Here is a 56482-nt window from a genome sequence, read left to right on the forward strand (position 1 = left end):
GAGTTGTTGGTGGCGATCGTCATTCTCGCTCCCGACATCAACACGGCACCCACCGCCTCGCCGGCGCCGGGGATCGCCTGCCCGTCGATCGTCAGGCACCCGTCCACATCGAGGATCACATTGCCCGGCGGCCTCGCTCCGGCTAGACCATTGGACAATGCTGTCTCCATTCCCCGGATTGGTGCTGGATGCGGCCGGGCCGGTGACCCGATCCGATGCCGCCGCTTGGGGAAGGGCGGTCCGCGACGCACCGGAGGCAGATCGAGCCCTTCATCGCCTGTCACCGTACCGTGCCGAGGAGCGTTCCCGCCTCTACCGGTACTCCATCGATGCCCCAACGGGGCGCGTCTACCAGGGATTGATCGGGGTGGTCGCCGTCGGCTCGCTCGTCCCCCACGAGGAGACCCTGGCGCACCAACCGGTCACACCGCCGCCCACATTGGAGATTCGCCCGCTGCTCGCCATCACTCGCCACCGACTGCCCGACCTCCCTGAGAGCGGACCCGAGTCCAGCGTGGTGTACGGTCGGCTGCTCCACCGTCTGACTCCGGTCGAGGTGCCACAGGGCGGCGTGCCGTTGCGCAGGCCTGTGCTCGTCGACGGGCACCACCGACGGCGATCGCTTCTCGCCCACCTGGGCCCCCGGGCGCGGGCCATGGTGCTCGTCGTCGGCGAGGGGGGTCGCGGTCTCAGAGCAGAGTCGTTCCAGCGCCTTCTGCCCGGGGTCGGTGACCTTCCCGCCGCAGCCACGGACCTCTTCGAGGTGACCGAGCAGCGTGCAGCGATTCCTCGGAGAGGCGCCCTGGTATGGATCCGTCCGAACCGGCCGGCGCTGTTGCTTCGACCTCGGAGCGAGGCCCTGGCGACCATCGACGGCCCACTTCGGGAGGTCGAGATCGCAGTTGCCGCTCGCCTGCTCTACCCACTCCTTGGAGTCACCGAAGAGGACGTCGCCCACTTCTCGACGACGCTCGGCACGCGGCACTCCCTGGAACCCGACGATGCCGCACTCCTGCTTCCTCGGATCGGGGCCGATCGTGTCCTCGCCGTCGCCGAGGCGGGCATGTTGCTGCCGCCCAAGGGGTCACGCTTCCGGCCAAAGCCGGTGCGCGGTCTGGTGATCCACACGGGTCACACGGCCGTGCCGAAGCGCTCCAGCACGCGTCGGTAGAGGGCTGCGGTGAGGCCCAGGGACTCCTCCGACACCCGCTCGTCGTGACCGTGGAACATGGCCAGAAACTCCCCGAACGCCAACCGTCGATCGAAGAGCCCGACGCCGTAGGCGACCGTCCCCTTGGGCCTGAAGAATCGAGCGTCGGTACCCACCGGAATCATGGTCGGAACCGGCCGGGAATCAGGGGCCAGATCGCCCAGCGCTGCGGTAATGGCCTCCCACAGTGGCCCCTCCGGCATCGAGCCTCCGGCCGAAGTGGCCTCCATCACCTGATACTCGAGTTCTTCGAAGCCGGGGCCGATCGCCTTGCGGAAGTGATCGTGGACGTCGGCCTGATCCTGTCCGGGGAGCGCCCGCACGTCGACATCGAGCTCCGCCCGGTCGGCGACAACGTTGGCCTTCGTCCCGCCGTGGAAGAGATTCGGGCTCACCGTGAGGTGGGTACAGGCGTGTATCCAACGCGCCATGCCTGGATCTTCGACGGCAATCTCGTCGATGAGCCCGTCGACGCGATCGGGGTCGAGCAGGCGCACCATCAGATCGTCACCCGGATCCCAGGTCTCGACGAAGCGGCGCCACTCGGGTGTGATCGCAACCGGGGCGGGAGTGGCCGCAAGGTGGGCGGCCGCCTCCGCCAGGTCGGTGACTGCGTTGCGGGTCCCGTATGGCTGGCTGCCATGCCCCGGCGTGCCCGACGCCCGGAGGCGTCTCCACTGCGGGCCCTTCTCGGCGACCGTGACCGGGATGGCGCGGCCGCTGCGACCTTCGAGGGCAGGTGTGGCGATCTCGGTCAAGAGGAAATCCGAGGCCACCAGCGGCCAGTGATCCTCCACAAGTGCCCTGGCGCCCAGCCTTCCGCCGGCCTCTTCGTCGGCGACCGCCAGGAAGGCCACGTCGCCCGGGAGCCTCAACTCACCCGTGAGCACCCTCTTGAAGACGACCGCCATGGCTGCCGTCTGGTCCAGCATGTCGATTGCGCCTCGTCCCCAGATGAACCCGTGGCGCCTCTCTCCGGCGAACGGATCCACCGACCAGCCTTCCGGCGAGACCGGAACCACATCGGTGTGCCCCATCAGCATCAGCGACGGGCTTCCTGGGGTTCCCCCCGGTACTCGGTAGAGGAGGCTGACCCTCCCGGGATGGGGCTCGAAGCGCTCGCCGGCCTCACCCAGGTACTCACCGATCGTCGCCGCGTTTCTCGCCTCGAAGCCCGAATCCGGCGCGCCGTCGTTGACGCAGGCGTTGCGGATCAGGGCCTGCAGCAGCTCGGCAACCTCCCCGGCCATCCCGGACCGGTCGCTCAACCGTCCTCCTCCCTGTACATGACGATCGACCTGGCCTTGAATCCATTGGCCTCCAGGAAGTTCTTGGCGGGACGATGTCCCGGCGACACGTGTGCATCGAAACGGCGGATGCCACGACGCCGCGCCTCTTCGAGATAACGAGAGAGCAGGGCCTCACCCACCCCGACCTCGCGAGCGTCGGGATGGGTGAACAGGAGGCGCACGGCACCGATCAGCCCACCACCGGACCGAGGGAGCAAGGGTTCGTCCCGCCCCGCCAGGAAGCCGACTATCGCCCCGTTGAGCAGTCCCACCAGGACCTGCCACTCGGGAGCGGAGAGCATGGCGCCCAGGGCGTCCTCGACCGGCTCGGTCAGGCCGTCAACCAAGGGCCACACCGGGCGCAGCGCTCCCATCTCGGTCTCCAGCGATCGGTAGAGGGCTGCGACCTCGCCCAGATCTGCTGCCGTTGCGGTTCGGGCGAGGGGGGTGACGGCCACGCGTCCGTCAGGCGCAGTCTCGACAGAGTTTGCGTCGCTTGTCCGCCAACTGGGTGATGCGCTTCACCAGGAAGCACCCCTGACAGACGAACTCGCCCTTGCCCGCCGACTCGGCTGGGGCCTCCAGCTCGATCGCTTCACGACGAAGCTTGCGCAACTCTTCGGCCTCATCGACCGGAAGGCTCTCGGCCGCCTCATCCTCGGTGAGCATCTCGAGCTCTTCGGCCTCGAGCTCGTCGAGAGCTTCCCGCTCGTCGTCGTCACCGGCGACCTCCTTGTCGTCGTCATCGTCGACGGAGTCGTCGTCCTCCTCATCGATCTCGGTGTCTTCGAGGTCCTCGAGATCTTCGACCTCGGCCAGGTCGTCCACGTCCTCGATGTCGTCGAGATCCGCATCGTCGACCTCGGGCTCGTCGTCGGCCGACCACTCCTCGTCGGGAGCGTCGAGATCGTCTTTGCGGGGCGGTGTCATCGGGTTCCTGGGGTGTGAAGCGGCCGGAGTATATCGCCGCTCATGCTTCACACGAGGAGCACCAGAGGCTTCCCCGCAATGGAGACCGTGAAGCTGCCGCGACCCACCCGAACGCCGTCGGCGAGCACCGTCCACCGCGACGGCACCTGGATCGCCGCCCGGGCGAGCGACCGCCTCCACACCGCCTCTGTCGACGCGTGGAGACCCCGACGGAGGGTGGGCCGGAGGCGGGCGACCGTTGCCACGGACCCGCTGAGAGCCTGAATGTCGAGTCGGCCGTCCATGACCGCAGCCCTCGGCGCCAGCCTCCGGCCGCCGACCTCCTGCGTGTTGGCTGCGACCACGGCGCGCGCCGTCTCGATCGTCCAGCTCCTCTCCGATTCGACAGTGATCGACCCGGCAGACGCCGCCCACGGAAACAGCGCACCTCGGCGCACCGCGCCTCCAGCAGCGATCCAGCCCACGAAGCGGTGGGTCTCCCCTGCGATGGTCACCTCGCCGACATCCATCGGATACTCGGTGCCGCCCTGCCAGCGCTCGATGACCCCGGCGATTGCCTCTCCGTGGGCGAAGAGCCTGGCGACCGAGGAGTCGCCACCCAGATAGGCCACGGCGGTCGATTCCATCGCCAAGGATTCCAACAAGCCGGAGAGGAGTGCCAGCTCGGCATCGCGACCCACGAAGATCAGCCGGTTCACCCCCGGCTCCAGCACATCGCCGAGAGCGCTCAGGGGGACCGCGGCTCCACCGATCTCGAAGGCGATCCTCCTGGCGCTGAGTTCGCAGCGGGCGCCGCTGACCACGAGACCGCTCACACGGCACCCTCGGCCGCAACGACCCCCCTGTCGAGCCCGTGCAGAGCCCGTGAGATACCGGGCACGGCCTCGGAGCCGAGATCCCGCAGCTGCCGCAGGAGGTCGATGACCTGGCGGCAGTTGCGCACGAAGTCGCCGACGGTCCCCGAGTCCTCGTCGTCGAATATCTCCCCCAGTGTATGGCCCGACACCCAGGCCATCACGGTCGGTGCGAAGCCGGGCTCGGGAGGCCGGCTCGGCGGGATACCGTGACGCTGTTCGGCGGCGGCGAGGCGTGTCCACAGTTCGTCGAGTCGCTCCCCGGGAGCCGTCAACACCTTCGGCCACCCGGCTTCGGTCTCTTCTCGACGGGGTTGGAAGGTGAAGGCGGAGGCCAGCCCCGCCGTGCCGGCCCCGTCGAGCCCAAGGAACAGCCCGGCGCCCACAGCCTCGCTGAGGAGCAGATCCAGCTCGTTGTAGACGGTTCGCAATCGACGCCCTGGCGCCGCCAGCTCCCAGCCCGACAGGTACTCGAGTTCTTCGAGCAACGACAGGCGCGCCCGGAAGGCCTCGAGGACACCGGGAGGGGTGCCCGACCCGCGGCGCTCTCGAAGCTCTATCGAACGCTCGAGGCGACGCGCCGCTCGCGCCGCCTCGAGGTGCCGCCCGATGTCCGGGATGTCCCGGTCGACGGGAGCCTGATAGACGGTCTCCCGGGCGCCAGGCTCCAGACGCGCCAGGGTCCCGGCGACACTCCGTCGGTACGCCGCGTCGCGCGGTCGAAACGGTCGGGGGAGCTCCACCCGGCCCACCTTGGCAACGGTGTCGGGGAGGCGATCGGGGGCGATGCGCCTGATCTCGGCCTTCTCAGAGATGGTGAGCAACCGAGGCCGCTTTCCGGTGCCGCGTGCCACCACGGCATGACGGACCGGCCCGCCTCGGTCCTCCCACTCCAGCACGTCGCCGGCTGCCGTCGCGGCGGCGAACTCGGCCAGGCGCCGCTCTCGCCCACCGGGGGCCTCGTCCACCATCGACCACACGTCGGCGCCGGTGATCTCCGCCTCGGAGCGCAGGGCCTGGAGACGATGGCGGTCTTCAGCGAGGTCCGATCCCAGATCCCGGCGGCGTCGGGAATCGGCAAACTCGGCGAAGGAGGCGGCGAGCAGCTCCTCGGCGACGGGACGCTCGTATCGAGCGACCAGATTGACCACCATGTTGTACGACGGCCGGAAGGAAGAACGCAGCGGGTGGCTCCCCCGCCCGGCGATGCCTGCGGCCCGTTCGAACTCCACATAGGGAGAGTGCAGGATCACCGCCGTCCCCTCGTCGTCTATTCCCCTTCGCCCGGCACGCCCCGTCAGCTGCGTGTAGTCGCCCGCCTGGAGTAGCTCGTGGCCATCCCCACGGAATCGGCTCAGGGTCTGGAGGACGACGGTTCGAGCCGGCATGTTGATTCCCAGGGCGAGGGTCTCGGTGGCGTAGACGAGCCTCACCAGACCGGCGGAGAAGAGATGCTCGACCGTCTCTTTCAAGGCCGGGACCATGCCGGCGTGGTGCGGAGCCACACCCGCCTCCAGGCCACGCAGCCAGCGCTGGTAGCCGATCACGGCGAGATCGTCCGGCCCGAGATGTGCCGTGTGCTCCTCGGCGGCCGCCCGGATCTCGACCGACTCGGCCGCCGTGGTGAGTCGAAGGCCACGAGACACGACCTCGTCGACGGCGGTGTCGCAACCCTGGCGAGAGAAGATGAAATGGATCGCAGGCAGCAAGCCTTTCTCCCGCAACAACTCGGCGGTCTCGTGGCGGCCCGGAGTACCGAACCGACGAGTTCCACCCGAGCGGAGGAGCCTCGCCATCCGCTCATTGGGTCGGCTCCCCTGAAACACGGGAAACCAGCGAAGCGTCCGCTCCCACCGGTCGCGGATCAAGTAGGTCGATTCCAGCGGAACCGGTCGGTCCCGCTCTACGACCAGGCTGGTGTCGCCGCGCCGCTCGGCAACCCAGGCGGCGAACTCCTCGGCGTTGGCGATGGTCGCGGACAGGCACACGAGGGGGATGGAGCGGTCGAGGTGGACGATGATCTCCTCCCAGACGCTCCCGCGCTCCCGATCCTGGAGGTAGTGGACCTCGTCCAGGATCACCACGCCGACGTCTTCGAGGTCGGCGCTGCCTGCATACATCATGTTGCGAAGCACCTCGGTGGTCATGACCACTATCGGGGCCGCACCGTTGATGGAGTTGTCCCCGGTGAGCAGACCCACCTGCGGGTCACCGTGAGCGCGCCTGAAGTCCCCGAACTTCTGGTTGGAAAGGGCCTTGAGGGGTGTCGTGTATATGGCGCGACGCCCGGCACCGAGCGCCCGGGCGATCGCCGCCTCCGCCACCACGGTCTTGCCGGAGCCCGTCGGGGCGGTGACCACCACCGACTCGCCACGATCGACGGCGTCGGCGGCCTCGATCTGGAATCTGTCCGCCGCGAAGGGCAGGTCGGCCAGGTACCGGCGGGCGGTCATCGCCGCAGGGTGAAGCGCACCAGCCAGATGGTGGCCTCGTACAGCAGGTAGAGCGGAATCGAGAGCAGGAGCAGCGTCAACGGGTCGCCGCTCGGGGTGGCGACGGCTCCCACGGTCACAATTGCCAAGACGGCCCAACGGCGACCGGCGGCAAGGCGTCTCCACCCGAGCACTCCCGCCGCCGAAAGGCCGTAGAGAAAGACGGGGAACTCGAACGCCAACCCGAAGACGAGCAGGAAACGAATGGCGAACGACAGGTAGAAGTCACCACCGATGACGGGCTCGAGGGAGTCGCCACCGAACTCGAGGAGGAATCCGAGGCCCCGCTGCAGCGACCAGTAGCCGAACCAGACGCCGCCGGCAAACAGCAGGACGAGAGCCGACACCATCGGGAACAGGTACCGCTTCTCCCTCCGGGTCAGGGCAGGGACGACAAAAGCCCAGGCGTGCCAGACCACGATCGGGCTGGCGAGGACGAACCCGGCGAAAAGCGAGAGCCGCATGAACAGTGAGAACGCCTCGGTCGGCCTGAAGAAGGCGAGTTGGCGACCGTCCATCACCTGTCGGTACGGATCCACCATGAGGTCGAACACGGCATCCCTGAACACGAAGGCCACCACGGACCCGACGACGACCGCTCCGCCCACCCACATGAGGCGGCGTCGCAACTCGTCCAGGTGGCTCAGAACCGGCTGCTTCGGTTCGTTGTCGCTCATCGGGTCGGCTCGCCCCGATCCGGCTCCATGCCCGTTCTGGTGCCACGCTCCGGGTCCGGCGCGGTCAGATCGAGGGTCGCGCGCAGCTCGCGGCGAACGTCGGCGAGGCCCAGGTCGCCGCCCGCTTCGGCCTCGATCCCCTCCCGAAGGTCCTGGGCGGTCTCCTTGAGCTCACGCAGCAGGCGGCCGGCGCGCCGGGAGAGCTCAGGCATGCGCCGCGGACCGAACACGATGAGGGCCACGACTGCGATCGTCAGGATCTCGGCGGGGCTGATGCTGAACACCCCGGGAATGGTAGGGCCGCCCGGTCTCGGCCGGGCCCGAGCTCAGGCCTGCAGGAGCCGGGCCCAGTCCTCACGGTCGAGGCTGGAGGAGAAGCGTTCGATCTCTGCCTCGGTTATGGGGTTGGTGTCGTCGACCACCTGGTAGGCGACACCGGTGGCGAGAAGTATGGAGACGACCCGGTGGCTGGCGGGGCGGTTCTGCCGGTCACCGCATGCCGGACAGTCGAATGCGTAGGACCCGGCACCACTGAGAGCAGTGAGCTCGAGGGTGAGTTCGGTGGGCAGCAGCTCGACCTCTCCGCAGAGTGTGCACGAGGTTCGAATGGTGGTCATGCGATGGTGTCTCCGAGGGAATCTCTGGCGTACGCTCTCTCATCGGGAGGAGGCCCGGGCGCCTGAATGACCATCCGCGTCTTAGTCACTCCACCACCCAGCGTCACCGGTAGCGGGCGACGATCCTCTCGCGCAGCGCCGAAGTGGCGGCGGCGACCACCGAGGCGTCACCACCTGGCAGCAGCTCGGCCGCGCCCCCGAGACGCAGCAGCAGCCGGGCCACCACTGCCGCATCGGAGGCGGAGAACTCGACGACCGTGCCTTCCCCACCCTCCGAAAGGATCGTCACCGGGTAGTACCGGGTCACCCACTCGGCAGCCTTCTCGAGGCGAAGCCGAACCACCAGGTCCTCGGCTCCTGGCCGGTAGCGGACGTCGGGGGTGGCGGCGCCTTCGGGAGGAGTGAAGGTCTCCTCGGTCGGCTCCAGGGTACGGATCCGATCGACGCGAAACACGCGGCCCGCACCGGCGAGCCGGCAGTGAGCAGACAGATACCAGTTGCCCAGGGAGGCGAACACCAGCCAGGGCTCCACTCGTCGCCGGCTGACCCGGCCACTTCCTATGGCGGAGTACTCGATCTCCACCACCTGGTGCTCGTCGGCGGCCTGCCTCAGGCCGGCCACGAGGCCAGACACCGGGCCCAGGTCGACCGAGACCAGATCGGGTTCGGGCAGCACCGCGTTCGCCAGCTTCTGCAGGGCGGACTCCAGAAGTGGCGTGCCCTCACCCGCCGACATCATGGCCATGCCCCCCGCCAGCATCGTGAGGCACTCGGCCGCTGAGAGCCGTACCGGCCGAGCGAAGTAGTCGGCATCGGCGATGAACACGGCGTCGTCGTCGATGCTGGCGTCCATCAGGTCCCCGGGCCCGTAGCCGGGGAGCCCGCACACGAATATCAGGTCGAGGTCGCGAGCCAGCTCCGAGGGTGAGTAGCCGAACCGGAGGCACACCTCGTCGACCGGGGCACCACCCTGTCTCACCACCCACGACATCATGGCGAGCAGCCGGTTGAGCCTGGCCGCAGTCCGGCTGCTGCTCATGCGCCTACCCCGAGGTGCTCCAGGAATGTGTCGCGCAGCCAGGCGGGCTCGGTGATCACCGCCGCATCCTCGAATGCCACCATCATCCCTACGAAGGCAGCCGGCGCCGCCACCGGCAGCCGCACCCTGAGGCCTCCCCCGGGGAGCTCCTCGAATGTGGCCCGCGAACCGACCCTGCGCCGTGCCCACCAGGCAACCTCGGGGTCGAACTCGACGACGGCCTCGATCTCTTCGGCTCCGGCCTCCCACGGAGCCTCGGGGAACCCCTCGTCCGCCTTGAACCCCGGCGGCCGATCGAAGGCCCCCGCCTCCGATCCCAGGCGCAGGCCTTCGATTCGATCGACGCGGAATCGCCGCACGGCTCCCCCGGCGCGCGCCACCAGATACCAGTGCCCCATCCGATGGACCAATCCGAGGGGGTCGACGGAGCGCCTCTCGTTCCGATAGGCGAAAGTCACCCGGCGACGCTCCAGGACGGCCTCGAACAGGCTCCCGAGGTCTGTGGCATCGGCGAAGAGGTCGGCAGCCAGCGGGCCCTCCACGGCACCGGCCGGAGTGCCGCCCAACTTGAGAATCCCACTCGGTGAGGCTCCCTCGTCTCCGAGGCGGGCGAGCCGCGCCGCGAACCAGAGAGCGCCCAGCTCCTCGTCGGTCAGCCCTGGGTCGGGCAGGGCGTACTCGTCCGGCCTGACCACATAGCCCTGCTCCACCTCCCAGCGATCGGTGAAGTCGAGGTGTAGCGGCACGCCCAGGGAACGAAGCAGGTCCTTGTCCCTCTCGAAAGTGCGACGAAATGCCTCGTCGCCGGCCTGGTCGTAGCCGGCGACCGTGTTGCGGATCTCGTCGGCCGTTACCGGACGCCCGACGGTGAGCAGGTAGGCGAGGAGGTTGATGATCCGTTCGACGACTCGCTGCATGACGCCCTGAGAGTATCCGGAAGCGACGGTGTGCTACCAGCCAGTGGTCACAGGCTGGCTATCAGCTTGTCGACCCGCTCATCGACCGCCCGGAACGGGTCCTTGCACAGAACGGTGCGCTGCGCCTGGTCGTTGAGCTTCAGGTGCACCCAGTCCACGGTGAAGTCCCGGTTGCGCGCCTTGGCGGCCTTGATGAACTCGCCCCGCAGCCGGGCGCGGGTGGTCTGGGGCGGGCTCACCAAGGCCTTCTCCACGTCATCGTCGGTCACGATCCTCTCCACCATTCCCCTGCGCTCCATCAGGTGGTACACCCCCCGCTGACGGGAGACATCGTGGTAGGCGAGGTCGAGCATCGCCAGCCGTGGGTCGGCCAGTGGCAACCGTCGGGAGGCGGCGTACTCGTCGATCAGGCGGTGCTTCAACACCCAGTCACACTCTCGCTGCAGGGTGAGAGGGTCCTTCTCCAGCCCGGTCAGCAGGTGCTCCCACATGGCGACGGCCGACTGCACCTGGGCGGGGAACCCCGGGCTCCGGGAGTAGCGCAGCACGCGCTCCAGGTACTCCCACTGGATGTCGAGTGCCGACAGCTCGCGGCCGTTGGCGAGACGCACCCGGCGCCTGCAGGTCGTGTCGTGCGAGATCTCCCTTATCGCCCGTATCGGGTTCTCCAAGGTGAGATCACGAAACACGACGTCGTCTTCGAGCATCTGGAGCAGGGCGACGGTGGCGCCCACCTTCACATACGACACATACTCCGACATGTTGGAGTCACCCGCTATCACGTGGAGTCGCCGGTACTTCTCGGCGTCGGCATGTGGCTCGTCGCGGGTGTTGATGATGGGACGGCTGCGGGTCGTCGCCGAGGACACCCCCTCCCAAATGTGCTCGGCGCGCTGTGACAGAGAGAACACGGTTCCCCGGGCCGTCTGCAGCAGCTTCCCGGCTCCGGCGAACACCTGGCGGGTCACGAAGAAGGGGATCAGGGTGTCGATCATGCGCTGAAAGTCGGCCTGCCGGCTCACCAGGTAGTTCTCGTGACACCCGTACGAGTTGCCGGCCGAGTCGGTGTTGTTCTTGAAGAGGTATATCTGACCCCGGATCCCCTCCTCCTCGAGACGCTCCTCGGCCGATTCGACCAGGCCTTCGAGCACCCGCTCACCCGCCCGGTCATGGGCGATCAGGTCGTAGAGGCTGTCGCACTCGGGCGTGGCGTACTCGGGATGACTCCCGACGTCCAGGTAGAGGCGCGCCCCGTTCTCCAGGAACACGTTGGATGACCTGCCCCAGGAGACGACCCGTCGGAACAGGTAGCGGGCCACCTCATCGGGCGAGAGTCGACGCTGCCCCCGGAGGGTGCAGGTGACCCCGTACTCGTTCTCCATCCCGTAGATGCGGCGTTCCACGACTCCGAGGGTACCGGGATGCCGATGCCTCGGGCGTCGGTACGATCAGCCTGTGACCGAGTCCACGGGATACGTGAAGGTGGCCTCCCTCCCCGACGCCTCGACGGGAAGGCTCGCCGCAGCCCTCCTCGATTCGGCAGGAATACGGTCACGCCTCCACGGGGAGGCCATGGGGCCCTACGTGATGAATCTGGGTGCCTGGGCTGTCACCGATCTCTGGGTGGCCGAGCCTCAGGCCGACGAGGCCCGAGCGATCCTTGCCGAAGCGGAACTGGGCGAGATCACCGATTGAGGGTGGGCTGGCTGGCGCTTCGCACCCGCTGGCTCACTCGCCGAGTTCGGCGCCGCTCAGACGCCGAAAGGCACGCCTGCCTCGTGTGCGGTCGAGTACCGCACCCTCCCAGCCGGCGGCACCGTCGTCGTGGACCACCGAGAGGCACACCTCCTTGGCCACCGCGACAGCCTCGGACAGTGTGAGGCCCTCCCGGTGCGCCCCGGCGAGACTCTGGCCAAGGGCTTCGGCGGCGCCACCGATGGCGCAGAAGTGGCGCTCGTCGTAGAGCGTGCCGTCGTATGTGACCCGGAAGATGTGGTTGTCCTCTGGCGTCTCCCCCAGCTCGACGACCATGATCTCCACCTCGTAGGGCTTGACCTCATGGGTGAAGATCTGTCCCAGGGTCTGGGCGTAGGCATTGGCCAGGCTCTTGGCGATGACGTCCTCGCGCGAGTAGGCGAACCCGGTCAGATCGGCTCTTCGGATTCCGCCGACCCGGAGCTGATCGAACTCGTTGTACTTGCCCACCCCGGCGAATGCGATGCGGTCGTAGATCTCCGAGATCTTCTGGAGCGCCCCCGACGGGTTCTCGCCGAGCATCAGGATGCCGTCGACGTACTCCAAGGCGACCAGGGACTTCCCTCGGGCGATGCCTTTGCGGGCATACTCCGCCCGGTCCTTCATCAACTGCTCTGGGGGTACGTAGAACGGGATCGTCATGAATCCGACCCCAGAACCCGGCGCGCCGCCGCTCCGACCCTCTCGTCGGCGATCTCCACGAAACCCTCGGCGTTGACCGTTACCACGTTCGGATAGATCTCACGCTGCAGGTCCGGTCCACCGGTGGCGGTGTCCTCTTCGGCGGCAGCCACCAGGGCCTGCACCGCCAGGTCCACGGCTGCGTCCTCATCGAGATCGGGGCGAAAGGCGGTCCTCAAGAACAGACGGGCGTCCCGTCCTCCCGATCCTGCCGTTGCGTAGTCGGTCTCCTCATAGGTTCCCCCGACAACGTCGTACGAGTACAGCTTCCCCACCCCATCGGCCTCGTCGAACCCGCAGAAGATGGGGATGACGACCAGCCCCTGAAACGCCATCGGCAGCTGACGCCGAACCATGGTCGAGAGGTGGTTGGCCTTGCCCACCAGGCTGAGTCGACGCCCCTCGAGCTTCTCGTAGTGCTCGAGTTCGGTCTGCAGCAGGCGGACCATTTCGAGGGCGATTCCGGCGGTACCGGAGATGGCCACTGCAGAGAAGGAGTCGGCGGGAAACACCTTCTGAACCCGGCGATGGGCGATGACGTTGCCTGCTGTGGCCCTTCGGTCGCCTGCCATCACCACTCCGCCCTGGTATCGGAAGGCGATCACCGTGGTGCCTTCCGGCGCATCGATGTGCCTGGCGCCGGCGACATGCTCCCAGCCGGCGGTGAGGCCCTCGGCGCGCAGCAGGGCGGCGAAGCTCGATGCCGGGGTCACCGTCCGAAGCGGCAGGCCCTCGGGCGTCACTGGCCGCCCTTCTGGACGTAGTTCTTCACGAACTCCTCGGCGTTCTCCTCGAGCACGGTGTCGATCTCGTCGAGCAGGTCGTCGATCCGGTCGGTGAGCTCCTCCGCGACCTCGGACCCGGTGGCCTGCTCGGACTCCTGCTCCTCGGTGGTCTCGTCACGCCGGGCTCGCTTGCGCTCCTGTTCCGCCACGAGTCACCTCCGTCCTTCGAGGGCAACGATGAGTTCGGCGGGCGTGGAGGACCCTTCGATGAGGTCCCCGACCAGATCCCGCGTCCCGCGCCTTGGCTCCATCATAGGCACCCGCCTCAACGACTCATCACCGACGTCGAAGATCAGGGAGTCCCAGTTGGCGGCGACGATCGCCGATCCGTACTTCTCCACGCAGCGCCCCCGGAACCAGGCGCGGGTCCCTGCCGGCGGGGTGGTGGCGGCCGCCTGCACCTGCTCGTCGGTGAACAGCCGGCGCATTCGACCCGCCCCGACCAGGCGGTGGTACAAGCTCCGTTTGGGATCGATGTCGTGGTACTGGAGATCGAGAAGGCGCAGCTTCGGGTCCCCCCATTCCAGATCGTCTCGATCTCGATAGGCGTCGAGGAGCGACTTCTTCGCCGTCCAGTCCAGTCGATCAGCCGTCGAGGCCGGATCTCGCTCCAGATCGGCGAGGATCCCCTCCCAGGCATCCAGGACGGCCCCGCTCACCTGGTCGCGCCCCCTGCTCGCGACGTGTCCGGCAACCCACTCCAGGTAGTGCCGCTGGATCTCGATGGCGGTCGCCCGGCTCCCGTCACCCATCTCCAACTTGGCCTCGAGCTTCGGATCGTGGCTCACCCGCCACACCGCTTGCACGGGATCCACGAGGGCGGGCGGCTCCGGCATGGTTCCGGAGGCCACCGCCTCCAGCAGGAGCCAGGTCGTACCCAGGCGGAGGAACGTCTGGGTCTCGGACATGTTGGAGTCCCCGATGATCACGTGCAGCCGCCGGTACCTGGCCGGATCTGCGTGGGGCTCGTCCCGGGTGTTGACAATGGGTCGCTTCAGGGTGGTCTCCAGGCCGACCTCCTCTTCGAAGAAGTCGGCTCGCTGCGAGATCTGGTACGACGCCGGAGGGCGTCCGTTCTCGCTGCCCACCTTTCCGGCGCCGGTGAACACCTGGCGCGAGACGAAGAACGGTGTCAGCTGGGTCACGAGATCGCCGAACGGCACCGATCGTGGAACCAGGTAGTTCTCGTGGGCGCCGTACGAGTTGCCCTTGCCGTCGCTGTTGTTCTTGTGGATGTAGAGGGTCTGCTCCGGGGCCAGCAAGGCCGAGGCGCGTTCGGCGGCGCGCGCCATCACCAGATCCCCCGCCTTGTCGTGCAGTGCCGCCTCCAACGGGTCGGAGCACTCCGGCGTCGCGTACTCCGGGTGGGCGTGGTCGACGTATAGGCGGGCGCCGTTGGTGAGAACCACATTCACCAGCCCGCTCTCGAACTCCCCGGTGGGTAGCGGCTCGTAGCCGAAGCCGCGGGCGTCACGCCCTGGGCTCTCCTCCTCGTAGGACCATTGGATCCGGCTGGCACCGCCGGTGTAGGAGTTGATGACGAGGCTCGACGCCAGCACCGGGTTGAACTCCGGCTGGTTGCGGATGGTGATGCCGAACTCGGTCTCGGTACCGAGCACACCAGGCACCGACTGCTCGGTCACAGGTACTGGCCGGTGGTGATCGCCTCGATCGTGCGGCTCTGGCCTTCGCCTTCGATCAGCGTCCGCACGTAGACGATGCGTTCACCCTTCTTTCCGGAGATCCGCGCCCAGTCGTCAGGGTTGGTGGTGTTGGGCAGATCCTCCTGCTCCCGGAACTCCTGCTTGACGGCAGCCAGCAGATCCGGGGTCCGGATCCCGCGGTTCGACTCCGTGATCTCCCGCTTGATCGCCTCCTTCTTGGCGCGCCGCACGATGTTCTCGATCATCGCCCCCGAAGCGAAGTCCTTGAAGTAGAGGATCTCCTTGTCACCGTTGGCGTAGGTGACCTCCAGGAACCGGTTGTGATCCGAGGTGGCGTACATGTCGGCCACCACGGACTCGATCATCGTCCGACGCATCGCCTCACGGTCTCCGCCGTTCTCTGCCAGCTCGTCGGGGTCGAAAGGGAGATCCCCGCCGAGGTAGATGGCGAAGATCTCCCGGGCAGCCTCTTCATCGGGCCGCTCGATCTTGATCTTCACGTCGAGTCGGCCAGGACGCAGGATCGCCGGATCGATCAGATCCTCCCGGTTGGAGGCTCCGATGACGATGACGTTCTTGAGGGCCTCCACACCGTCGAGCTCGGAGAGCAGCTGGGGAACGATCGTCGACTCGACGTCGGACGAGATCCCGGTTCCCCTGGTCCGGAAGAGGGAGTCCATCTCGTCGAAGAAGACGATGACCGGAACCCCCTCGTCCGACTTCTCCTTGGCTCGGGAGAAGATGAGACGGATCTGCCTCTCGGTCTCCCCCACGTACTTGTTGAGCAACTCGGGGCCCTTGATGTTGAGGAAGTAGGAGCGGGCGTCGGTGCTGCCGCTCTTCTCGGCGACGGCTCGGGCCAGGGAGTTGGCCACGGCCTTGGCGATCAGGGTCTTCCCGCACCCCGGAGGGCCGTAGAGCAGAACCCCCTTTGGCGCCGCCAGGTCGTAGTCCTCGAACAACTGCTTGTGGACGTAGGGCAGCTCGACGGCGTCGCGGATGGTCACGATCTGGTGCCTGAGCCCTCCGATCTGCTCGTAGGAGATGTCGGGGACCTCCTCCAGGACGAGCTCCTCCACCTCGGGTCGAACGAGCCGCTCCAGCACCAACCCGGTGCGCAGGTCGATCCGGACGTGGTCTCCGACCCGAAGGAATGCGCCCTGCATCGGGCCCGACAGCTCGACGACCTTCTCCTCGTCGCCCCTGGCCAGGACGATGAGGCGGTCGTCGGCCAGAATCTCCTTGACCGTCACCACCTCTCCGGTGAGGTCGAATGCCCTGACGTCGACCACGTTCATAGCCTCGTTGAGCAGGACCTCCTGCCCGGTCGCCAGCTCCTTGACCTCGATGGTCGGCTCTGCGTGAACCCGAAGCTTGCGCCCGCCCGTGATCACATCGAGCGTGCCGTCGGCGTTCACGGCGTGGACTATCCCAAAGGGGTTGGGAGGGGCGGTCAGCTTCTCCACCTCTTCACGCAACACGGCGAGCTGGTCGCGCGTCTCCTCGAGCGCAACGGAGAGCTTCTCGTTCTGGGTCACCGCCTGGTTCAGGCGACCCTTGCTCTCCAGGAGTCGCTCCTCGAGTACCCGGATCCGGCGCGGGGCGTCCTGCAGCCGCCGTCGCAATGCGCCGATCTCGTCCTCCAGCAGCCTGATGGTGCTGGTCAGTTCTTCGGCATTCGGCTCGCTCATCACCCCTCCTGACGCGGGCCCGGGACCTCACCCGGCGGGCACCTGGACCCTCCGGCGAGTATACGACGGCACCCGGAGTGGGCCGAGATCCATTCAGGCTTGAGTGCGCCACCCCCGCGGGTACAATCGCCGGGCACACCCCTCGACCGGAGAACTCATGAAGGTTTGGATCGATCAGGACCTCTGCACCGGTGACGGCCTCTGTGAGGAGATCGCACCGGATGTGTTCGTGCTCCTCGACGACGGCCTCGCCTACGTGCGCGAGGGAGACCGCATCTTCGCCGCTTCCAAGGGCAACCCAGAAGGCGCCCAGGGAATGGCCGAGGTGCCGTCGGGCCAGGAGGACAGCGTCGTCGAAGCCGCTGAGGAGTGCCCTGGCGAGTGCATCTTCATCGAGCCCTGAGCCCCACTCGATCCCATGCGACCCGGTCTACGCGGCCGGGTCGCGACGCGTCTCGGCCGTGGTGCGACGGGCGATCGTGATGAACCCGGTGTGGCCGACCATGGTGCTCGCCGGACGGACCGAACGCCCTGTCACCCGCCAGTCGCGGATCAGGATCTCGAACGTCTCCGGGTCGAGGAACACCTGGGTGGCGCGTAGTGCGTCACCCAGGCGTTCGAGCTGAGGTACCGTGGGCAGGTAGGAGACCAGGATCCCGTCGGGGGTCAGGCGCTCGGCCGCAACGGGAACGACGCCTTCGGGCTCTGGGAGGTCCAAGACGATGCGATCGGGCCGATGGTCTCGGAGCACCTCCTCCACCCGCCCTTCGACGAGGGTCAGGTTGCCGGGCAGTCCTCCTGAGAACCTGGCGATCACAGCGCTCGCATGAGCCAGGTGGTCTGACCGGGCCTCTACGCTCACGACTCGGCCCGTGGGCCCGACTGCACGCAGCAGGGCCAGGGTGAGGGCCCCGGAACCGGTTCCGGCCTCGACCACAAGGTCCCCGGGACGCACGTCGCCCCAGTGCACGATGGGACCCAGATCCTTCGGATACACCACCTGGGCTCCCCGGGGCATCGTGAGCACGTAATCGGCCAGCCTGGGCCGCAGCGCCACCAGCCGGGCTCCCGTCGACGACCGGAGATACGTTCCCGGCTCGAGCCCGATGACATCGTCGTGAGCGACCCGGCCCGAGTGGTACTGGAAGGTCGCTCCGCCGCGCAGGTCGATCAGATAGCGCCTCCCCTTGGCATCCACGAGGAGGCAGGTCTCCCCGGCTCCGAAGGGACCCCTCACTGCCCCAGGGCGGCGATGAAGGGCATGACCAAGGTGATGGCGAGCATCGCCGCCATGAAGATCACGAGGTAGCGGACCATGCGGTCTCGGTTGCGGAACATGGGCAGGACTCTAGGGCGGGTACCATCGGTCGGGATGGCCATCACCATGCTCGCCGGCGCCAGGACGCTCGCCTCGGGACTGCGTCGGGGCAACGCCGCCGTTGCCGCCCTCGGCGCCGCCATCCTCGCCCTGGCCTGGGTTCGTCGCACCGCAGGCCCACGGAGCCAGCTGGTCCACGCGGAGAAGGTCGTTCGGGGTGAGGCGATCGAGATCCGCGTCACCCGGCCCCGGGATCAGCGGACCCGGTAGACCTCGACCCGGGCCGCCGAACGCCGGCCGCGCCGCCGCCCCATGGAGTAGAAGAGCAGGATCAATGCGACGGCGGCAACGGCGAGGAGGACCGAGGCGCTGCGCGCGCCTTCCTTGGTCTCTTCCACCACCGACTGGATCTCGCGCAGCTTCTCCTCGAGGTCGGCGCGGGTGACCGTCATCGGGTTGCCCTCCACATCACGAGGCCGGTGACGGCGAGCAGTCCCAGCGATGCCACCAGGTATCCGACCCCACTCCACACCCCGCCATCGGGCATCACGGACAGCACCAGGCGCATCCCGGCGACGGCAAGAAAACCGGCCGCGAGCACGAACAGGATCGATGCCGCCATGCTGAACCCTGCCAGACGCCCCAGCCGCTTGGCCGGCTCCACGGTCTGCTCGCGCAGATACCGCTTGGCGAGGTCGAAGAACTCGCCGATGAGGTCGGGAAGCTCGGTCACCCTGGACATCATCACCTCTCGAGGCCGGCCATCGTCCCGGCCGGATGCTCCTCGAAGGGTACCCGATGCGGCGCACTCCCCGGGCGGCCGACCCGGCGAAGGTATCCTCGCCGCTCATGGCGCGTCCACGGGAGGAGTCCCGCCGAAACCTCTGGCCTCTGGTCATGGGGCAGTCGGTCTCCCTCCTCGGTGACTACCTGGCCTTCTTCTTCGCCCTGCCCGTGTTCATCCGCGACACCACGGGCTCCGCCACGCAGCTGGGTCTGCTCGCCGTCTTCGAGACCGGCGCCCTGCTCATCTTCGGCTTCTTCGCCGGGGTGCTCCTGGACCGGGTGCGGATCCGCCGCGTCATCGTCATCGCCGATCTCGTGCGAGCCGCCGGGTTCGCTCTGCTCGCCGTGGCGGTCGCCATCGGATCCGCCGAGTCGTGGATGGGCTTCGCCGTGGCCTTCCTGGTCGGGTCGATGGGGTCGGTGTTCGACAGCGGCCTGGAGGGGCTCATGCCGGCGGTCCTAACCGACGATCTGCTGGTGGTGGCCAACAGCAGGCTGACCATCGGCCGCAACCTGGCGCAGACGGTCGGGTTCGTCGCCGGGGGGATCGTGGTCGCCGCCGGAGGGATCACCGGGGCCTTCGCCTTCAACGCCTTCTCGTACCTGGTCTCGGCCGGGGCCCTGCTGATGCTGATCGAGGTGCGTCCCCGCGCCCTGCCCCCACCAGAAGCGCTGTTCCCCTCGTTGCGCGAAGGGATCCAGACACTGTGGCGTTCGTCTCCTCTGCGTTGGGCCACACTGGCGGCGACCCTCACCAACCTCGCCTTTGCACCCCTCGCCGCCGTGCTCACGCTCTACGCTCGGGACGACCTCGGCATAGTCGGCGACCGACGCCTTGGTCTCTTCTTCGCCGGCTTCAGCTCCCTGGGTGTCGTCGGCGCCACCCTGGCGCCACGTCTGGTGGGGCGCTTCGGGCTGGGAAGGGCGATCATCGCCGGTGGTTTCATCTTCGGGGTCGGCGCCGCCAGCACGGGATTCATCGATGGATGGTGGGCTGTGGGGACCCTGGGGCTGGCCCTCTCTGGTGTTGCCATCAACCAGGTCGGGTTCGTGACCCTGCGACAGCGGATCACGCCGCCCGACCGCCTGGGACGCGTGATCGCCGCCTCGCGCACCATCTCGTGGATCGGGATCCCGATCGGAGCCGCCCTGGGCGGACTGCTCGGCGATCGCGTCGGGTTGCGCCCGATATTCGTGGGCGGAGGCCTGGCGATCAGCCTCGTGGCGGCGCTGCTCATCCTCGGCCCCCTGTGGGATCGGCACCTGGGAACGAACCCGGTCGAGGCGAGCCCGGTCGTCTAGAAGGTGGCGAGAGCCGCCAGCACCCGATCGACTTCCTCCTCCGTGTTGTAGTGGACGAACCCGATCCGGACCAGGCCTCCAGCCTCGGCGAGGCCGAGGCGGCGCATCACCGCCGGGGCGTAGTAGTCGCCGTCCCACACGAAGATCCCGTCTTCACCCAGGCGGCGCGCCACCTCGCCCGGGGCCACGCCATCCACGGACACGGCGAAGGTGGCCACTCGTTCTGCCATGCGCCGCCGGTCATCGATGCCGTGAAGCCTCACCGCGGGAATGGACTCGAGGCCCTCCATGAAGCGCTCGCATAGAGCCGCCTCGTGGTCGGCGATCGCGGCGTAACCGGACAGAACGCGGGCACGACGATCCGGCCCGGAACCGAGCGACGCCAGATGCTCCACGGCGGCCGTCAGGCCGGCGAGGAGTTCGAAGGAAGGGGTTCCCGTCTCCCACCGGCCGGGGCCGATTGCGGGGGCAGGTTCCAACCGGTAGGGCTCGTGCTCCATCAGCACCTCGGGTCGAGCGGCGACCAGTCCCAGGTGGGGGCCGAAGAACTTGTAGGACGAGGCGGCCACGAAGTCGACGCCAAGGGCGAACAGGTCGACCGGCCGGTGGGCCGAGTGATGGACCGCGTCCAGATAGGTGACAGCCCCCACGCCTTGAGCCGCCTCGATGAGAGCGGGGAACGGCGTGACGGTGCCCAGGGCGTTGGAGGCGGCGGTGAAGGCAGCCAGGCGGGTTCGCGGACCCAGGGCGGAACGGAAGGCATCTTCCGGCAAGGTCCCGTCCGCGGGATCGAACTCGACTCTTCGCACCACGGCACCCCGCTCCTCGGCGGCGAGCCGCCACGGGGTGACGTTGGCGTCGTGGTCCAACGAGGTCACGACCACTTCGTCCCCTGGTCTCCACCGGCGTGCCAGGGCCCGAGAGAAGGCGAAAGTGAGGGTGGTCATGTTGGGACCGAAGACGACCCCCTCGGGATCGGTACCCATCAGGTCGGCCGCCGCCTGGCGCGCTCCGGAGACCACCTCGCCCGCCAGCCGGCTAGAGGCGAAGCGGCCGCCCTGGTTGCTGACTCCTTCCTCGAGGAGCCCGGCGATGGCGTCGATCACCGCCCTCGGGACCTGGGTGCCGGCCGGGCCATCCAGGTAGGCGTTCCCGTCGGCGAGAGCCGGGAAGCGGCGGCGAACGGCGGCGACATCGAGGCCGGGAATCATGGCGCCAGCGTATCGGATGGCGACCGTCGCCCCAGCCGCCACCGGGGCCAGGTTGCTCACCCGAAAAGGTACCGTGATCGGGATGCGGCAGTCCAGGAGCCGCCTGGCGTCGCCAGGAGGACGGTGGTGTTCCAGATCCAGACCCAGATCATCGAATCCGACGCAGGCGAGTTCGCCGGAGGCCGGATCGTCACCAGGGCCAGGTTGACGACGGTCGGTTCTTCGACCGGCCGAGCCCGCATGGAGTACCTCCGGCCGCTGGCCGTGGAACACCACCTTCCCGGTGGGAGGCGGACGGCGACGGTCAGGGACCCCCAGACGCTGTTCATGGTGGCGGCTCTCGCCCTGGGCATCGCAGGAATCGTGAGGAGGAGGACATGAGCCAGACACCCGAACCCAGGTCCACCGCAGAAGCGATCTCATTGGGCCTCGACAGGACCCTCGGCGATCTCGGCGTCGAGGTCTTCTCGGCGCCACACCAGGTGGGCGATCGTGTCGTCATCACCGCATCGGTGTACGAGAGAAGCGGAGGCTTCGGCTTCGGAGGTGGGGGTGGGGTCGATGACGGCGCCAACTCCGGAGGCGGCTTCGGGGGTGGAGGCGGTGGATCGTCGGTGTCGCGCCCGGTCGCCGTCATCGAGGTGACGCCCGAAGGGGTGACCGTGCGCCCGATCGTCGACATCACCCGCCTCCTGCTGGTCCTCGCGGGGATCCTCCTCGCCGTCAGGCGGTTTCGGCGCCGCTGAGCGAGACCATGTCCCGAGACGGGTTACTCTCCCCAGGGGAAGTGCCCGCGCCCTGCCTCCAATCTGGTACCGCCCCGACTCCCGCGGCTGTAATCTCTCGCAACCAATCGAGTGGAGGACCCCGTGGGCGGCCGTAGGTTCCTTGTGGTAGCAGTCCTCGTCCTCCTCGCATCGGCGTGTGGCGACGACTCCTCATCCGAGACCGCCCCCACCACTTCGCCTCCGACGACCATCGAGCCGGATTCGACATCGACCGCCGCCGTCACCACCACCGAGGTCGCCACGACCTCATCGACGAGAAGCGCCCTTCCCGATCACCTGGCAGAGCTGGTCACCATGTGTCACGAGCACACCACGCTCGCCTGCGACGAGTTCTTTCAGCACTTCATGGCCCTGGTACTCGGAGTTCATCCCGATCCGCCGGATTCCGGGGCGATGACCGCCGCCATGCTCGGACTATGCGGTGACCATGTGGCCGGGGCCTGCAAGCTGGTGACGGCGGCACTCGCCGACGACCCTTCGCTGCTGGCGGCGACCGTCGCCTGCGCCCTTGGGGACGCCGGTTCCTGTGCAGCGGCAGCCGCCGGTGAACCCCCGGCGACACCCCCCGTCGTTCCCGGCGTCGATGTCGGGTCCATCGTCGTGGCGCCTCCAGCGATACCCGGTGAGCCGGCGGGTGACGGTCCACATACCTACGGTGACGACCCGGTGCTCGATGCCCTCGTCGACTCGTGTCTGCTCGGCAACTGGCTCGATTGCGACCAGCTCTTCCTGATGGCGCCAATCGGGTCCAACTACGAGATCCTCGGGATGTCCTGCAGCAGCCTGGTGGTCGGACAGTTCGGCTGCCAGAACCAGATGCAGGGCTCCGATCTCGTGATCGATCCCGGCTTCGACGCTCCGGTCCCCCTCGGCGGGTTGCCGGCCCGGATCCTCTCATTCACCGCAGGCCAGGAGACCGTGAACGCTCCCGGGACGGTCACCCTCAGTTGGACGACCGAGAACGCAGCCTGCGGCGCATACCTCGACGGTGTGCGTCACCTGGAGAACGCTTCGGCAACCGTCACCGTCCCGGCAGGGAGCCCGGCCACCATCACCTACACCCTCACCGCCTGGGATGCCACCTGCTCCCCAGCAACTCAAGCTCTCTCCCAGGTGACGATCGCCGTCATCGACACGACGACTACGACGCTCTCGGCTACCGCTGTTCACGCGTCTGGCGGGCCCGTCGACCTGTGGAGCATCGATTGGTTCGACCTCGATTCGGGTACCAAGACGTCGAACGGCCCCGCCACCGACTTGCTGTGGACGAGCGGATGCAGCGACGCCGACTGGCGTGCAATCGCCGAGACAACCGGCGACGGGTCGTCCTGCTACACGCTGAGTTCACCGGCTTCGAACGGCGGCCTGGCGTACGCCGGGAGTGGCACGTACGACGACTGCCTGAACCGGCTTCCGTCAGGGATCCTCTCTTTGGACACCATCGCCGGGCAGGCGATCCCGAATTCGGCCGACGGCCTGGTTGCCGTGATCTGTTACCGGACCGGTGAGGACAGACCGGGAGTGCTACGGGCGGCCAGAGTGCCGTCTGGTGCTCTCTGCTGGGGCGACCTCTGCGCCACCACCTGGGAAGTCCGAATCGCTTTCACCACCTGGGAGTCGTGAGCCCGGGGACGGGCACCTCACGACTCCCCGAAGACGATCCCCACCTCGGCACCGCCGCCGGCACGATTCCTGGCCACCACCTGCCACCCGTGTTGTTCGGCGACAGCGGCGACTATCGCCAGCCCCAGGCCGGATCCCGGCATCGAACGGGCGGCAGCAGAGCGATAGAACCGCTTGAACACGAAGGGAAGGTCATCGGGCTCGAACCCGGGTCCCCGATCGCGGACCATCAGGGTGGCGGCGTCGAACGAAACCTCGATCACACCATCGGGCGGGCTCCACTTGACGGCGTTGTCCACCAGGTTCCCAATGGCGCGCGTCACGGCCGCCCGACGCCCCTCGAGTTCGACCGGCTGCCCCGAGACCCGGATCTCCTGGTTGGCACGACGCCGGGCCCTTTCCAGCACCTCGCTCACGACCTCTCCCAAGTCGACCCGACCGACTTCCTCCTCGTCCCTCCCCACGGTGGCCAGGTCGACGAGTTCCGCAACCAGCGAGCCGAGCTCCTGAACCTCGGCGGCAAGGTCGGCCAGCATCGCCTCGCGGTCGCTCTCGGGAACCCCGCCTCGCGCCAACAGCTCCACGTTGGTGCGGACGCTGGTCAGCGGTGTTCGTAACTCATGGGAGGCATCGGCTACAAGCCGTTGCTGGGCGGCCCGCGCCGTCTCCAGGCGGGCGAGCATCTCGTTGAATGCTGCAGCCAGGCGACCGACCTCGTCGTCCGACTCCACCGGTATTGCGGCATCGAGCGCCCCTGTGGCCGCCACATGCTCCGCCGCTCCGGTGAGGGTCTGCACCGGACGGATGGCACGGCCGGCAAGAGCCCAGCCGCCGACTCCGGCGAGGAGGGCCCCGAAGACGCCGATAAGCAGCAGACGGTTGCGCAGTGCGGCCAGGAAGGCCTCGGTCTCGGTCAGGTCGCGTGCCACCTGCAGTGCCGACCCGCGGGCGGCGCGGCGGGTGAGCAATCGGTAGTTGGTTCCGTCGATGGCCTCGGTGCGAAGCCATTCAGGGGCCGACCCATCCTTCACCGCCAGGTCTCGCGGAACCACGGGCAGCACGACGGTTCCCGACCCGAGGGAGACGACGGACCCATCGGGCAGGATGACCTGGGCGATCACGTCCTCCCCCACCACCTGCCCGGCCTCACCGCGCGGCATCGCCTCCGGGTCCAGCCTGCCCGCCACGTCGATGACCGCCGCCAGCGGCGCCCGGACCTTCAGGAAGCGGTCGATGGACGCCATCGCCTCGTTCTCCGCCGAGCGATAGGCGGCGAAGGTGACCAGGCCCACGGTCACCGCAACCGCGGCGGCGACGAACGCCGCCAGGCGGGCGCGCAGGCTCATTTCTCGCGGACCACGTAGCCGACTCCTCGCACCGTGTGGATCAACCGCGGTTCCCCCTCGGTCTCGGTCTTGCGACGCAGGTAGCCGACGTACACGTCGAGCGAGTTGGAGGTCGTCTCGAAGTCGATCCCCCAGATGCGGTCGTAGATGAGGTCCCGGCTGAGGACGATGCGGGCGTTGCGCATCATCAACTCCAGCAGGTCGAACTCGGTCTTGGTGAGATCGATCTCGCGCTCACCGCGCTTCACGGTGCGGGCCGCCGGATCGAGCACCAGGTCGGCGACCCGGATGCGCTCGCTCGGATCCTCCGGTGAAGCCCGTCGCAGCAATGCCCGCACCCGGGCGAGCAGCTCCTCCACACCGAACGGCTTCACCAGGTAGTCGTCGGCTCCGGCATCGAGCCCGGCCACGCGGTCGGCGACCTCGTGGCGGGCGGTGAGCATCAGGATCGGGGTGCGATCTCCGGCCTCGCGGAGTCGCCGGCAGGTCTCGAGCCCGTCCATGTTGGGCATCATCACGTCGAGCACGATCACATCGGGGAAGGACATGGCCGCAGCAGCCAGACCGGCGCGGCCGTCCTCGGCGGTGACCACCTCGTACCCCTCGAAACCGAGGGCGCGCTCCACCGAGCGGCGCACCGCCGCATCGTCTTCGACCACCAGCACCTTCGACATGATCAGGAGGGTACCGGGAGAGGGTGTGACCTCGGTGACAGCCGGATGAGAGACGGATGAGTCCACCGCCGACCGGCGGCCCTACGCTTGCCCCGTGGGCGTTTACACCGGACTCATTCGCCGCCTCGGCCACCGGCGTTGGTTCGCCTCCCTCGGCGCCCGACTGCTTCCGTCTCTCGACCGCGGGGTGCGCCGGCTCACCGGAGGGAACCGTCTCCTGACCCCGCCCGCGATCCCCAACCTGGTGCTGCACCTGGCAGGACGAAAGCCGGTGCCGCTGCTCTACGCCAGGGACGGCGAGGCCTTCGTCGTGGCCGCCACCAACTGGGGTGCGGCTGCGCACCCGGTGTGGTCGCAGCGACTCATCGACCGGCCCGATGCCACCGTGGAGATGGCTGGCCGCTTGACGCCCGTGACTGCCCGCCTTCTCGACGATGCGGAGGTCGCCAGGGTGTGGCCGGCACTCCTCGCCGTGTGGCCCGCGTTCGAGACCTACCGGGAGCGCGCCGGGCGCCCGATCAGGGTGTTCGCCATGGCGCCGCGCTGAGGTCCGGCACCGGCTCCCCTACCATGGGATTCCCGACCGAGCGAGGCCTGCCGGTGGCAGCGATCGACTCCGCAGACAAGCCCGACGGATACGAGCCGCACATCGGTGACAGCCGCCAGTACTGGCGGGACATCATCCTGGGGGTGAACGACGGCCTGGTCTCGATGCTGCTGCTGGTCGCAGGCGTCGTCGGCGGCGGGCTCTCCGCCGAGCAGGTGCTGCTCACCGGTGTCGCCGGCGCCATCGCCGGTGCGATCTCGATGGCGGCCGGGGAGTACCTGGCGACCAAGTCTCAGGACGACGTGCTGGCGGCCGAGTTGAGTCTGGAGAGGGTCCACATCGCAAACTTCAGGGAGATGGAGGTCGAACAGCTGCGGGGAATGTTCCGGGAGATGGGCGTCGCCCCCGAGGCGATTCCGTCCGTGGTGGAGGCATTCTCCGCCGACGACCACGTGCTGCTCAATGCGATGAAGGCCCTGGAGTTCGGCGTCGTCGACTCGGAACGACGCTCCCCCTACACGGCGATGTACGCCTCGGGCCTGCTCTTCCTGCTCGGTTCGGCGTCGTCGGTGCTTCCCTTCGTCTTCACCGAGGACGCCTCGACAGGCCTGCTCTGGGCCTCGCTGCTCACCGCTGCCGGGCTCTTCGCAGTGGGGGTGGTCAAGGCGGTGGTGTCGCGCTCGTCGTTCGTCCGATCGGGGCTCGAGAACCTGCTCATCGCCGGTGCCGGAGGCGTGACGGCTTGGTGGGTGGGCAGGCTGGTCGGCACGACACTGTCCTGAGGCGCAGCGTCTCAGTGTTGGCGGACACCTTCTGCGGCGTCGGCCATCTGGGCGAAGTGCGTCGGCTCGTGGTTGGCGAAGTAGCTCACCTGTTCGATCAGGGTCAACCGCCCCCACTCGGGGTGCCGTCCGGTGCGCCACCAGTCGTCCATCACCAGGGCTTCGAGCCTCTTCAGCACGGCGGCGCGTGAGTCGCGATAGCCGGCGAAGATCTGGGCCGTGGTGCGCGACACCTCGGAGGTCTGCGCCCACACCTGCATGGCGGTGAGCACGGGATCATCGGCGGCGAGGAACTGCCCCACCCGATCGGCGAGCAGAGCCTGGGCGTTGGAGAGGTGATCGAGGACCTGGGCCACCGACCAGCCTCCGCCGGGAGCGGGATGCCGTAGCGCATCCTCGTCGAGGTCGCCCATGATGGCGGCTATGACCTCGGGCGCCCCCGCCAGGCGCTGCAGCGATTCGGCAGGCGACGACTCGGAGAGCCAGTAGACACCGCGGAATCGCTCGAAGGTGGACCCCCAGGCGCCGCAGTCGGGGCAGCGCCCCTCTGGCCGCCTCGTCTCGACCCGACCACACAGGCGGCACACCATCGGATCCGGGGTCTCGTCGAAGGTGCAGATCCCCCCGGCACGCAGCACCGTGGCAGCCGCACGAAGGGGCTCGGCCAGGGCGGCGGCGGGGTGGCTCCGATGGCTTCGGCTATCGACTCCAGGGTGTCCGCCTGTTCGGCCGGAAGGCGGGTCGAGGCCACCTGATGACCGGCTCGTCGCCCCTGGGAGGCGGCGGCCGCCCGGAGCAACTTGGCCACGTTGTACTGCCCCTCGTCGGCCAGAGCCACCGCCATGGAGAGCAGGCGGGGGGCGTCGGCGGCGCTCTCTGCAACCATAGGGATGTTCCTCTCTGGGGTCGCCCAGGCTACCGATGTGCTGTGTCGCCGGAGGGCTGAATCGAGGCTACTTTTCTTTGCGGGCGAGCTGCCGGGCACTGTCGGTGAGGTGACGCTTGCGGATCCGCACCGACTTCGGGGTCACCTCCACCAGCTCGTCGTCGCCGATCCACTCGATGGCGGTCTCGAGCGTCGGGCGGCGAGGCGGCGTCAGCTTGATGGCGTCGTCGTGGGCGTGGGTGCGGATGTTGGTCAGCTCCTTCGCCTTGGTCGGGTTGACCGACATCTCTCCGGGCCGGGAGGACTCCCCCACGACCATTCCCTCATAGACGTCTTCGCCGCCGCCAACGAACAGCTCGCCACGCTTCTGCAGGTTCTCCAGGGCGAAGGGCGTGCTGACTCCGCTGCGGTCGGCGATCATCGCCCCGCCCACGCGTCCAGGGATCTCCCCGGCCCATGGCTGCCACCCTTCGTGGTGGAGGTGGGCGAGCGCCGTCCCCCGGGTGGCAGTCATCAGCTCGGATCGGAGGCCGATCAGGCCCCGCGCCGGAGCCACGGCGGTGACGATGGTGCGTCCGGCGTCGCCGGGCCGCATGTCGGTGACCCTCCCCTTGCGGGGGGCCAGGGCCTGGGTGACGGTTCCGACGTGCTCGCTGGGCACGTCGATCACCGCCCGCTCCACCGGCTCGTGGGGCACGCCGTCGATCTGTCGAAGGATGACCTCGGGGCGGCTCACCTGTAGCTCGAAGCCCTCGCGACGCATCGTTTCGATGAGGACCCCAAGCTGGAGTTCACCGCGTCCGGAGACCTCGATCACCTCCGGCGAGCTGGTGGGGCCGATTCGGATCGACACGTTGCCCCGAACCTCTCTCTCCAGGCGCTCCCGGATCTGACGGGAGGTGAGGCGACTGCCGTCGCGCCCGGACAGCGGGGAGGTGTTGACCCCGAAGGTCATGCGCAGCACCGGCTCGTCCACCTGGAGCCTGGGCAGCGGGTGGGGGTCGTCGGGAGCCGCCAGGGTGTCACCGATCTCGACCTCGGGGAACCCGGCGACGACGAAGAGGTCTCCGGCCACGCGCTCCTCGACCTCGGACCTGCCCAGTCCGACGAACCCCATCAGCTGGGTGGGGCGGCGGCGGATCGGGGGTTCCTCCTCGTACGAGTGGCACAGCGCCACCTGCTCTCCGGAGCGCATCGTTCCCTGCACGACCCGCCCTATGGCGAGGCGCCCCAGGTAGTCGGAGGCGTCGAGGTTGGTGACCAGCGCCTGGAGCGGGGCGTCGGGGTCGCCTTCGGGGGCGGGGATGGCGTCGAGGATCGTATCCAGCAGTGGGGCCAGGTCGGCGTCTTCGCCGGGGACACCGATCCCGGCAACCGCTCTACCGGCACGGGCATCGGTGGAGACGATGGGGAACTCGATGTGGTGATCGGCGGCGTCGAGGTCGAGGAAGAGTTGATAGACCTCGTCGACCACTTCGTGCGCACGGGCGTCGGGACGATCCACCTTGTTGACCACCACCACCGCCGGGAGGTTGCGGGCCATCGCCTTGGAGAGGACGTACCGGGTCTGGGGCATCGGGCCGTCGGCTGCGTCGACCAGGAGGAGAATCCCGTCGACCAGGGTGAGCGCCCGCTCCACCTCACCTCCGAAGTCGGCGTGACCGGGGGTGTCGACCAGGTTGATCCGCACCCCCTTCCACTCGACTGAGAGGGGCTTGGCGAGGATGGTGATGCCCCGCTCGCGCTCCTGATCGTTGGAGTCGAGGACCCGCTCGATCCGTGCCTCGTGATCGGCGAACACGCCGGTCATGCCGAGGATGGCGTCGACAAGGGTGGTCTTGCCGTGATCGACGTGCGCCACCAGGGCGACGTTGCGAAACGAGGTGGCGGACATGGCGGAGAGGTGATGGTACCCGGGCCCGGGTTCCTACACGCCGCCCCCACCTGGCGCGGCCCCGCCCTACGAAGAGAATGGTATATTGGTCAGATCGACCATAACCCTGCGACCCCAACGGGCTACGACCCGGCACGCTTTCCCGCCTTCGCGGTGACGGTGGACATCGTCATCCTCACCATGCACGAAGGCGACGCCCACCTGCTGCTGGTGCGTCGCGGCGAGGAGCCCTATCGCGGTGCCTGGGCGATCCCGGGCGGGTTCAAGCGCCCCGCGGAGACCCTCGACGGGGCGGCCCGCCGGGAGCTGGCCGAGGAGACCGGGGTCGACGTGCCCGACCTGCTCCGCCAGTTCGGAGCCTACGGCGACCCCGGCCGCGATCCGCGGATGAACGTGGTGACGGTCGCCTACCTGGCGGTGTTGCGGGATGTGGGTGCGATCGCAGCCGGCTCCGACGCCGCAGATGCCGCCCTGATCCCGGTCGCCCGGGTCCTCGATGGCACGGTCCCCCTCGCCTTCGATCACGCCCGCATCGTGTCCGACGCAGTGGAACGGGTGAAGCTCGACCTCGAGGTCTCGGGGATCGCCACCGCCTTCGTCGGGCCCACTTTCACCGTCGCCGAACTGCGGTCCGTGTACGAGGCGCTCTGGGGGGTGCGCCTGGATCCGGCCAACTTCCGCCGCACGCTGCTCTCCGGCGAGGAATGGGTGGTACCGACCGGGCGACAGGCGGCGCCCGGTCCGGCCGGGGGTCGTCCCGCCGCCCTCTACCGCGCCGGTCCCGCCTGGCGACGACGCGCCCCGATCCACCGATCCGAACGACCCGACGAACGAAGGTGAGCCCATGACCCAGGAAGCGACGATGAGGGCGGCGATCTACGAGCGCTACGGACCGCCGGAGGTGATCCGCCTCGGCGAGTTGCCGCGCCCCTCCCCCGGCCCCGGCGAGCTGCTGGTGCGGGTGCGGGCCACCACGGTGAACCGAACCGACTGCGGCTACCTGTCGGGCAAGCCGTTTCCGATCCGCTTCTTTGGAGGCCTGCGCCGTCCCAAGGTGCCGGTGCTGGGGACGGAGTTCGCCGGCGAGGTGACGGGCCTCGGCGAGGGCGTGACCGGGTTTTCCGTGGGTGATCGGGTGTGCGGGTACTGCGAGCGGACGTTCGGCGCCCACGGCGAGTACATGACGATCGCTGCCACACGCCTGGTGGCACGGATCCCCGAGGGGCGCTCGTTCGTGGAGGCGGCACCGAGCACCGAGGGCTCGCATTACGCCATCCTCGACCTGCGGGCCGCTGGATTGCGCCCGGGAGACGATCTCCTGGTGTACGGAGCGTCCGGAGCGATCGGGTCGGCGGCCGTCCAACTCGGAAAGTCGATGGGGTTGCGGGTGACCGCCGTGTGCGGGACCGCCCACGTCGACCTGGTGAAGGGCCTCGGGGCCGATCGGGTGATCGACTTCCAGACGGAGGACTTCACCAGTGACGAGCAGCAATATCACATGGTGTTCGACGCCGTCGGCAAGTCCTCGTTCTGGAAGTGCCGGAGGCTGCTGCGCCCCAAGGGGGTGTACACCTCGACCGACCTGCCCAGATGGGGCTACCTGCCCGGGCTGTTCCTGTTCGCATTCGCCGGGCGGCTTCTGCTGGTCCTGGCCACCCGCCTGGGGCGGCGGCGGCGCGTCCTGTTCATCCCCCCCAGTGGCGACACCGAGGGGATCGCCCTCCTCAAGAGCCTGATCGAGTCGGGAGAGTTCCGTCCGGTCGTCGACCGGACCTACCCCTTGGAAGAGATCGTCGACGCCTATAGGTACGTCGAGACCGGCCAGAAGGTGGGGAACGTCGTCATCGAGATGTGAGGGGCGCCCCGGCGTCTGTGGCCTCTCAGAACGAGAGGCGGGCCCGGCATCACGCCGGGCCCGCCTCCACGCTTCGACTCTGAGTGCTCAGTGCTTGGGCCCGTACGACCCGAACCCGGCGTTCGTCGGGGAGAGGTAGGAGAGCCCGTGATCGCCGGCGCACGGGTCGTTCGACACCTCCTGGATTGTGGCGAATGCGCCCCAGATCACCGGGCCGATCTCGGTTCCGTCGGCTCCGTACCAGATCCCTGCGCTCGTAGTGGCGTCCGCCGGGGCGGCGACGATCTTGGTGAAGTAGGTCCAGTTGCAGGTATCGCCGCCATCCTCGTAGGTGCCTGCCTGGTGGTTGGTCAGCCAGGCTCCGGACCCGATGTAGGAGGGGAACCCGTAGTGGCGGTCAAGCAGACCGTCGCCGTCGGCGTCGACGTTGGAGAGCCAGGCGTCGTTCCACTTCATGATGAGGGAGACGTCCTTGTAGGCCTGGCACCAGGCGGCGTCGCGGTAGGCGTCGCAGTAGCCGCCGCGGAACATGTGGCCCTGGTAGTTGTATCCCCACTGGTCGTAGCCCACGGTGATCACGGCGCCGTCGCTGGTCAGGAGCGTGCCGTCCTGGATCGTGGTCACTCCCTGCTTGGCGCCGGCGGCGACCGGGATCGCCATCAGCACAGCGATCGCGATGACCACCAGGCGCATCGTGCGTGTCGAACGCATCATCGTTTCCTTCCTCCTGCCCAGAGCGCAGGATCTACACCGTGGTGGCGACACTAGCGCCTTTGGTCGCTCCCTGCTCCGGCCGGTAGCCAGAGGCCTCGCCGGTGTCCCGATTCATCAGAGCGGTGGGGGTGACCGTCAGTGGTGGCTCCCGGGGTCGAGCGGCCCGAGGCTGCGCGTCTAGTCTCTGCTCATGGACGTCGTGCTCATCCCCGGGTTCTGGCTGGAAGCCTCTTCGTGGGATCGGGTGATCCCGGTCCTCGAGGAGGCGGGACATCACTGCCACGCCGTCACCCTGCCGGGGATGGCCCGGCACGAGACCGACCGGTCGGCGGTCACCCTGCAGGATCAGGTCGAGTTCGTGACCGGGTTGATCGACACGCTCACCTCCGATGGCACGCAGGTGGTCCTGGTCGGCCATTCCGGAGGCGGGGCGGTTGCCCACGCCGCCGTCGACGCCCGCCCCGCCCGGGTGGCCCGGGTGGTGTATGTGGACTGCCTGCCTTCCCCCGACGGCGGTGTGATCAACGACTCGCTGCCGATCGTCGACGGGGTGATCCCCCTCCCCGACTGGTCGTTCTTCGGCGAGGAGGACCTCGTCGACCTCGACGACCACCTGCGCGCCGAGCTCCGGGACCGGTCCATACCCACACCGGGGCGTGTCGCCTCCGACCCGAAGCGCCTCACCGACGAGAGGCGCCGCACGGTGCCGGCTACCGTGATCGCCTGCGAGTTCACCTGTGCCGACATGCGCCGGTGGATGCAGGAGGACGACCCCGGCTACGCCTTCCTGAAGGAGTTGGCCGCCACCCGGGAGGTCGAGTGCGTCGACCTACCCACCGGGCACTGGCCCCAGTTCACCCGACCCGCCGACCTCGGCCGGGTGATCGTGGGTGCGTTGGGCACGGCCTGACCCGGCTCCCTCCTTCCCCCGCCGCACCGAGAGGCTCGCCGGCCGACACGACTCAATCGCAGGCGCGGAACAACTCCCAGGAGTCGGGCACTCCCTTGAGCTGGTAGGCGCCCGTAGACTCGAAACGCAAGCCCGACCCGGCCACCAGGTCTTTCACCGTCCGTGACACCAGCACCTCATCTGGCTCGGCCAAGGCCGCCACCCGGGCCCCGGTGTGGACGGAGATCCCGGCAACACCGGTGCCCACGACCTCGACCTCCCCCGTATGCAGGCCGCAGCGCACCTCCAACCCGAGCGCCGCCACGGCCGCCTGGATGGCGAGTGCACATCGCACGGCGCGAGCCGGCCCATCGAAGAGAGCCAGGAAACCATCTCCGGCTCGGTCGATCTCCCTCCCCCGCCACCTCTCGATCTCGGAGCGGACCACCCGATCGTGTCGCACCTGAGCATCACGCCAGGCTCGATCACCGATCGACGCCGCCAGGGCGGTCGAGCCCACCAGGTCGGTGAACAGCACGGTGGCCACCACCCGGTCTCCCCTCGGCTCGGGCCGGCGTCCGGTGACGAACTCCTCGATCTCCTCCAGCAGTGGGGCGGTGTCACCCGCCCAGAACAGGTGGTCCGCCCCCGGCAGCTCGACGAGCCGCGAGCCTGCGATCTTCGAGGCGATGAACCTCCCCTCCTCGACGTCGACGTCGCGATCCTCCGTGCGGTACAGCAGGAGTGTCGGCACCCGCACGCCGGCCAGCACCGCGGTCACGTCCACCTCGGAGTTCATCGCCTGCAATGCGGCGGCGGTCCCGGGGCTGGCCGAGAGCCTGAAGTACCTCTGCAACCAGGAGCGGAAGGCAGGGTCGCCGGCGCGACTGGGGGCGTAGTATTCGACCTCGTCGGAACGGCCCCACGACCCTCGGATCGCCGTGATGCTCTCCGTCCGCTCCTCGGACCTCGGCGCCCACGGATACTCCGGCGACCAACGTCTCCTGGCGAAGCTCCCGGTGAGGATCAGCCCGTCGACCTGGTCGGGATGGGTGGCAGCGAACAGCACGCACATGCAGCCGCCCTCGGAGTGGCCGAAGAGGGTGGCCCGCTCCGAGCCGACGGCCGCGAGCACCGCTCCCAGATCGTCCATGCGCACCTCGAGTCCCGGGAGCCGATCCTCCGGGACCGGGTCGGAGAGACCGGTGCCCCGCTTGTCGAAAACGATCAGCCGGGAGAACCCGGCAAGACACTCCAGGAAGCCGGCCAGGCCCGGGTCCTCCCACATGACCTCGACGTTCGACACGAAGCCGGGGACGTACACGAGGTCGCGGCCGCCCGTTCCGATCACCTGGTATGCGATCTCGACGTCGCCACTTCGGGCGTAATGGGTGGCGGGCACTGCCCGAGTCTATGGCCCCATCCATCCAGTCGGCGGCCACTCGAACGGCCGATGGAGCATCCGGCCACCGGGCACTGGCCCCAGTTCACCCGACCCGGCGACCTCGACCAGGCGACCGCCGAGGCGGTGGCTGCATCCCGAGAGGCCCTCCTGCCGCGCACCCGCAGGGTGCCCCTCGTCGATCGGTTGATACCGGCAGCACCCGCCGGTACGGTTCCCGGATGAGCCTCGATTCGAACAAGATCCTGGCGCGGGCCTGGTTCGAGGAGGTGATGAACGCACGGGACCTCGATGCGATCGACCGCGCCTACGCCGCCGACTACGCCTACCGGGGCCCGGGCGGCGAGCCAGTTAGGGGCCGGGAAGGGGCCAGGCGGGTCGCCGCCGCCCTCCACGAGGCGATGCCCGACCGGGTGTCGACGGTGGTGATGCAGGTCGCCGAAGGGGACCTGGTGGTCACGCGCTGGGTGTCCCATGGCACCCAGACTGGCCCGCTGATGGGCCGGCCTCCGACCAACCAGCCGGTCGAGGTGCACGGGATCACGATCAGCCGCATCGAGGATGGACTGATCGCCGAAGACTGGGAGATCATCAAGATCCTGTGAGCAATGCCGGGTCGAGGGTTCTCGCTCACGACCGCTGAGCCCGGTGCGAGTCACAGGTCCAGCAGGTGTCGAAGGACCCGGGCGATCTCGATGTCGGTGACGACGGCTCTGTGGCGCCGCCCCTGGCGGTGAGCGTCGGGGACGACGGGGCTTGGGAGCCACTCAGCCTCGATGTCGTCCTCGACCTGGAGGCGGGAGTCTCCACTATCCGGGGCGAGATCTCCCACTTCTCCTGGATCGTGGGTCACAGCGGGGACCTGGCGCTGGGGCTCGAGGAGATCACCCCCAGAGAGAGGAGCGTTGGAGAGGAATGGGAGGCGGCCGTCCAGGTCCGCAACGTCTCCACCGGAACCCACAGGCTCGGCCTGTCCTACAAGATCGTCGTCCAGTTTGTCCGCTTCGAGGCGTTGGGTGAGGTGGAGGTGGTGGGGACCGAGAGTCACTCCGGCTTCACGCTCGACCAGGGCGAGGCGCGTACCCTCGACTTCCCCAAGCCCCGTTGGCAGTGCACGGACCTGGGCGAAGGGGCATATCGCGTGGTGGCTCGGGCCGAGATCGGAGGCGGGGCCTTCTCCGCCTTCGTGGACGAGGCACGAGCCGTTGGCGCCGGGCTGCAGGAGCTGATCGGCCAGGAGCTTCCGATAGCAGAACACGTCTTCACCGTGCTCGCCTCTGTTCCCGTGGTATGCGTCACGCAGTATCAGGCGACGGGAGGGGGAAGCGGGATGACCGTGACCGGCCTCGTCTCCGACATCACCAAGTCCTTCACGGTCACTGGCACCTTCGAAGGCGGGTCGGCGACACTGAGCTTCACACCCGGCGCCACCGTGATCGAGCCCTCCACGGGGGACATCTATTCGAGCGGCACGCTCTCCTACTCGGGCGGAGGCAGCGGCGTCACCGTCAGTGGGGACGGCACCTACGAGATCTCGGGCAACACCGGGGGGCCCCTCACTCTGAACTTCGATGCCGACGGGTGTGCCACACCCGGCGAATGCCGGGCGACCAGCGGGGTGATCACGCTCACGCCGCTGAGTCGTTGATGCCTCCGAGAGCCGAAGGATCGCCAAGGGGCCGGTGCTACGACCCCCCATTCGGCCCGCAGCCGGAGCCACGCGGCGATCTGAGCGACATGGAACGAGACATGAGACACCCAAGTGCAATGGCTCGCGACATCGCACCGGTGTCGGCGAAGCGTTCGGTCGATCCGTTGGACCTGGCGCGATCCTGTAACGCTGAGGCGCTCACCCGGTGCGCTCCAGGGGACTGATCCGCCTTATCCCCCCGATCGGGTGAAGTCTCGTCGGCTCCGAGGGATGGATCCGTCATCGTCAGCGTGTCCGTCGACTCGTCGTACCCGGAGACGAAGGTGTACAGCGCGAGCACACGGTGGGCGGACTTTGCGTTCTGCGGGCTGCGACCGAGGACGGCCCCGAACGACGCATCGGATCCGGCGGCGGATGCCTGACGACGGACTCGACACCGACTCGATCAGATTCGACTACAGTCGGTTTCATGGCCACGACACCTGCGCTCCGAGTGACCGCCTTCCTCCTCGTCCTGGCAACAGCCTGCTCGCCGCAGGCGACCCCCGACACATCCCTGCCGGCACCGCCCACTTCGCCGCCTCCCATACCGTCAGCACTGTCGTTCGACTGTCTCGGGGCCGCCTTGGACTGCCCGCAGCTGGTGATCGAGGGCGACCCCCCGATGTCCCTCCCGTCGGGAGAGCCCGCGCCGCTCCGGGGGCACGCCGATGCATCGATCCGCCGCGACCCGACGACCGGCGACCTGTGGATGGCGTCGTCCTATCCCGGCATCACCGTCGGGGTCGGCGGTGCGCGCGGCACCCGCGTCGAGACCCACCTCGCCGTCAGCCACGATGACGGTGAGACCTGGGTGAGTGCAGGGGTCCTGTGGGATCCCGTCAGGACCGTATCTCCAGAAGGCGTGCCCGGAACCACGGACCACGAGGTCCCGAACCTGCTGCCCGTGGTGGGAGACGACGGCGGCGTCACCTGGTATGCGGCTCGGCTCGACCTCTTCGCCCCTGACGGTGCCGGTCTCGGGCAGCGCCCGCTCGACAGTTTCCGTATCGTCGTCACCGCCTCCGACACGGTTTCGGGGCTCGCCGCCAGTCCGACTGCCACCCTGGGCAGTCTCCGCACCGACCCGCGCTGGAGTGTCGACGTGGCCCTGGCCGATCTCGACCCTGCCCTCGCCGCATGCGATCTGTGGAACGAGCCGGCGCTCCATCATGCCGATGACACGCTGTTCCTGGCCCTGCGCTGCCTCCCACTGGGTGAGTTCGACGTACCGGACCTGCCGCGCAGCTCGCTCGAGGTGTTCGCCACCAACGCCGCAGGTCCGCCCGCCACCTGGACCTGGCGTTACGCGGGACGGCTCGCCGGTCACTCCGAGGCAAAGGCTCTGGGCGGCGATGGGCTCACCCAGGTCGACTTCGCCATCACCCGTGACGGTCGCCTGATCGCCTTGGTCACGCCCGACTCGTGGAGTCGCCAGCACCAGGAGTTCATCCACAATGGCGTGGTGGCCATTGAAGTCGTCTCCCTCGATCCTCCCCGGTTGGTCACCGACGCAACCGGCGCGCCGATACCTCTCGTCGTGCTCACGGCCTCCGACCTGGTGCCGCTGGGCCCAGGAGCGGCCGCCTACGAACCAACCTCTGAGACCGGTATCGTGCTGATGCGGAGGGTCATCGGCGAGGCGAGCCTGGTCGCCACCCTGCACGCCACCGGAATCCATCCTTGACGGTCCGCCCGCTCACCCAGGGCCTCCAGGCCCGGTCGCGCGACACCAATGAGCGGCTCGTTGCGACGGCCACGAGGCTATTCGCAGACCGCGGAGTGGATGACGTCACGGTGGACGAGATCTGCGCGGCCGCCGGCGTGGCGAAGGGGACCTTCTACTTCCACTTCCTCGCCAAGGAGGACCTGCTCGTGGCGATGTTCTTCCGGGGTGGCGAGGACACCGCAGCGGAGATCGACGCCATGGTCGCGGCCGGTGAACGCTTCGCGACCGTGATCGATCGCCTGATCATGCGCACCGCCGCAGGGGCGCGACGCCTCCCACGCCAACTCGTCGTGGCAGCGGTGCGCGAGGTCCTGAGCCGGATCGGCCAGGGCCCGATGCATCCCACCACGAAGGCCGCACGCAACGGGGCGCTCGACGCCCTGATCGCCCAAGCCCAACGCAGGGGCGAGGTGAGCTCCTCGTTCACAGCGGCCGAGATCCGCATGGCCATCAATTGGGCACTGATGCAGGGCCTGCTGGTGTGGGCGGCACCGGAGGTCACCATGCCCCTCGAACAGGCTCTGCGCCGGAGCGTGGCGATGCTCGTCGACGGTGTCGGCGTTCGGTGAACTCGCCGTCTGGCTCGGCCCCGATCGCGACAGGAGCGCCCGGCAGAATCGAACGCATTGGAGAGGCACACGACCATCCAGGACCGCGCCGAAACCGGAGGGGCACCGGCTATCCACTCCCGTCGACGTCGACACCCTTCCGTCGCGCCACTCCCGGCGAATGCCGGACGACCGACGTTGGCGTGGGGGAGGCACCCGTTCGGTCGGGCGAACCCAACGCCCCACCGCAACACGGCGGCCCTCCGCGGGTGCGCTCCAGGGTAGGGTCCTCCCTATCCCCCCGATCGGGTGAAGGTCTCGTCGACTCCGAGGGATGGATCCGTCATCGTCAGCGTGTCCGTCGACTCGTCGTACTCGAAGACGAAGGTGTACGGCGCGAGCACGGGGTGGGCGGTCCTTCCGGTCGACAGGTTGCAGTAAAGGGTCGCCGTCAGCGACATCGTGTCACCGTCGATGACCGCGAACCCGCTCGCCGAACCCCGAACGAACTCGCCGAAGGCATTGTCACAGGCCGTGAGACCGTCCTCCGAGTACACGGCGTGATGGCGCCCCCCGCCCACCCGGAGCCAGATGTTGCTGCCATCGACCGAATCGATCGCATGCCACGACCCGACGAATGGATCTCCGGGCGGTCCGGCTGATACCACCGCCGGCACCGAGACCAGCCCAATCACGAGGAGTGCGACCATGCTTCGCCTCATCCCATCCTCCTTCCCTGCACTCACAGGTCCGGGAAGCGTATCACCGCCACAAGAAGAGTGTCGCTCCCGTCACGACGACGAGGGCCTGGTCTACGAACTTCCCCACGCCGCCCCGGCGGATCGCCATTAGGGTCGGTGCATGCGCCTTGGACTCATCAATCAGCTCCACGGCCGGCCCGACGGACCCGTTCCGGCACCCAACTGGAAGTCGATCAGTGACCGTGCAACCGCAGCCGAGGCGGCCGGATTCGACATGTTCGTGTTCGAAGACGCCTTGCTCTACCGGGGCGAGGAGAGCACCGATGGGGCGTGGGAGTCGGTGGCCGTTGCCGCCGCCTTGGCCGCTACGACGAGCCGCATCGATCTGGGCCAGTCGGTCGTCAACTCCCCCTACCGCCCTCCCGCCATGACGGCGAAGATCGCCGAGACCATCGACGAGATCTCCGGGGGGCGTTTCGTCCTCGGCATAGGGGCGGGGAACTCCCCGGACTCCGACTACGAGGCCTTCGGGATCCCCACCGACAAGCGGTTCTCACGCTTCGCCGAGGCGATCCAGATCATCCATGGCCTGCTCAAGACCGGAAGTTTCGATTTCGAAGGCGAGTTCTACTCGGTCAAGCGGGCGGAGCTGGTGCTGAGGGGTCCCCGCAAGCACGGTCCGCCGATCAACATCGCCGCCGGGAGTCCCAAGATGCTCACACTGGCCGCCAGGTACGGCGACGCATGGAACTGGTGGGGCTGGGACGAGACACTCGAACAGATCAAGGTTCGCCTCACGCCCATCATCGACCTCCTGGAACGAGCCTGTGAGGGCGAGGGACGAGACCCCGCCACGCTGGCTCGCGCATTCGATCTGTACACCGTGGTGCCCGAGATGTTCCGCAGCCGGATCGGCAGTGCAGAAGGGTTGAAGGTAGAGCAGCCGGTCACCGGCACCTCCGAAGAGATCGCCGAGTTCATCCTCTCCCTGGGTGAGCTCGGGTTTGAAGAGGTCCGGTGCGACCTCTGGCCGAAGGAGACCGCGGCGGTGGAGGCCATGGCGCCCGTCGTGAAACTCGTCCACTTCGGGTGAAAGGACTACCGAGCCGGTTCGGGCATGGAGTTCGAGAGGATGCCGGACCCGGAGCTATCTGAGCCCAAGGGCCACCAGCAGGGCTCGATCGAGCTCGGCCAGCTTGACCGGCCCCAGCATGCCTCGCCGACGGGTCAGCACCCGCTTGGGGAGGGTGAACACGTTGTCACAGTTGGCGGCACTCGTCCGATCGAGACCTTCGGCTACACCCACCTCCACCTCCGCCACGTGACCGCGAAACGAACTCGTCACGAGAACACAGACGATCGACGACAGAAGCGGGAGCGCAGAGTCACGGGTCACGATCACGACGGGATGGCGCCCGACCCCTGGAATGTCCGCCTCCCAGACCTCACCTCTGGAGATCAGCGCACGCTGTCGGCGAGGCATGAGGCGACCGAGAACGCAGCGAGCCTGTCGAGGAGTTCGTCGTGGGCGGGGTAGGTCTCGGCGTAGCGGAGTCGATACGACTCGACGATCGCTTCTTCGCCATGGTGCTTGAGCCACTCCGCCACCGCGCTGGCGACCAGCGCCCCTCTCGTGGGGGCAATGCCGGCGTCGACCGCCCTGTCGAGTGCTGCGACCACGGTCTCATCGAGTCTTGCGGTTATCGGGACGCTCATCCCGACAATCTATCACTGCGTATACGAGATGTACACACCAGTGGACGAGACGATGCTGCGATCGGTGTCGGAGAGCCTTCTGTGGATAACTCAGATCCGGGGTGGCGGTTGAGGCCCTGGGGCTCTGATTCCTAGCGGGTCGGGTGAGCGACCCTGCAGAAGCCAGATCGGATAGGACGCCCGGTCGCAACCGCAGGGCTCGGCGCTAAGCCGGATCACAAGCTGCATCGGCCAAAGAGGACGCAGCCGCGTCGCGATCACTGAGCGCTGCTTCGAGTGCGTCACAGAGCATCATCAGCTCGTCGACCGCCTCCACGATGCGGACTTGCTCCTCAGGGGGCGGCACAGGTATGAGGGCCGACCTCATCGTGTTGAGGTTGAGCTTGCTTGCATGTGATCCGCCAGCCTTGATCTTGTCGTACTGCCGATATGTAGTTGGCGAGTTGAGCGCGTAGCGGAGGTATCGCGGGTCGATGCGTGGGCCGGGCCGGATGAGGCCGACGCTGACGAAGATGCTGAACGGCCGGTCATCATCGACGACTACTGCTTGACCGAGTGTGCCGATCCGGCAGAAGAGCACGTCTCCCTGCTGAGGTGCACAACGGCGATTGATGGCTTCGCTCTCCTTCTCGCTGATGAACTTGGTGTCCGAGAAGTCCAAGGCACCGGAACTTATGTCCTTGATCGAGACGAATGGAACTCCGCGATCGACATACGTGGGGGTCTGATGAGTCCCGTCGGTGACGATCAAGGAGATTGAGTGCAGAGGTGCCCAGAGCCAGTCATCCGGCACGACGTACTCAGGCTCATACCCGTTCGTGGCTGGCGGTGTGGTCTTCTTCAGAACGCCCTCGGCCACCATCGACTGCTTGGCCTGAGCAATCGAGCCCAGGACCTCGCTCACTGGTGTATCTACGGGGCCCCGAGTCGACAGGCGCCCTCGTACAGCAAGGTCGAGGACGACATCGCGTAGCCCATCGACCGCCTCGGAGCTGCTGCCCAGGGTCTCCCAGTTGTCGTGGACTCGTTGCCACGCGGTTGTGAGTTCGTCGTCGGTGGTGGCGGTGGCGAGGGCGTCGAGTGTGGAGGCCCGGAGTCGCGCGGTGACTTGGTGGCGTGCCTCCTGGCGGGCTTCGAGGTCATCGCAGAGCGCCATGAGTTCGTTGACCTTCTCGACGATACGACGCTGCTCTGCCGTCGGCGGGACTGGGTGGAGACTCGCCAAAGCGTCACCGGTACCGAGCCTGGGCATCTTCACTCCGTACGACACCCCCGCAATCCACCGCCGGATGTCAGGGCGCTTCAACGACCAGCGCAGCCACTCTGGCGTGATCCCAGGTCCCGGGGTGATCGGAACGAGCTCACTTGTCGAGTACCCGACGGCGTCAGCGACGAGAACCTTGTTGAGATAGGGGCGGAGTTTGCCGAACAGGACGTCTCCAACCTCGAACCGCGTCTTGGTGCTCGTCGGGCTCCGGTCGGAGCACTTGGCCCTCGTCAGAAGTCGCGAGGTGTCCTTCTCGATGTCCTGGAGGTCCAGCAGCCAGGCATCGCCGGGGATCGCCGAAGGGTCTACCTTGGGGCGCTGGTTGTAGGAAGCGATCATCCCGAGCCGTGCCCATTCCCAAGAAGCGGGTACAGCGAAGGGGACCTCGTCGGATTCGATGCCGGGCAGCTTCTTCTGTCTGCGAGTGCTCTTCCGAAACTCCTCGGCTATGGCATCCAATAGCCCGCTGGCTGGGGCATCTTCTCCAGACTGCGGCATCAACTCCCCCCGCATCGCCAGATCGAGGATGAGGTCCCGCAACCGGTCGATGCCGCCGGGGGCGTCGGCGATGGTGGCGAAGTCGTCGAGGAAGGTGGCGGTGTCCATCAGTCGTTGCCGAGCACTTCGGCGAGAGCCGCCTTGAGCGCGTTCTGTGCTGCTCGCACTTGCTCTGTTGCTTCTTTGTAGCGATGCAGGAGGACATCGGGGTCTTCGTGGCCGGCTTCGGGGGCATTGGGGTTGGAGATGTCGAGGTTGTAGCCGCTGGCGACGATGTCTTCGATGGGGACCCGCCAGGCGTGGTCGTTCTCCTCGCGGTCCTCCCACCAGGCCTTCTCGGGTTCGAACTCCTCAATGCGCATCGGCTTGGTCTTCGAGTAGCTCTTGTAGCCCTCGGGGTAGGGGTGCTCGTAGTACCAGACCTCGGTGGTGGGTTCGCCCTTGGTGAAGAACAGCAGGTTGGTCTTGATGCCGGTGTAGGGGGCGAACACGCCGTTGGGCAGCCGCACGATGGTATGGAGATTGCACTCGGTGAGGAGCTTCTCCTTGATCCGGGTCTTGATGCCTTCGCCGAACAGCGTCCCGTCAGGAAGGACGATGGCGGCGCGGCCACCGTCGCTGAGGAGCTCCACGACGAGCACGAGGAACAGGTCGGCGGTTTCCCGAGTGCGGAACTCGGCAGGGAAGTTGTTCTCGATGCCATCCTCTTCCATGCCTCCGAACGGAGGATTGGTGAGCACGACATCCACCTGGTCGGCGGGCCCGTAGTCCCGCAGCGGTCGGGCGAGGGTGTTGTCGTGGCGGATGTTGGAGGGCACTTCGATGCCGTGGACCATCATGTTGGTGACGCACAGGAGGTGAGGAAGTTGCTTCTTCTCCACGCCGCGAATCTGGTGCTTGAGTGCGTTGAGCTCCTCGGCGGTGGCAACCTGTGTCTTCATGTGCTCGTAGGCGCCGGTGAGGAATCCACCGGTGCCGCAGGCAGGGTCGAGGACGAACTCGCCGTATTGGGGATCAACCATGTCGACGGCGAACTGCGTAGCGGCCCGGGGGGTGTAGAACTCGCCGGCATTGCCGGCCGATTGCAGGTCCCGAAGGATGGTCTCGTAGATCTCGCCGAACACGTGCCTGGTTGCGGCCTGGTTGAAGTCGATCTCCCGGTCGATCTTGTTGATCACCTGCCGCATCAGGGTGCCGGACTTCATGTAGTTGATGGCGTCCTCAAAGACACCCCGGAGGAGGGCAGCGCGGTCTCGTTTGGTCCCGTCGAACTGCGACAGGTCGAGGTTTCGTAGAGTCGGGAAGAGATCGTTGTTGACCAGATCCAGGAGGTCGTCGCCGGTCGGGGCGTTCTTGCCGAGAGCAGCTTCATCAGCCCATGCGCTCCAGCGGAGCCGGTCGGGAATCGGTGAAACGTACCCCCCGGTGAGGAGCGCGGTCTCGGCTTCGAGGTCGCTGTAGATCTTGAAGAAGAGCATCCACGCCAGCTGGCCGATGCGCTGGGCGTCGCCGTCGACCCCGGCATCCTTGCGCATGATGTCCTGGATGGACTTGACGGTGGTGGACAGCGACATCTAGCAGCTCCCGATCAGCTCGCCACGGCGTACAACTCGGCCTCCAGCTCCCGCACCGCACCCAGATACCCGTCGCGGCCGCCGAAAGCACGGACGATCTCCATCGGGGTACCGATTGCGGGGAACGGCGCCAGCCGAAGGGTGCCGATTTCCTCGATCACGTCGACACCCTGATCGGCGTACTTGTCCAACAGCGCCTCCAGCACAGCGCGGGCCTGGTCGCCGTACTTGGTGAACACGTCACGTCTCCGGACGTTGTTGGCGCGTTCCTGGCGGGTCAGGGGCGGCCGATCGAAGGCGACGTGGCAGATCAGATCGAACGGATCGAGGTCGCCCTCCACACGCTCCTCCAGCGCCTGGAGCAGCACGCCGCGTTCGACGAGCTCCTCGACGATCGCCTGCTTGCGTTCGGCGGCGGTCCACTGCTTGAGGAACTCGTCGAGGGAGGCGTACTCCTGGAGCACGGTGCGGCGGGTGTAGTCCCGCAGCGACTCGGTGATCAGTTTGCCGTCTCGGTCGTAGTACTGAACCCGCTCGGCGATGACCTTGAACGGCACCCCGCTGACCACGTAGCGCGTCACGCCCTCCTCGTCCTCGGGTTCCTCGGGTAGCCCACCTTCGATAACGACTTCGACCTCATCACTGCCCTCAGCGGGTGGATCGGGCGGTGTGACCTCTTCGGGGTCGCCAGGCTCGTAGACCTGGATCGGAGGGCCGTCCCAATCGGGATCGGCGAACAGCTCCGTCGCCTTGCGGAAGTCGAGAATGGTGAAGTAGTACTTGCCGAAGTCGGTGCGGATCCGCGTCCCGCGGCCGATGATCTGCTTGAAGTCAGTCAGCGACTGGATGCGCTGGTCCAGCACGATGACGTGGCAGGTCTGGGCGTCCACACCGGTGGACATCAGCTTCGAAGTGGTCGCAATCACGGGGAAATCCCGTTTGGGATCGATGAAGTTGTCGAGCTGCGCCTTCCCCTCATCGTTGTCGCCGGTGATCCGCATCACATACCGGTGGTCCTGAGCGACCAGCTCGGCGTTGGCGGGGTCGTTGGTGAGCGCCTGACGAGCGCGCTCAGCGTGGTCGATGTTGGCGCAGAACACGATCGTCTTGTTCATCGGGTTCGTGTTGTGCAGGAAGGAACTGATCCGACGCGCCACCAGCGTGTCGCGTTGGGGAAACACGATCCCCTGGTCGATGTCGGTGAGGTTGTAGATGCGGTCTTCGATGGGCTGGCCGTTGTCATCGACTTGGCCGGCAGTGGGGCGCCATCCGGTGAGATCCTTGTCCAGGTCGATACGGATCACCTTGAACGGCGCCAGGAATCCGTCCTCGATGCCCTGCTTCAAGGAGTAGGTGTAGACCGGCTTGTCGAAGTAGTGGATGTTCGAAACGTACTTGGTCTCCCTCGGGGTGGCGGTCATGCCGATCTGGATCGCCGAGTCGAAGTACTCGAGGATCTCCCGCCACTGGGCGTCATCCCGGGCACTACCCCGGTGACACTCGTCAATGACGACGAGATCGAAGAAGTCCTTTGGGAACTTGTCGTAGATCGAGTCGCGGTCCTCGCCACCGATGATCGCCTGGTACAGCGCGAGGTAGATCTCATACGACGTGTCGACCCGGCCGTTGGAGTCGACCAGCTTGCGCGTGAGCTTGGTCATTACCTCGCCGAACGGCTTGAAGTCGTTGACCATCGTCTGGTCCACGAGGATGTTGCGGTCGGCTAGGAATAGCACCCGCTTGACCCGACCGCTCTTCCACAGGCGCCAGATGATGTTGAAGGCCGTGTAGGTCTTGCCGGTCCCCGTTGCCATCGCCAGGAGCACCCGCTTCTTACCTCGGGCGATTGCCTCGATGGTCCGATTGATCGCCAGCTGCTGGTAATAGCGCGGGGTCTTACCGCTGGCGTCGCTGTGGTTCGGACTCGTCACCAACGGTTCGGTGTCGTCGTCGAGCCCACGCCACGCTCTGTACCGAGCCCACAGCTCGTCGCGGGACGGGAACTCATCGAGCGACAGGTTCACCTCGACCGGCTGAGCGTTGCCGGTGCGGTCGTGGAACAGGAACCCGTCCCCGTTTGAGGAGAACACGAACGGGACGTCCAACGCGGCGCCATAGGCGAGGCCCTGCTGCATCCCCGCACCGATCGAATGGTTGTTGTCCTTCGCCTCGATTAGCGCGATCGGGATGTTCGGCTGGTGGTAGAGCAGGTAATCGGCCCGCTTACGCTTGCCCCGGGCGACCAGCTTGCCGCGGACGATGATCTTGCCGTCGGTGAAGGACACCTCGCGCCGCCACTGCCCTTTCGACCAGCCGGCCTTTTCCAGGGCAGGCGAGATGAACTTCTCGCAGATGTCAGCTTCGCTCAGTGCCTTCTTGCTCATGCCCGTCCTGGACCAAGGCTACTGGGAGCTGCTGTCCGCGCCGCGGGAGTGGGACAAATCGGTTCCGGGGAGTCACCTGTCGCTTGGTTCGACCTGACATGCAGGGTGAGTCCCCTGGGACTCGGGATGCTGACCCCTCCCAGCGCCAGGCGGCCTACTCCAAGGAGCCATCCGTGTCACGCCACGGTTGTACGCTCGAACCATGGCGATTGCACCTACGACGGCGCTTGCCTTCTCGATGCAGGCTCAGCCGGGTACCTACGCCGTCCTGGTTGGGTCGGGTATCAGCTCCGCGGCTGGGATCCCGACAGGCTGGGATATGACGCTGTCCCTAATCAGGAGACTCGCGACAGCCGCTGGGACGGACCTAGTAGAGAGTGACGACGCCGAGGCGTGGTATCAGGAGCGCTATGGGCGAGCGCCCGATTTCTCGGAGATACTGCGGGAGGTAGGACCGTCCAGGGATGATCGGCGAGCGATCCTCTCGCGATACCTAGAGCATGCGGATTCAGGTGACCCCTTTGAGCCGACGGCGGCTCACCGCGCGATAGCGCGACTTGCCAGGTCGGGACACGTTCGGGTCATACTCACGACAAACTTCGATCGCCTGATTGAGATGGCGCTTGCCGACGAGGGCATCCAGCCAAGGGTGATTGCGAGCGATGCAGACGCCGTCGGTTCCGAGCCGCTTCATCGAATGCAGAGCGTCGTGGTGAAGATTCACGGTGACTACCAGGTGCCTGACGGGATGCGCGTCACTGAGGAGGAGCTCCAGGAGTACGGACCGGGAATGAGCCGGATCCTGAAGGCGATCGTCGAGGAGTACGGCCTCGTGGTCTGCGGCTGGTCAGGGGCTTGGGATCCGGCACTTCGGTCCGGAATCGGTGCCGCAACATCGAGGCGGTACCCGACCTACTGGGCGCTGCGTGGCGAGCCAGATGAGGACGCGCAAGCGATGATTGCCTCCAGGAGTGCCACGGTTGTGGAGATCCCGGATGCCGATCGATTCTTCGAGGACCTCGCACGGCAAGTCGACGCTCTTGAGAGGGTTGCCCGGCCTCACCCCCTGGATCTGCTGGCATCGATCAATCTCGCAAAGCGGCTGGTCGTCGACCCAAGCGGGCAGGTGGAGCTAAGAGACCTGATCCTTGGCGAAGCGCGACGCGCCCGCGCGGCCCTATTCGACGTCGCGCAGTACCCGGTACAGGCCTCATCCAACGCCATCCCGAATGAGGAGCTCCGAGACCGCGCCAGCCGAGTCGAGGGCGAGGTGTCCAAGAGCGCACATCTGCTTGCGGTTGCCGCGCGATGGGGAAGCACCGAGGAGCACCGCAGGGTTCTCAGGGATACCTTGGCCCTGTTAGGTGATACGGAGGCTCTGAGTGGCACCAGCCTGCTGATCTCGATGCGCTCCTACGGCGGGCTTGTGGTGCTGTACGTGGGGGGCATAGCAGCCCTTGCCGGCGACAACTGGGACAACCTGCACGCTGTCTGCATGGCCGAAGTGCCGACCCCAACAGACGGGCGCCTTCCTGCCGTCGCTGCGCTTGGTCCCTGGGCAGCGATGCGTGGCCATTCTCCACGTCCCGGTGAACACGACGGGGGCTTCCTAAGGGAGAACCCTCGGGAGTACACGCCGGTCTCGAATCGTCTATTCGAGGTCGCCCGTCCCCACCTGCACGGCATGGTCGAGGACCATGACTACGAGCGGCTCTTCGACCGCTTCGAATACCTCCTTGGAGCGATGACCGTGGACCACCGGCTAGCGCTCGGGAGCGGGATGGTGCGAGGCCCGGTTGGGCGATTCCAGTGGAAGCACGACTACATGTTTGATCCGACCGACCACCCAGAGAACTGGATGCGCAGGCAAATCGGCATCGAGCCAATCGGGGCCGAGGAGGAGGAGGAGGAGGGTCCCGCCGACGGGTGGTTGGGCCTCGAAGCGGGTCTGTTCGGAGGCGATGCGGATCGGGCCGCCGCGGCCGTCCGGGCATACCGAGTCAACCAACTGAGTCAGATCAACTGGCACTAGCGCAGGTGGGCGCAATCGACCGCTGAAATGCGAGCCTCAATCCATCGGAGCCGCACGGGTACGATCGAACGATGGACACGGCGCAGATTGCCCTCCTCGTGTCGGCTGCCTCGCTCCTAGTGAGCGTTCTTGCGCTCGGTTGGCATATCTTCAACGCGACCAGGGTTGACCGACCGCGGTTGAAGATGACTGTGACGTTCCCAGTAATGCCTGACGGACGCGGAAGCGCCTGGGAAGTCGTATCGGTTGAAGCGGTGAACGTTGGCAAGCGGGGCGTACGGCTCAGTGGGCTCCACCTCGCTTGGGGACCTCAATGGGCATGGTGGCGACGCATCCTGCCTCGCCGATGGCGTGCAGTCTCGGGCGGCGCGCTGCTGATCCCTGAGTGGGGGCATCCCGTGGGGGACGCTTCCACACCATTGCCGATCTACTTGGAGCCCTGGGATTCTGCCAAGACCCTCTACACCCGAGATCTCGTGGAGCGCAGGATGGAAGATGCCTCACAAGTCGACGAGCCCGTCTACGCGCATGCATCGACCTCGCTCGGCGTGAAGACCTCAGGGAGGCAGGAGCTCCCACCTCGACGGCCAGATCTGGTCGAACGCGGGCGAGTGGTTGGGCCTGATCGGTAGAGCGGGTGCGTGCCCTGTATCACAGCACCCTCAAACTGCATCGTACCGGCAAGGTCTGACACGAGTTGCACGCTTGTCATTCCTACTGTCTATACTGTCAGTATGTCGGGTGATGATCTTCGTCACGAGCGCTCTGAGACGGCCGAGGGGAAGGGCCGGGCTCGTCGTGCTTGGGACGCCTACGCCGAGGCGGTGAACCGATTCCGCCCCAAGTTCATCGATGACGCCGTTCGGGATCTGGCGGTCCGGTGGACCGAGGAGATGGTCGGCTTCTGGGTGGCGTGGCACCTCTACGGCGGCTTCGACGGTCTGAAGCGTGCCGGGTGGAGTGAGCGGACGATCTATCGGCGGCTGAAGCGGTTCCGGTTGGTGTTCAAGAAGCATCCGGACGAGTACTCGATGGTCGGAGTCAGTCTCGACCCCGAGGCGTTCTGGAAGACGTACCTCGAACCGAAGCTCCGGGACCAGGAGTAGTCGTGCGCCATGTCTCTCCCCTCCCCCTTCGGTGACTTGTCGGCACAGCTAGTGACAGGTTCGGCAGTATGTGAGTTGGCGTCCGGGATCGACAGCCTCTACTGGTCGCTCAACGGAGTTCTGCCGGATCGGGAGTTGGAGCGGCTGGAGGCTCACCGTTCGATGGCCGAGGGAGCCGGGGAGACGGTGCCGTTCCTGCTGGGCGGCGAGGAGTTCGGCATCGAGCCGTTCGGGTTCATGAGGATGTACAAGTTCCATTTGGTGCATCCTCACGGCCGGATCGGGGTGACGGCGAGCAAGAGCCTCCCGACCGTTTATGTGCAGCCGAACGCCGAGTTCCTTCACGGCGTGGGCCCTGAGGCCTGTGCTGGATGGTTCAACGAGTTGGTGTCGGGACTCGTGCCGGGCGGGGTACCGAAGGCGTCCCGAGTCGACCTGTTCATGGATCTGCAGGGATGGGACCCGACGCCTGAGATGCGGGATCGGTTCGTGACTCGTTCCTCTCATCGGCGGGTCTACGAGAACGATCGGAAGATGACGGCGTTGCAGTTCGGGAAGCGTGGCAGCGGAGTTCACTCCCGGATCTACTGCAAGAGCACCGAGGTTGCCGCCGGTTCTGTGTGGTGGCACGACTTGTGGGGCGACGCCTGGGACGCCGAGCGGCCGGTGTGGCGGATCGAGTTCGAGGTCCACCGTGTGGTCCTGGGCCAGCTCGGGATCGACTCGCTCGATGATCTGTTCGCCGGCGTCGGGGGGATCTGGGGATACCTCACGGAGTGGTTGTCGCTGCGTGTGCCTGCTGCGGATGAGACCCGCTCTCGTTGGCCGGTCGATCCGGTGTGGGAAGCGGTAAGTCATGCGTCGCTGCGGAACGGAGCGGCCGGCCTCAAACGGACCTACGGGGCAAACCGGGAAGCCTCGCTGCGGCGGATCGTCGTGAGCATGCGGGGGTACATGTCCAGCTACGGAGCCCTCATCGACGAGACGGACGTCGAGCGGCTGGGACCGTGCCTCACTTCTGTGCTTCACGAGTGGGAGATCGAGACGGGCGATCCGTTCTCGTGGCAGGTTGATCGGAAGAAGCGAAGGTACGGGCTCCCATGAGCGGCCGGGACTATGAGCGGGTAGCGTCGGTGCTCGTCACCGTGAGCCTGCGGATTCTCCGGAAGCGGCGTGGGGAGGAGGACGAGTCGTGTTGACCGTGGCGTACTGCCGGGTCTCCACCGAGGAGCAGGCCGCCGAGGGCTACTCCATCGAGGGCCAGGCCGACAAGCTGCGGGCCTACGCCGACCTCCACGACCTCGGCCCCGTCACCCTCGTCGAAGACCCCGGAGCCTCGGGGAAGGATCTCGAACGTCCCGGGCTGCAACAGGTCCTCGCCATGATCGAACAGGGCCACGTCGAGCACCTGCTGGTGTGGCGCCTGGATCGCCTCTCCCGGAACCTCGGAGACCTGATCCTCCTGGCCGACACCTTCGGGAAGGCCGACGTCGCTCTGCACTCCTTCACCGAACGGCTGGACCTGTCCTCGGCAACGGGGCGGATGTTCTACAACGTGCTCGGCTCGTTCGCTCAGTTCTACCGGGAACAGCTCGCCGAGAACGTCGTCATGGGCATGGCCAAAGCCGCCCAAGAGGGCAAGTGGATCAACCGGCCCAAGACCGGCTACGACCTCATTGACGGCAACCTGACTCCGAACGGTGACGCCGACACGGTGCGGCGGATCTTCCGGCTCCGTGCCGAAGGCTGCTCCTTCTCCGAGATCGAACGGCGTACCGGGATCAAGTACTCGACGGCCAAGGGGATCATCGAGTCCCGGATCTACCTCGGCGAGGTGGTCTGGCGGGGCGAGTGGTTCCCCGGCCACCACGAGGCTCTGCTCACCGAGAAAGATTGGGAACGGGCCCAGCGGGGCTGGGTCAAGGGTCGCCGTCGTCAGAGCCGCCACCCCCTCTCCGGTGTGGTGCGATGCGGGTTGTGTGGTCGGGTGGCCGGCGTCGACGGGAACGGCCGGGGCCAACGCTTCTTCCGGTGCGTGCATCGGGGGCAGGGCTGCGAGCAGCCTCGACGGTCGGTGGCCGGAATCGAGCGGGCCGCCCTGTTGGGTCTGCGGATCGTGGGGCACGACGAGACGTTGCAGGAGGCGATTCGGGGCGAGTTGCGGAGGGCGACCGGGCCGGGACCCCGGAGGGGGACGGCCCGGTCCCCCGCTCTCGCCGAACAGCTCCGGGAACGACGCCGGAAGCTCCTCGACCTGCACTACGCCGGGAGGATCAGCGCCGAGCTCTTCGCCGAACAGGAAGCCGATCTCACCATGCAGCTCCGGGGGCTCGAAGCCGAACTGGCGGAGACGGCCCAACGGCTGCAGGAGCGAAACGAGATCGCCCAGGCCTTCGAGGACGTCGCCCGGCATCTCGCCGATCTCGACATCGAGGAGATCTGGGAGGAGGCCGACGAGAAGGAGCGGTGGATCATCGCCTCCGACCTGCTCGACGAGATCCGCTTCTACCCCGATCACCTGGAAGTCAAGGTGTCGGGAGCGCCCCGGATGAACGTAAGCCTCCGGGAGGTAGGACTCACCGGAGGCTCTAGTTTCTACGGTGTCGGAGAGAGGACTCGAACCTCCACGCCCTTACGGGCACTAGGCCCTCAACCTAGCGCGTCTACCAGTTCCGCCACTCCGACGTGGGGCCGGGATTGTACCCCGGCGGCGATCAGTGAACGACCTGCTTGACCTCCGGGAAGTGGCAGGCCACGTGATGTCCCGGTTCGACCTCGCGCAGCGCCGGCTCCTCGGTGGAGCACAGCGGGAACTCGGCGCGGGGGCAACGGGTGTTGAACCGGCACCCGGTTGGCGGGTTCGCCGGCGACGGGATGTCGCCCTCCAGGATGATCCGCTTCCGGCTCCGCTCCACCTGCGGATCCGGGATCGGCACCGCAGAAAGCAGGGCGTGGGTGTAGGGGTGCATCGGACGTTCGTACAGCGTGTCGCGGTCGGCGGTCTCGGCGATCTTGCCCAGGTACATCACCGCCACCCGGTCGCACACGTGGCGCACGACCGATAGGTCGTGGGCGATGAACAGGTAGGTGAGCCCGAACTCGTCCTGCAGGTCCCCCATCAGGTTCAGGACCTGCGCCTGGATGGAGACGTCCAGCGCCGACACCGGCTCGTCGAGGACCATCAATGAAGGGTTCATCGCCAGCGCCCGGGCGACGCCGATCCGCTGCCGCTGCCCTCCCGAGAACTCGTGGGGGTACCGGTTGGTGTGCTCCGGGTTGAGGCCAACCACCCGCAGCAGCTCCTTGACCCGCTCCACCCGCTCCTCTCGGGTGCCGATGCCGTGCACCACCAGCGGCTCGGCCACGATCGACGCCACGGTCATGCGGGGGTTGAGCGAGGCGTACGGGTCCTGGAACACGATCTGCATGTCGCGCCGCAGCAGGCGCAACGCCTGCTTGTTGGCGGAGGCGATGTCGATCACCTCGGTGCGATTGCCCTCCTTGCCGGCCAGCTCCGCCCGGTAGAGAACCCGACCCGAGGTCGGCTCCAGCAGGCGAAGGATGCACCGCGCCGTCGTCGACTTTCCGCAACCCGACTCCCCCACCAGGCCCAGGGTCTCGCCCTGCTTGACGTCGAATGAGACGCCCGACACCGCCTGGACGGCCCCGATCTCCTTGCGAAAGAACACCCCCTTGGTGATCGGGAAGTGCTTCACCAGGTTCTCCACGCGCAGCAACGTGTCGTCGGGAAGGCTCCCCGCCAGGCCGGCTCCCGTGTCGTTCTTCAGGTCGGTCACGAGGCCGCCTCCTCCCGCTTCACGGTCGTCAGGTCGAGATCGGGGGCGAAGTGGCATGCCGCCCAGTGGTTCTCGGATATCTCACGGGGCACCGGTGTGTCGGTGCGGCATACCTCCTGGGCGAACTCGCAGCGGGCACGGAAACGGCAGCCGCCCCCCGGGTTGATCAGCGAGGGTGGCGCCCCCTTGATCGAGTAGAGGCGCTCGGTGCGCACCTCGTCGAGACGGGTCATCGAGCCGAGCAGGCCGGCGGTGTAGGGGTGGTAGGTCTCCCCGAAGATCTCCTCGTTGGTGCCCCGCTCTGCCATCCGGCCCCCGTACATCACCTGGATGGTCTGACAGAACCCGGCGACCACGCCCAGGTCGTGGGTGATCAGCATCACCGCCGTGTTGCGCTCGTCGGTGAGCTGGAGCATCAGGTCGAGGATCTGCGCCTGAGTGGTGACGTCGAGGGCGGTGGTCGGCTCGTCGGCGATGAGCAGGGACGGGTTGCACGACAGGCCCATGGCGATCATCACCCGCTGCCTCATGCCTCCCGACAGCTGGTGCGGGTAGTCGCCCATGCGCTCCCTGGCATGGGGGATGTGGACGTCCTCCAGGCCCTGGACGGCGATCTCGAACGCCTCCTTCTTGGTCACATCCTGGTGGAGCGTGATGGTCTCGATCAGCTGGTTGCCGATGGTGTACACCGGGTTGAGGGCGGTCATCGGGTCCTGGAAGATCATGGCGATCTCCCCACCCCGCACTCCCTGCATCTCCAACTCGGTGACGTCGAGCAGGTTGCGGCCCTTGTAGATGATCTCCCCGGTGACGATCTCACCCGCCGGAGGCTCGATGAGCCGCATAACGGAGAGGGCGGTCACCGACTTCCCGGATCCCGACTCCCCCACCACTCCGAACCGCTCGCCCTCGTGGATGGTGAATGACAGCCCATCGACGGCGCGCACCACGCCCTCCTCTGTGGCGAAGTACGTGCGCAGGTTCTTGACCTCGAGCAGCGGAGCGGCCATCGGCTACCTGCGCTCCATCGTCTGGGTCGGGTCGAGGGCGTCGCGCAGTCCGTCGCCGAGGAAGTTGACCGCCAGCACGGTGATGATCAGCGCCCCGGCCGGGAACACCAGGAGCCACCAGGCATCGGCCCCGCCCACGGCGAGGGTGCCCCCCGTCGAAGCCATCTGGCCCCAGGCCGGGGTCGGCGGGCGCACCCCGAACCCGAGGAACGACAGCGCCGCCTCGATGATGATCGCCGACCCGATCACCAGGGTGGTGTTGACGATGATCGGGCTCAGGGCATTGGGGAGGATGTGGCGCACGATGATCCGCCGGTCTCGCGCCCCGGCGGCGCGGGCGGCCTCGACGAACTCCTTCTCCCTCAGCGACAGGAACTCGGCGCGCACGATTCTCGCCAGACCTCCCCAGGAGAGCAGACCGAGCAGCAGGGCTAGGGCGACCGCCTCCTTGCCCTCGAACGCCTCGCGCAGCCAGGCGGCGGCCACGATCGCTACCGGCAGCAGCGGCAGCCCGAGGACCAGGTCTACGAAGCGCATGGTGATTGTGTCCACCCAACCCCCGTAGTAACCGGAGAACGACCCCACCAGGGTTCCCAGGGTGGCCACGATCAGCCCGGTGAGCGAGGCCACGATCAGGCTGGTGCGCCCGCCATATATCACGCGAGACAACACGTCGCGGCCCAGCTCGTCGGTCCCGAACCACCACTCCGAGCGCGGGCTGAGCAGGTTGGCAATCCGTCCCGTACTGTCCTTCAGCGTGGCCAGCGGATCCTTGAGCGGCAACAGATCGGCGAAGATCACCGTGCTGGCAATGAGTAGCAGCGTGATCGCCGACACCATGGCGAGCCGGTGATTCTGGAACCGACGCCAGAACAGGCTCCACTGGGTCAGCGGCTCCGCAGAGATCCCCTCGGCGATGTCGAGGGCGGCGTAGTCGACGGCGGTTCCCTTGTTCTCAGTCATAGCGCACCCTCGGGTCGAGCCATCCGTAGGAGAGGTCGGCGATCAGGTTCATCAGCACCACCAGGAACCCGATGATCATCACCACCGCCATCACCACCGGCCAGTCGTTCTGCCCGATGGCGATGATGTACAGCCGGCCCATCCCTGGCCAGGCGAAGATGGTCTCGGTGATCACCGCCCCGCCCAGCAGCCCGGCGATGTCCAGCGACACCAGGGTGACGATCGGGATCAGGGCGTTGCGCAGGGCGTGCTTGACGATCACCGACCGCCGTCCCAGTCCCTTGGCCTTGGCGGTCCGCAGGTAGTCGCTGTGGAGCACCTCGAGCATCGACGCCCGCTGGTACCGGGAGTACACGGCTATCGAGATCAAGGCGATCGACACCGCCGGGAGGAAGAGATGCTGCACGGTGTCGCCGATCCGCGCCCCCACCGACAACTCGGCGTAGTCGGTGGAGTTCATCCCGAAGGTGTAGAAGAACTTGATTCCGGTCCACCTGGTGAGATACACGGCCAGGAGCAACTGCAACCCGATGCCGACCACGAAAATGGGCGTGGAGAAGGTGATGAAGGAGGCGGTGGTGGCCGCCTGGTCGAGGAAGGAGTACTGGCGTATCGCCTGGTATATGCCAAGCGGGATCCCGATGATCAGGGCCAGCAACAGGGCAGCCACCATCAGGCGGAGCGTGGCACCGATGCGGCTGAAGACGAGCTCCTGGACCATCTGCGGACCCTGGAAGGAGCGGCCCCATGCGGTCGGGTAGTCCCAGACCTGGACGAAGTTCTTGGCCCAGGTGAAGTACTGGTTGATCGGGGGCTGGTCGAGCCCGTAGAAGCGGGACATCTCGGCGA

Annotated in this window: 60 protein-coding genes and 1 tRNA gene (2 of these 61 running past the window's edge); 22 read left to right on the plus strand and 39 right to left on the minus strand. The window is 67.2% G+C overall.

Features of this window, described 5'->3' with window-relative positions; translation table 11 throughout:
• Positions 1–170 carry the beginning of an HAD-IIA family hydrolase gene (locus QY307_01175; protein ID WKZ82893.1) on the minus strand. The gene continues 631 nt to the left of window position 1, outside the view, so 170 of the gene's 801 nt are visible here — the first part of the coding sequence; its start codon is at positions 168–170; its stop codon lies beyond the left edge, outside the window.
• On the opposite strand from QY307_01175, the gene QY307_01180 reads away from it, so the two are divergent.
• The gene (locus tag QY307_01180) at positions 158–1171 is read left to right on the plus strand and encodes a hypothetical protein (GenBank protein WKZ82894.1); all 1014 of its coding nucleotides are present in this window, start codon (positions 158–160) and stop codon (positions 1169–1171) included. The two genes, QY307_01175 and QY307_01180, sit on opposite strands and share 13 nt — an antisense overlap.
• Here the strand turns inward: QY307_01180 and QY307_01185 are convergent.
• From QY307_01185 to pafA, 11 genes are all read right to left on the minus strand, one after another.
• Positions 1132–2478, minus strand: coding sequence for a M20/M25/M40 family metallo-hydrolase (locus QY307_01185; GenBank protein WKZ82895.1), 1347 nt, complete (start codon positions 2476–2478; stop codon positions 1132–1134). The two genes, QY307_01180 and QY307_01185, sit on opposite strands and share 40 nt — an antisense overlap.
• Entirely contained in the window at positions 2475–2957 is a 483-nt protein-coding gene (locus tag QY307_01190; protein ID WKZ82896.1) for a GNAT family N-acetyltransferase, read from the minus strand. The genes QY307_01185 and QY307_01190 overlap by 4 nt, the downstream gene beginning before the upstream one ends.
• A gap of 7 nt (positions 2958–2964) precedes the next feature.
• On the minus strand, positions 2965–3429 hold the full coding sequence (locus tag QY307_01195) for a DUF4193 family protein (GenBank protein ID WKZ82897.1): 465 nt from the start codon (positions 3427–3429) through the stop codon (positions 2965–2967).
• 47 nt (positions 3430–3476) lie between these two features.
• Positions 3477–4244, minus strand: coding sequence for a hypothetical protein (locus tag QY307_01200; GenBank protein WKZ82898.1), 768 nt, complete (start codon positions 4242–4244; stop codon positions 3477–3479).
• Positions 4241–6736: a DEAD/DEAH box helicase gene (locus QY307_01205; protein ID WKZ82899.1), complete on the minus strand. Its 2496-nt coding sequence runs from the start codon at positions 6734–6736 to the stop codon at positions 4241–4243. The genes QY307_01200 and QY307_01205 overlap by 4 nt, the downstream gene beginning before the upstream one ends.
• A complete protein-coding gene (gene tatC, locus QY307_01210) occupies positions 6733–7452 on the minus strand; it encodes a twin-arginine translocase subunit TatC (GenBank protein ID WKZ82900.1) in 720 nt (239 codons plus the stop codon). The genes QY307_01205 and tatC overlap by 4 nt, the downstream gene beginning before the upstream one ends.
• Positions 7449–7736 carry a twin-arginine translocase TatA/TatE family subunit gene (locus QY307_01215; protein ID WKZ82901.1) on the minus strand — a complete coding sequence of 96 codons (288 nt, stop codon included), beginning with the start codon at positions 7734–7736 and terminating at the stop codon, positions 7449–7451. The genes tatC and QY307_01215 overlap by 4 nt, the downstream gene beginning before the upstream one ends.
• 42 nt (positions 7737–7778) lie before the next feature.
• On the minus strand, positions 7779–8069 hold the full coding sequence (locus QY307_01220) for a hypothetical protein (protein WKZ82902.1): 291 nt from the start codon (positions 8067–8069) through the stop codon (positions 7779–7781).
• A 103-nt stretch (positions 8070–8172) separates the two neighbouring features.
• The gene (locus tag QY307_01225; GenBank protein WKZ82903.1) at positions 8173–9108 is read right to left on the minus strand and encodes a WYL domain-containing protein; all 936 of its coding nucleotides are present in this window, start codon (positions 9106–9108) and stop codon (positions 8173–8175) included.
• A complete protein-coding gene (locus QY307_01230) occupies positions 9105–10025 on the minus strand; it encodes a WYL domain-containing protein (GenBank protein WKZ82904.1) in 921 nt (306 codons plus the stop codon). Before QY307_01230 ends, QY307_01225 begins: the two co-directional genes overlap by 4 nt.
• A 47-nt stretch (positions 10026–10072) precedes the next feature.
• The gene (pafA, locus tag QY307_01235) at positions 10073–11428 is read right to left on the minus strand and encodes a Pup--protein ligase (protein WKZ82905.1); all 1356 of its coding nucleotides are present in this window, start codon (positions 11426–11428) and stop codon (positions 10073–10075) included.
• Between the two features lie 52 nt (positions 11429–11480).
• Here pafA and QY307_01240 point away from each other — a divergent pair, with 52 nt between their 5' ends.
• Positions 11481–11720, plus strand: coding sequence for a DUF2007 domain-containing protein (locus QY307_01240; GenBank protein ID WKZ82906.1), 240 nt, complete (start codon positions 11481–11483; stop codon positions 11718–11720).
• Positions 11721–11753: 33 nt separating this feature from the next.
• On the opposite strand, the gene prcA is transcribed toward QY307_01240, so the two are convergent.
• From prcA to arc, 5 genes are read right to left on the minus strand one after another with little or no spacing between them, the layout of a single operon-like run.
• Positions 11754–12422: a proteasome subunit alpha gene (gene prcA / locus QY307_01245; protein WKZ82907.1), complete on the minus strand. Its 669-nt coding sequence runs from the start codon at positions 12420–12422 to the stop codon at positions 11754–11756.
• On the minus strand, positions 12419–13174 hold the full coding sequence (prcB, locus tag QY307_01250; protein WKZ82908.1) for a proteasome subunit beta: 756 nt from the start codon (positions 13172–13174) through the stop codon (positions 12419–12421). Before prcB ends, prcA begins: the two co-directional genes overlap by 4 nt.
• Positions 13175–13200: 26 nt before the next feature.
• The gene (locus QY307_01255; protein ID WKZ82909.1) at positions 13201–13395 is read right to left on the minus strand and encodes a ubiquitin-like protein Pup; all 195 of its coding nucleotides are present in this window, start codon (positions 13393–13395) and stop codon (positions 13201–13203) included.
• Between the two features lie 3 nt (positions 13396–13398).
• A complete protein-coding gene (gene dop / locus QY307_01260) occupies positions 13399–14889 on the minus strand; it encodes a depupylase/deamidase Dop (protein WKZ82910.1) in 1491 nt (496 codons plus the stop codon).
• Positions 14886–16601: a proteasome ATPase gene (gene arc, locus QY307_01265; protein WKZ82911.1), complete on the minus strand. Its 1716-nt coding sequence runs from the start codon at positions 16599–16601 to the stop codon at positions 14886–14888. The genes dop and arc overlap by 4 nt, the downstream gene beginning before the upstream one ends.
• A gap of 157 nt (positions 16602–16758) precedes the next feature.
• Between arc and QY307_01270 the strand changes: the two genes are divergently transcribed.
• Positions 16759–17004: a ferredoxin gene (locus QY307_01270; GenBank protein ID WKZ82912.1), complete on the plus strand. Its 246-nt coding sequence runs from the start codon at positions 16759–16761 to the stop codon at positions 17002–17004.
• Positions 17005–17031: 27 nt separating this feature from the next.
• Here QY307_01270 and QY307_01275 read toward each other — a convergent pair whose 3' ends face one another.
• Positions 17032–17838: a tRNA (adenine-N1)-methyltransferase gene (locus QY307_01275; GenBank protein ID WKZ82913.1), complete on the minus strand. Its 807-nt coding sequence runs from the start codon at positions 17836–17838 to the stop codon at positions 17032–17034.
• 135 nt (positions 17839–17973) lie between these two features.
• Here QY307_01275 and QY307_01280 point away from each other — a divergent pair, with 135 nt between their 5' ends.
• Positions 17974–18189, plus strand: coding sequence for a hypothetical protein (locus QY307_01280; protein ID WKZ82914.1), 216 nt, complete (start codon positions 17974–17976; stop codon positions 18187–18189).
• Here QY307_01280 and QY307_01285 read toward each other — a convergent pair.
• Entirely contained in the window at positions 18174–18371 is a 198-nt protein-coding gene (locus QY307_01285; protein ID WKZ82915.1) for a hypothetical protein, read from the minus strand. The genes QY307_01280 and QY307_01285 overlap by 16 nt on opposite strands.
• Entirely contained in the window at positions 18368–18664 is a 297-nt protein-coding gene (locus tag QY307_01290) for a hypothetical protein (GenBank protein WKZ82916.1), read from the minus strand. Before QY307_01290 ends, QY307_01285 begins: the two co-directional genes overlap by 4 nt.
• Before the next feature lie 104 nt (positions 18665–18768).
• Between QY307_01290 and QY307_01295 the strand changes: the two genes are divergently transcribed.
• The gene (locus QY307_01295; GenBank protein WKZ82917.1) at positions 18769–20007 is read left to right on the plus strand and encodes an MFS transporter; all 1239 of its coding nucleotides are present in this window, start codon (positions 18769–18771) and stop codon (positions 20005–20007) included.
• Here the strand turns inward: QY307_01295 and QY307_01300 are convergent.
• The gene (locus tag QY307_01300) at positions 20004–21278 is read right to left on the minus strand and encodes a cysteine desulfurase-like protein (GenBank protein ID WKZ82918.1); all 1275 of its coding nucleotides are present in this window, start codon (positions 21276–21278) and stop codon (positions 20004–20006) included. The two genes, QY307_01295 and QY307_01300, sit on opposite strands and share 4 nt — an antisense overlap.
• A 63-nt stretch (positions 21279–21341) precedes the next feature.
• Between QY307_01300 and QY307_01305 the strand changes: the two genes are divergently transcribed.
• From QY307_01305 to QY307_01315, 3 genes are all read left to right on the plus strand, one after another.
• Complete coding sequence (locus tag QY307_01305) at positions 21342–21599, plus strand: hypothetical protein (GenBank protein WKZ82919.1); 258 nt, start codon at positions 21342–21344, stop codon at positions 21597–21599.
• On the plus strand, positions 21596–21964 hold the full coding sequence (locus QY307_01310) for a hypothetical protein (GenBank protein WKZ82920.1): 369 nt from the start codon (positions 21596–21598) through the stop codon (positions 21962–21964). The genes QY307_01305 and QY307_01310 overlap by 4 nt, the downstream gene beginning before the upstream one ends.
• Before the next feature lie 144 nt (positions 21965–22108).
• Positions 22109–23629 carry a hypothetical protein gene (locus tag QY307_01315; protein WKZ82921.1) on the plus strand — a complete coding sequence of 507 codons (1521 nt, stop codon included), beginning with the start codon at positions 22109–22111 and terminating at the stop codon, positions 23627–23629.
• A 17-nt stretch (positions 23630–23646) separates the two neighbouring features.
• Here the strand turns inward: QY307_01315 and QY307_01320 are convergent, their stop codons facing one another.
• Both QY307_01320 and QY307_01325 read right to left on the minus strand, forming a co-directional pair.
• Positions 23647–24975, minus strand: coding sequence for a HAMP domain-containing sensor histidine kinase (locus QY307_01320; GenBank protein WKZ82922.1), 1329 nt, complete (start codon positions 24973–24975; stop codon positions 23647–23649).
• Positions 24972–25652, minus strand: a complete 681-nt coding sequence (locus QY307_01325) for a response regulator transcription factor (GenBank protein ID WKZ83731.1) — start codon at positions 25650–25652, stop codon at positions 24972–24974. Before QY307_01325 ends, QY307_01320 begins: the two co-directional genes overlap by 4 nt.
• A 91-nt stretch (positions 25653–25743) precedes the next feature.
• On the opposite strand from QY307_01325, the gene QY307_01330 reads away from it, so the two are divergent.
• A complete protein-coding gene (locus QY307_01330; GenBank protein ID WKZ82923.1) occupies positions 25744–26196 on the plus strand; it encodes a nitroreductase/quinone reductase family protein in 453 nt (150 codons plus the stop codon).
• Positions 26197–26219: 23 nt separating this feature from the next.
• Complete coding sequence (locus tag QY307_01335; protein WKZ82924.1) at positions 26220–26978, plus strand: VIT1/CCC1 transporter family protein; 759 nt, start codon at positions 26220–26222, stop codon at positions 26976–26978.
• 11 nt (positions 26979–26989) lie between these two features.
• On the opposite strand, the gene QY307_01340 is transcribed toward QY307_01335, so the two are convergent.
• Both QY307_01340 and typA read right to left on the minus strand, forming a co-directional pair.
• The gene (locus tag QY307_01340) at positions 26990–27616 is read right to left on the minus strand and encodes a DinB family protein (GenBank protein ID WKZ82925.1); all 627 of its coding nucleotides are present in this window, start codon (positions 27614–27616) and stop codon (positions 26990–26992) included.
• Positions 27617–27931: 315 nt separating this feature from the next.
• Positions 27932–29758 carry a translational GTPase TypA gene (typA, locus tag QY307_01345; protein ID WKZ82926.1) on the minus strand — a complete coding sequence of 609 codons (1827 nt, stop codon included), beginning with the start codon at positions 29756–29758 and terminating at the stop codon, positions 27932–27934.
• 180 nt (positions 29759–29938) lie between these two features.
• Here typA and QY307_01350 point away from each other — a divergent pair, with 180 nt between their 5' ends.
• A complete protein-coding gene (locus QY307_01350; protein ID WKZ83732.1) occupies positions 29939–30598 on the plus strand; it encodes an NUDIX domain-containing protein in 660 nt (219 codons plus the stop codon).
• Between the two features lie 4 nt (positions 30599–30602).
• Positions 30603–31613 (plus strand): NAD(P)-dependent alcohol dehydrogenase, encoded by a 1011-nt coding sequence (locus QY307_01355; protein WKZ82927.1) that lies wholly within the window; start codon positions 30603–30605, stop codon positions 31611–31613.
• Positions 31614–31700: 87 nt separating this feature from the next.
• On the opposite strand, the gene QY307_01360 is transcribed toward QY307_01355, so the two are convergent.
• Entirely contained in the window at positions 31701–32327 is a 627-nt protein-coding gene (locus QY307_01360; protein WKZ82928.1) for a hypothetical protein, read from the minus strand.
• A 190-nt stretch (positions 32328–32517) separates the two neighbouring features.
• Here QY307_01360 and QY307_01365 point away from each other — a divergent pair, with 190 nt between their 5' ends.
• Positions 32518–33237, plus strand: a complete 720-nt coding sequence (locus QY307_01365; protein ID WKZ82929.1) for an alpha/beta hydrolase — start codon at positions 32518–32520, stop codon at positions 33235–33237.
• 52 nt (positions 33238–33289) lie between these two features.
• Here the strand turns inward: QY307_01365 and QY307_01370 are convergent, their stop codons facing one another.
• A complete protein-coding gene (locus tag QY307_01370) occupies positions 33290–34618 on the minus strand; it encodes an adenylate/guanylate cyclase domain-containing protein (protein ID WKZ82930.1) in 1329 nt (442 codons plus the stop codon).
• 51 nt (positions 34619–34669) lie between these two features.
• Here QY307_01370 and QY307_01375 point away from each other — a divergent pair, with 51 nt between their 5' ends.
• The 5 genes from QY307_01375 to QY307_01395 all read left to right on the plus strand — a co-directional run bounded on the left by QY307_01375 (position 34670) and on the right by QY307_01395 (position 38606).
• The gene (locus QY307_01375; GenBank protein ID WKZ82931.1) at positions 34670–34843 is read left to right on the plus strand and encodes a hypothetical protein; all 174 of its coding nucleotides are present in this window, start codon (positions 34670–34672) and stop codon (positions 34841–34843) included.
• Positions 34840–35223, plus strand: coding sequence for an ester cyclase (locus tag QY307_01380; GenBank protein ID WKZ82932.1), 384 nt, complete (start codon positions 34840–34842; stop codon positions 35221–35223). The genes QY307_01375 and QY307_01380 overlap by 4 nt, the downstream gene beginning before the upstream one ends.
• A gap of 65 nt (positions 35224–35288) precedes the next feature.
• Positions 35289–36266 (plus strand): hypothetical protein, encoded by a 978-nt coding sequence (locus QY307_01385; protein WKZ82933.1) that lies wholly within the window; start codon positions 35289–35291, stop codon positions 36264–36266.
• A 472-nt stretch (positions 36267–36738) separates the two neighbouring features.
• On the plus strand, positions 36739–37995 hold the full coding sequence (locus tag QY307_01390; GenBank protein WKZ82934.1) for a sialidase family protein: 1257 nt from the start codon (positions 36739–36741) through the stop codon (positions 37993–37995).
• Positions 37992–38606, plus strand: coding sequence for a helix-turn-helix domain-containing protein (locus QY307_01395; GenBank protein ID WKZ82935.1), 615 nt, complete (start codon positions 37992–37994; stop codon positions 38604–38606). Before QY307_01390 ends, QY307_01395 begins: the two co-directional genes overlap by 4 nt.
• 272 nt (positions 38607–38878) lie before the next feature.
• On the opposite strand, the gene QY307_01400 is transcribed toward QY307_01395, so the two are convergent.
• Positions 38879–39307 carry a hypothetical protein gene (locus tag QY307_01400; protein WKZ82936.1) on the minus strand — a complete coding sequence of 143 codons (429 nt, stop codon included), beginning with the start codon at positions 39305–39307 and terminating at the stop codon, positions 38879–38881.
• Between the two features lie 139 nt (positions 39308–39446).
• Here QY307_01400 and QY307_01405 point away from each other — a divergent pair, with 139 nt between their 5' ends.
• Positions 39447–40379, plus strand: coding sequence for an LLM class flavin-dependent oxidoreductase (locus tag QY307_01405; GenBank protein ID WKZ82937.1), 933 nt, complete (start codon positions 39447–39449; stop codon positions 40377–40379).
• A gap of 54 nt (positions 40380–40433) precedes the next feature.
• Here the strand turns inward: QY307_01405 and QY307_01410 are convergent, their stop codons facing one another.
• The 5 genes from QY307_01410 to QY307_01430 all read right to left on the minus strand — a co-directional run bounded on the left by QY307_01410 (position 40434) and on the right by QY307_01430 (position 46725).
• Positions 40434–40682: a type II toxin-antitoxin system PemK/MazF family toxin gene (locus QY307_01410; GenBank protein ID WKZ82938.1), complete on the minus strand. Its 249-nt coding sequence runs from the start codon at positions 40680–40682 to the stop codon at positions 40434–40436.
• A 62-nt stretch (positions 40683–40744) separates the two neighbouring features.
• Positions 40745–41002, minus strand: a complete 258-nt coding sequence (locus QY307_01415) for a hypothetical protein (protein WKZ82939.1) — start codon at positions 41000–41002, stop codon at positions 40745–40747.
• A gap of 205 nt (positions 41003–41207) precedes the next feature.
• Positions 41208–42875 carry a restriction endonuclease subunit S gene (locus QY307_01420; GenBank protein ID WKZ82940.1) on the minus strand — a complete coding sequence of 556 codons (1668 nt, stop codon included), beginning with the start codon at positions 42873–42875 and terminating at the stop codon, positions 41208–41210.
• Complete coding sequence (locus QY307_01425; protein ID WKZ82941.1) at positions 42875–44341, minus strand: class I SAM-dependent DNA methyltransferase; 1467 nt, start codon at positions 44339–44341, stop codon at positions 42875–42877. The genes QY307_01420 and QY307_01425 overlap by 1 nt, the downstream gene beginning before the upstream one ends.
• A 14-nt stretch (positions 44342–44355) precedes the next feature.
• Complete coding sequence (locus QY307_01430) at positions 44356–46725, minus strand: DEAD/DEAH box helicase family protein (GenBank protein WKZ82942.1); 2370 nt, start codon at positions 46723–46725, stop codon at positions 44356–44358.
• 202 nt (positions 46726–46927) lie between these two features.
• On the opposite strand from QY307_01430, the gene QY307_01435 reads away from it, so the two are divergent.
• The 3 genes from QY307_01435 (at position 46928) to QY307_01445 (ending at position 50967) form a co-directional block, all read left to right on the plus strand.
• Entirely contained in the window at positions 46928–48757 is a 1830-nt protein-coding gene (locus tag QY307_01435) for an SIR2 family protein (protein ID WKZ82943.1), read from the plus strand.
• Positions 48758–49491: 734 nt separating this feature from the next.
• A complete protein-coding gene (locus QY307_01440; GenBank protein ID WKZ82944.1) occupies positions 49492–49863 on the plus strand; it encodes a hypothetical protein in 372 nt (123 codons plus the stop codon).
• A gap of 75 nt (positions 49864–49938) precedes the next feature.
• Positions 49939–50967 carry a hypothetical protein gene (locus QY307_01445; GenBank protein WKZ82945.1) on the plus strand — a complete coding sequence of 343 codons (1029 nt, stop codon included), beginning with the start codon at positions 49939–49941 and terminating at the stop codon, positions 50965–50967.
• A gap of 10 nt (positions 50968–50977) precedes the next feature.
• Here the strand turns inward: QY307_01445 and QY307_01450 are convergent, their stop codons facing one another.
• From QY307_01450 to QY307_01475, 6 genes are all read right to left on the minus strand, one after another.
• Entirely contained in the window at positions 50978–52381 is a 1404-nt protein-coding gene (locus QY307_01450; GenBank protein WKZ82946.1) for a hypothetical protein, read from the minus strand.
• Positions 52382–52464: 83 nt separating this feature from the next.
• A tRNA-Leu gene (locus QY307_01455) sits at positions 52465–52548 on the minus strand.
• Positions 52549–52577: 29 nt separating this feature from the next.
• Positions 52578–53660 carry a dipeptide ABC transporter ATP-binding protein gene (locus tag QY307_01460; protein ID WKZ82947.1) on the minus strand — a complete coding sequence of 361 codons (1083 nt, stop codon included), beginning with the start codon at positions 53658–53660 and terminating at the stop codon, positions 52578–52580.
• Positions 53657–54670 carry an ABC transporter ATP-binding protein gene (locus QY307_01465; protein ID WKZ82948.1) on the minus strand — a complete coding sequence of 338 codons (1014 nt, stop codon included), beginning with the start codon at positions 54668–54670 and terminating at the stop codon, positions 53657–53659. The genes QY307_01460 and QY307_01465 overlap by 4 nt, the downstream gene beginning before the upstream one ends.
• Positions 54671–54673: 3 nt before the next feature.
• Positions 54674–55633 (minus strand): ABC transporter permease, encoded by a 960-nt coding sequence (locus tag QY307_01470; protein WKZ82949.1) that lies wholly within the window; start codon positions 55631–55633, stop codon positions 54674–54676.
• A protein-coding gene (locus QY307_01475) for an ABC transporter permease (protein ID WKZ82950.1) crosses the window boundary here: on the minus strand, positions 55626–56482 show its 3' portion. Its footprint extends 145 nt past the window's final position; only the last 857 of its 1002 coding nucleotides appear in the window; its start codon lies off the right edge, out of view; its stop codon occupies positions 55626–55628. Before QY307_01475 ends, QY307_01470 begins: the two co-directional genes overlap by 8 nt.

Source organism: Acidimicrobiia bacterium (assembly GCA_030584185.1).
Lineage (GTDB): Bacteria > Actinomycetota > Acidimicrobiia > Spongiisociales > UBA11373.

Bases quoted from the DNA above. Each gene is read 5' to 3' on its own strand.
- QY307_01180 (WKZ82894.1), top strand. From the start codon at position 158: ATGCTGTCTCCATTCCCCGGATTGGTGCTGGATGCGGCCGGGCCGGTG.
- QY307_01195 (WKZ82897.1), bottom strand. From the start codon at position 3,429: ATGACACCGCCCCGCAAAGACGATCTCGACGCTCCCGACGAGGAGTGG.
- QY307_01205 (WKZ82899.1), bottom strand. From the start codon at position 6,736: ATGACCGCCCGCCGGTACCTGGCCGACCTGCCCTTCGCGGCGGACAGA.
- tatC (WKZ82900.1), bottom strand. From the start codon at position 7,452: ATGAGCGACAACGAACCGAAGCAGCCGGTTCTGAGCCACCTGGACGAG.
- QY307_01220 (WKZ82902.1), bottom strand. From the start codon at position 8,069: ATGACCACCATTCGAACCTCGTGCACACTCTGCGGAGAGGTCGAGCTG.
- QY307_01225 (WKZ82903.1), bottom strand. From the start codon at position 9,108: ATGAGCAGCAGCCGGACTGCGGCCAGGCTCAACCGGCTGCTCGCCATG.
- QY307_01230 (WKZ82904.1), bottom strand. From the start codon at position 10,025: ATGCAGCGAGTCGTCGAACGGATCATCAACCTCCTCGCCTACCTGCTC.
- prcA (WKZ82907.1), bottom strand. From the start codon at position 12,422: ATGACGATCCCGTTCTACGTACCCCCAGAGCAGTTGATGAAGGACCGG.
- arc (WKZ82911.1), bottom strand. From the start codon at position 16,601: ATGAGCGAGCCGAATGCCGAAGAACTGACCAGCACCATCAGGCTGCTG.
- QY307_01270 (WKZ82912.1), top strand. From the start codon at position 16,759: ATGAAGGTTTGGATCGATCAGGACCTCTGCACCGGTGACGGCCTCTGT.
- QY307_01280 (WKZ82914.1), top strand. From the start codon at position 17,974: ATGGCCATCACCATGCTCGCCGGCGCCAGGACGCTCGCCTCGGGACTG.
- QY307_01285 (WKZ82915.1), bottom strand. From the start codon at position 18,371: ATGACGGTCACCCGCGCCGACCTCGAGGAGAAGCTGCGCGAGATCCAG.
- QY307_01290 (WKZ82916.1), bottom strand. From the start codon at position 18,664: ATGATGTCCAGGGTGACCGAGCTTCCCGACCTCATCGGCGAGTTCTTC.
- QY307_01295 (WKZ82917.1), top strand. From the start codon at position 18,769: ATGGCGCGTCCACGGGAGGAGTCCCGCCGAAACCTCTGGCCTCTGGTC.
- QY307_01310 (WKZ82920.1), top strand. From the start codon at position 21,596: ATGAGCCAGACACCCGAACCCAGGTCCACCGCAGAAGCGATCTCATTG.
- QY307_01320 (WKZ82922.1), bottom strand. From the start codon at position 24,975: ATGAGCCTGCGCGCCCGCCTGGCGGCGTTCGTCGCCGCCGCGGTTGCG.
- QY307_01335 (WKZ82924.1), top strand. From the start codon at position 26,220: ATGGGATTCCCGACCGAGCGAGGCCTGCCGGTGGCAGCGATCGACTCC.
- typA (WKZ82926.1), bottom strand. From the start codon at position 29,758: ATGTCCGCCACCTCGTTTCGCAACGTCGCCCTGGTGGCGCACGTCGAT.
- QY307_01350 (WKZ83732.1), top strand. From the start codon at position 29,939: ATGCACGAAGGCGACGCCCACCTGCTGCTGGTGCGTCGCGGCGAGGAG.
- QY307_01355 (WKZ82927.1), top strand. From the start codon at position 30,603: ATGACCCAGGAAGCGACGATGAGGGCGGCGATCTACGAGCGCTACGGA.
- QY307_01360 (WKZ82928.1), bottom strand. From the start codon at position 32,327: ATGATGCGTTCGACACGCACGATGCGCCTGGTGGTCATCGCGATCGCT.
- QY307_01365 (WKZ82929.1), top strand. From the start codon at position 32,518: ATGGACGTCGTGCTCATCCCCGGGTTCTGGCTGGAAGCCTCTTCGTGG.
- QY307_01375 (WKZ82931.1), top strand. From the start codon at position 34,670: ATGGAGCATCCGGCCACCGGGCACTGGCCCCAGTTCACCCGACCCGGC.
- QY307_01380 (WKZ82932.1), top strand. From the start codon at position 34,840: ATGAGCCTCGATTCGAACAAGATCCTGGCGCGGGCCTGGTTCGAGGAG.
- QY307_01390 (WKZ82934.1), top strand. From the start codon at position 36,739: ATGGCCACGACACCTGCGCTCCGAGTGACCGCCTTCCTCCTCGTCCTG.
- QY307_01400 (WKZ82936.1), bottom strand. From the start codon at position 39,307: ATGAGGCGAAGCATGGTCGCACTCCTCGTGATTGGGCTGGTCTCGGTG.
- QY307_01405 (WKZ82937.1), top strand. From the start codon at position 39,447: ATGCGCCTTGGACTCATCAATCAGCTCCACGGCCGGCCCGACGGACCC.
- QY307_01415 (WKZ82939.1), bottom strand. From the start codon at position 41,002: ATGAGCGTCCCGATAACCGCAAGACTCGATGAGACCGTGGTCGCAGCA.
- QY307_01420 (WKZ82940.1), bottom strand. From the start codon at position 42,875: ATGGACACCGCCACCTTCCTCGACGACTTCGCCACCATCGCCGACGCC.
- QY307_01425 (WKZ82941.1), bottom strand. From the start codon at position 44,341: ATGTCGCTGTCCACCACCGTCAAGTCCATCCAGGACATCATGCGCAAG.
- QY307_01430 (WKZ82942.1), bottom strand. From the start codon at position 46,725: ATGAGCAAGAAGGCACTGAGCGAAGCTGACATCTGCGAGAAGTTCATC.
- QY307_01435 (WKZ82943.1), top strand. From the start codon at position 46,928: ATGGCGATTGCACCTACGACGGCGCTTGCCTTCTCGATGCAGGCTCAG.
- QY307_01440 (WKZ82944.1), top strand. From the start codon at position 49,492: ATGTCGGGTGATGATCTTCGTCACGAGCGCTCTGAGACGGCCGAGGGG.
- QY307_01465 (WKZ82948.1), bottom strand. From the start codon at position 54,670: ATGGCCGCTCCGCTGCTCGAGGTCAAGAACCTGCGCACGTACTTCGCC.
- QY307_01470 (WKZ82949.1), bottom strand. From the start codon at position 55,633: ATGACTGAGAACAAGGGAACCGCCGTCGACTACGCCGCCCTCGACATC.